The following is a 56,924-nucleotide window of genomic DNA, read 5'->3' on the forward strand; positions in this document are numbered from 1 at the left end:
TGCTGGGCAGCAGAATGCCGCTGGCGCGATGAAACAGCTGCTGAATCTGCAGGAAAGCCTCCTGGCTTATGGCCTGGGTAAGCACGGCATTCATCGGCATGGGTTCCGCATCATCCCGCTGCCACGCTTTCCAGCGGCGCCGTGTCGCCCTCCACCAGTTTCTCCAGCTCGTGCACCGACAGCACGTGGCCGATATCCAGCATCACGATGAAGTCGTTGTGGTGGCGGATCATGCCGCTGACGAAATCCGGGCGCAGCCCCAGGCCGAAGTCCGGCTTGTCCTCGATCTGCTCCGCGCCCACTTCCAGCACTTCGTTCACCCCGTCCACCAGGATGCCCAGCGGCAGCGGGCCGTTGTCGCCGGCAATCTCGGTAATGACGATGCAGGTCCTGCGGCCAACCTTGGTCAGGCCGCGGCCAAAGCGCACCGCTAGGTCGATCACCGGCACCACCGCGCCGCGCAGGTTGATCACCCCGCGCAGGAACTCCGGCGTCATCGGAATCTCGGTCAGGCCGGGGTATTCGATGATTTCGCGGATAGGCGCGATCTGCAGCGCGTAGATGTCGCGGCCCAGGGTGAAGGTCAGGTATTGCTCGGGAGCGATGGTCACCGACATGGCCTTGTCCTCAGAAATTCACGAACGCCGAGTCATCGATTTCACCGCCGGGCGCCGCACGGTGCCCGGCGAAACCCCTGCCCTTGCTCTTGTTGCGCCCGGCATGCAGCGACACCACGCTGCCACGCCCGCTGTCATGGGTGCGGAAGAACTGCATCAGCTCCTGCAGCTGGATCGCCTGCGCGCTCATTTCTTCCGCCGTGGCCGACAGTTCTTCCGAGGCCGAGGCATTGGCCTGGGTAGTCTGCGACAGCTGGGTGATGGCGCCGTTGATCTGCTCCAGCCCGCCGCGCTGTTCGGCCGAAGCGGCAGCGATTTCCTTCACCAGGTCGGCGGTCTTGCCGATGGACGGCACCATTTCTTCCAGCAGCTTGCCGGCACTTTCCGCCTGGTCCACGCTGTTGTCGGCGAGGCCGCTGATTTCCTGCGCCGCCACCTGCGAGCGCTCGGCCAGCTTGCGTACCTCCGCCGCCACCACGGCAAAGCCCTTGCCGTGGTCGCCCGCCCGCGCCGCCTCGATGGCCGCGTTCAGCGCCAGCAGGTTGGTCTGGTAGGCGATGTCGTCGATGATGCTGATCTTCTCGGCGATCTTGCGCATGGCGCTTACCGTCTGGATAACGGCTTCGCCGCCGGAGCGGGCATCACGCGCCGACTTGGACGCCATGCCGTCGGTCACCGAGGCGTTCTCGGCGTTCTGCGCCACGGTGGAGGAAATTTCCTCCATCGACGAACTGGTCTGCTCCACGCTGGAGGCCTGCTCGGTGGCGTTCTGGCTGAGGGTATTGGCCGAGGCGGACACCTCTTCCGAGGCCGAAGCCAGGCTTTCCGCCGCGGTACGCACCTCGGCAATGATGGCCGACAGCTTGTCCACCATCTGCTTCACCGAGGCCAGCAGGCTGGTGGTGTCGCCCGGCTTGATGTCCACCTGCACCGTCAGGTCGCCACCGGCAATCTTGCGCACGATATCGCTGACTTCCGCCGGCTCGCCACCCAGCTGCTGCAGCACGCTGCGCAGGATCACCAGGCCGATCAGCAGCAGCAGCGTCAGCGCAATGCCGGAGGCGATGTACATCGCCAGCAACGCGTGGTCGGCACCGCTATTGGCCTGGGTTACCGCATCCGCCCCCAGCTTCATGTTCAGCTCGATCAGCTTGCCAAGACCTGCCTCGGCGGTACCGAAGCGCGCCCGGTTTTCCTGCAGCTGGCGGTTGATGCTGGCAAACAGCTCGGTGCGCTTCTCCGGGGTGGTGGCCTGCTTCAGCTCCACCGCGGTGGCAGTGATCTTGTCGTCGTAGCCCTTCCAGCTGTTCCAGTCCTGTACGAACTGCTTCCAGATGACGGCCTCCTCGTCGGTTTGCGGCAGCGGCTCGTAGATCTTCCAGCCCTTGTCCACCCGCTCCCAGGCCTGCTTTTTCCGTTCCAGCTGCTGGTCGAGGTCCCCCAGCTGATCCGGATAGGCCGCCAGCGCGTTGATGGCACGCGAGGCGGAGCGGATGGCGGTCTGCGCCTCGTTCATCATCTGCAGGCCCTGCACCGAGGGCATGCGGTTGCCGCCGATCTCGTAGATCATCTCGCGGTTGTTCTGCATGCCGCGGAAGGAAATCAGCACCACGATCAGTAGTGCCAGTATGGCGACGAACAGCAGTGCGCCGATCTTGGCCTTGATGGAAAGCTTGGCAAGCATGGCATTACTCCAGACTAATGGTCAGGTGTTGCTCTTCCGGACGTGACCCGCGGTCATGCCCTTACCCCACTGTCACTGCTGCGGCTGCAGCGCCGGTCTCTACCTCGACCAACTGCTCCAGCTCGGCCACCGACAGCACGTGGCCAATGTCCAGCATCACGATGAATCTGTTCTGCTGGCGGATCATGCCGCGCACGAACTCCGGGCGTAGCCCGAGGCCGAAGTCCGGCTTGTCCTCGACCTGCTCCGCGCTCACTTCCAGCACTTCGTTCACCCCGTCCACCAGGATGCCCAGCGGTAGCGGGCCTTTGTCGCCGCCGATCTCGGTAATGACGATGCAGGTCCTGCGGCCAACCCCGGTCTGCCCGCGGCCAAAGCGCACCGCCAGGTCGATCACCGGCACCACCGCGCCGCGCAGGTTGATCACCCCGCGCAGGAAGGCCGGCGTCATCGGAATCTCGGTCAGCCCCGGGTATTCGATGATTTCGCGGATAGGCGCGATCTGCACCGCGTACAGGCTCTGGCCAAGGGTGAAGGTCAGGTACTGCTCGGGGGCGCGGCTTGGCAACATGCTGCGGCTCCTCAGAAATTCACGAACGCCGCATCGTCGATGTCGCCGGACAAGGGCGGGCGCTTGCCGCCCATGACGCCAGCCTTGCGCCCCTGGCCGGTGCTGGCAGCCATGCCCTGACGGCGGCCGTTGTCATGGGTGCGGAAGAACTGCATCAATTCCTGCAGCTGGATCGCCTGCGCGCTCATTTCTTCCGCCGTGGCCGACAGCTCTTCCGAGGCCGAGGCGTTGGCCTGGGTGGTCTGCGACAGCTGGGAGATGGCGCCGTTGATCTGCTCCAGCCCGCCGCGCTGTTCGGCAGACGCGGCGGCGATTTCCTTCACCAGGTCGGCGGTCTTGCCAATGGCCGGCACCATTTCTTCCAGCAGCTTGCCGGCGTTTTCCGCCTGACCCACGCTGTTGTTGGCAAGGCCGCTGATTTCCTGCGCCGCCACCTGCGAGCGTTCGGCCAGCTTGCGCACTTCCGCCGCCACCACGGCAAAGCCCTTGCCGTGGTCGCCGGCGCGCGCCGCCTCGATGGCCGCGTTCAGCGCCAGCAGGTTGGTCTGGTAGGCAATATCGTCGATGATGCCGATCTTTTCGGCGATCTTGCGCATCGCTCCCACGGTTTCCGCCACCGCCTTGCCGCCGTCACGCGCATCACGCGCCGACCTGGACGCCATGCCGTCGGTCACCGAAGCGTTCTCGGCGTTCTGCGCCACGGTGGAGGAGATTTCCTCCATCGACGAGCTGGTCTGCTCCACGCTGGAGGCCTGTTCGGTGGCGTTCTGGCTCAGGGTGCTGGACGAGGCGGACACCTCCTCCGAGGCCGAGGCCAGGCTTTCCGCCGCGGTGCGCACTTCGGCGATGATGGCCGCCAGCTTGTCCACCATCAGCCTCACCGACGCCAGCAGGCTGGTGGTGTCGCCCGGCTTGATGTCCACCTGCACCGTCAGGTCGCCGCCGGCGATCTTGCGCACGACTTCGCTGACTGCCGCCGGCTCGCCGCCGATCTGCCGCATGATGCTGCGCACCACGAAGAAGGCGATCAGCGCCAGCGCCAGGATGGTCGCCCCGGCAATACTCATCGACAGCAAGGCCGCGTGCTGCTTCAGCTCCAGGCCGTCCTGCGCACCCTTGTTGCCGATGTCGATGTTCAGCTGGTAATGGCCGTTGAACGCTTCGTCCACCTTGAGCACAACACTCTGGTTGGCCAGCAGCAGCGCACGCGCCTCCGCATTCCTGTTCTGATGCAGCAGATCCAGCGCCTTGCCGCGCAGCTCGCGGTAAGCGGCCAGCGCCGCACGCTCCTCGTTCAGGCCGGCGCGATCCTTGTCGTCGGTGATGTCGTCTTTTTCGTACTTGTTAAGTGCGTCGTCGATGGCCTTGTCCAGCGTCTGGATCTTGGCCTCCATGCCCGCCACGCGCGCAGGCTCGGTCTCGGACATGGCCTGCCACAGGATCACCCGGCTACTGGCCAGCGGGGTATAGGCATGCTGCAGGTCCACCAGGCTGGGCACCACGTTGACGTTGGCAAAGTTGGCCGCATCGTATACCTGGCCCATCTGCCGCTGGGCGAGGCCGGCCAGCAGCACGATACCGGCCAGACCGGCCAGCACCAGAATCATCATTCTTTTCAGCAAACTCATTTTTCTCTCCAGCGCCGTTCTGCGACGGCATGGTCTGTTAACCCTGCGTTCCGACAATGCCCCGACTCAGCGCTCCGGCACCGTCCTGCCCTGCAAGCGGCCCAGGCTTTCCTGCTGCACCAGGTGCGGCACGTCCAGGATCAGCGCCACCTGGCCATCCCCCAGGATCGTCGAGCCCCCCAGCCCGCGCACCCCGCGCAGCAGCTGCCCCAGCGGCTTGATCACCGCCTGCATTTCCCCCATGAAACGGTCCACCAGGATGCCGGCGCGGCGCTGGCCGTAGCGCACCACCACCAGCGACTGCCGGCCGCCGTGCTGCCGCGCCAGGCCGAACACTTCCGCCAGGTCGATGATGGGCAGCGGCTCGCCGCGCAGCGCCACCACGTGGCTGTCCTCGCGCCGGTCGCTCACATCCACGCACTCTTCCACCAGGTCCAGCGGCAGGATGAAGCTGCTGCCGCCCACCATCACCTGGAAGCCATCAATGATGGCCAGCGTCAGCGGCAGCTGGATGCGGAAGGTGGTGCCCACGCCCTCCTGCGAGCTGATCTGGATGTTGCCGCGCAGCTGGCTGATGTTCTGCCGTACCACGTCCATGCCCACGCCACGGCCGGAAATGTCGGTGACTTTCTCGGCGGTGGAGAAGCCGGCGGCAAAGATCAGGCCGAAGGTGTCCTCGTCGCTCAGCTGCGTTTCCGGGGTGATCAGCCCCTTCTCCACCGCCTTGGCGTGGATGCGTGCCTTGTTCAGGCCGCGGCCGTCATCGCTGATTTCCACCACGATGCTGCCGGACTCATGGTAGGCATTGAGCCGCAGGTTGCCGTGCTCCGGCTTGCCGGCGGCCAGGCGCTCGCCGGTAGGCTCGATGCCGTGGTCCAGCGCGTTGCGCACGATGTGCAGCAGCGGGTCGGACAGTTTTTCCACCATGGATTTGTCCAGCTCGGTCTCGGCACCGCTGATCGACAGCTCGATCTTTTTGCCCAGCTCCTTGGACACATCGCGCACCACGCGCGGAAAGCGCTGGAACACGTCGCCTATCGGCGTCATGCGCAGCTCCAGCGAACGGTCGCGGATGCGTTCCACCACCATTTCCAGCTCGGCCAGCGCCTCGCGCAAGGCGGTGTCGCTGCCGCGTGCGGCCAACACCCGGGTACCGGCGGTGGCAATCACCATCTCGCCCACCGCGTCGATCAGCTGGTCGAGCTTGCGCGCCTCGATCTTGATCAGCGTCTGCTCGCCGCGGTCGCTGGCGCGCATCTTGGGGCCGGCAGGGTTGGCCGCAGGCTTGCCGGCCACGGCCGGCGCTGCCACGGCGCCGGGTGCTTCAACCGGCTCGTTCATCGACTGATCTGGCAACTGATCTGGCAACTGATCCGGCAACTGATCTGGCGACAGCTCGCTGTCGGCCACGGCTTCCGGCACGGCCAGTGGCGCGATGTCGATGTGGCAGTCGTCGGCGATGAATTCGAATGCCTGCAGCACCACGTCCTGGCTGGCCTCGGTCAGCAGCTCGATATCGAACGACAGGTAGCAGGTTTCCGGGTCCAGGTCGGCCAGCGACGGCAGCTCGGGGTAATGCGTTTCCACCCGCTGCAGGGTGCCGTAGCGTTCCAGGTAGAGGATGAAGGACAGCGGGTCCATGCCCATGCGCAGCAGGTCGGGCGACGGCTGCAGGCGGATGTGCCAGCCCTGCCCGGCAGCGGGCGCGGCCGCCACGGCCTCCGGGCTGCCGGCCGGCGCCGCGTGCGTGTCGTCCAGCCGCAGGCTCAATGCGGCCAACAGTTCGGCGCGGGTTTCCGGCGCCGGGTCGTGGCTGCTGTCGCCTTCTTCCAGTGCATTGATCAGGCTGGCCATGTAGTCGCCGCAAGCCAGCAGCAACGCCGACAGCGCCGCATCGATCACCAGTTCGCCGTTGCGCACCCGCACCAGCACGCTTTCCATCACGTGGGTAAAGTTCACGATCAGATCCAGCGCGAACAGCCCGGCCGAGCCCTTGATGGTGTGCGCGGCGCGGAACACGGCATTGATGCGTTCGTCGTCGCTGCCGTATTCCTCGATTTCCAGCAGCGCGGCCTCCATCTGCGTCAGCAGCTCGCGCGCCTCCTGCACCAGCGATGCCAGCGCCTCGTCAAGCTCCATCCTGCCCTCCTTCCAGCCGCAGCGCGGCCCCCAGGCCGAATCGTTCGATGCGCGCGCGCACGACGGCGCTGAGTGCGCTCAGCCGCACCTGGCCGCCTTCGCGCAGCAGCGCCAGCAGCAACTGCAGGCCGCTGCTGTCCAGCTCGGTAACCCGCGACAGGTCCATCTGCACCGGGCCGTGCGCGGTAACCAGCGCCAGCGCCAGCTGGTCGCGCAGCTCCGTCGCCTCCATGATGGTCAGCGCCCCTTCCAGGGCCAGCTCGCAACTGTCTTCGTGGTGGGTGCAGGTCAGGGCCATGGCAGCCTCAGGCGGCGATCAGTTTGCTGACGGCATCCAGCAGCATCGGCGGCTGGAACGGTTTGACGATCCACGCCTTCACGCCGGCGGCCTTGCCCTCCATCTTTTTCTTCTCGTCGCCCTCGGTGGTGAGCATCAGCACCGGGGTGAAACGATAAGCCGGCAGCAGCTTGGCCTGCTTGACGAAGCTGATGCCGTCCAGATTGGGCATGTTGACGTCGGAGATGATCAGGTTGAATTTGCGGCCATCCAGCTTGGTCAGCGCATCCTTGCCATCCACGGCTTCGGTCACTTCGTAACCGCCGGCGCGCAGGGCGATTGCCAGCGTCTGGCGCATGCTCAGGGAATCATCAACGATGAGAATCGATCGGCTCATGGGTTTGTCCTAACTCAGAAGAAAGTCACGCCGGAAGACTGCTGGCTGGCGGTATGGCCCGGGCCATAGTGCACGGCCTGCTGCTCCAGCGTGGTGTAGGCCGCGGCCAGCTTGTCCAGCCAGGCCCGGCTATCGGGAAGGTGTTCGCTGCGCGCGGCGGTTTCGGCGCGCGACATGTCGTCCAGCACGTGGCCGATGATCTGCTGCACGCGGTCCTGGAACTGCAGGCCCACCAGCACCTCGGCAATGTCGGCCTCCACCCGCGACTGCTCGTCGCGCAGCGCGGCCAGCGAGCCGGACAGGGTGTCGGCGGTGTGCTGGAAGCGGTCGATGATGATGCCGGCGGTGTGATGGCTGGCGGCCACCAGTTCGCTTTCCTGCTGCGAGAAACCATTGGCGGTGCTGATGGCGGCGTCGATGGTGCCGCTGACGGCGTCCACCATTTCCTGGATCTGCTTGCCGGTGGCGCCGGATTCGGTGGACAGCTTGCGCACTTCGTCGGCCACCACGGCAAAGCCGCGGCCGGCCTCGCCGGCGCGCGCCGCCTCGATGGCCGCGTTCAGCGCCAGCAGGTTGGTCTGCGCGGCAATGGCGCCGACGCGCTCGGCCATATTCTTCAGGTCGCCGGAATAGCGCGAGATGCTGGCGATCTGCTCGACGATGGCCTGGCGGAACTCCTGGGTGCGGTTGAGGGTGGCGGTGATCTGCTGCAGGCCGCTGCGGGTTTCGACGATGGCGTCGATCACCAGATTCTCGTCGCTGCCGTGGCGGCGGCTGTCACGGATCATGTCGGACAGCGAGGCGAAGCGCAGTACCAGGCTTTCGATAGCCTCGCGGGTCTGCTCGCGCACCAGTTCCAGATTGCGGCTCCAGAACGGGATCACTTCGGCAAAGAAATGGCTGAAGCCGCTCCCGGCAATCATGTCTTTGGCATTATCGGCCTGTGGCTCGACAGCCGGCTGCACGATGGTGGCGGCGCCCTGGCGCGCCAGCAGCATCAGCGGCACGGCAAAGAGCAATCCGTACACCAGGCCATACCACCATTGCCCGGCCAGCAAGGCGCAGACCGCCAGATTGATCACGGCCAGCAGCGGCAGCAGCCAACGGCGGTTCGTCGTATTTGGTGTCGTCATCATTCCCTCCTGCCACTAAGGCTAGGCGAAGATAAAGACAGTTACGAACCAGCCGGTAGAGTAGAAATACTCAAGTCATGTGCGGAGTTCTACGTAGTCGCGACCCAGGGAGAAAACTATAGAAACAGCTTGATCAGCTCCACCGTGGAAGAGATATGCAGCTTTTCCTTCAGCCGGGCGCGATGGTTCTCCACCGTGCGGGCGCTCAGGTCGAGTTCCTCTGCGATCTGGCTGCTGGATTTGCCGGCCACCAGCAACTCCACGATCTGCACCTCGCGTGGCGTCAGCAGCGACAGCCGCGCCTGGCGGGTGCTGTCGGCAAGGTGCTGGGCATGCATGCTGCGGCTGTGCATCAGCGCGCTTTGCACCTTTTCGATCAACAGGTTGCTGTTGACCGGCTTTTCCAGAAAGTCGAAAGCACCCTGCTTCATCGCTTCCACCGCGGAGCGCACGTCGGAGTGGGCGGATACGAAGATGATGGGCAGATGCCGCCCGGCCTGCAGCAGGCGCTGCTGCACCTGCAGGCCGCCGATTTCCGGCATGCGCAGGTCGCAGATCAGGCATTCGGACGGCAGCGGCGAATAGGCATCGAGGAATTCGATGGCGGAGGAGAACACGCACAGATCGGCATCAAGGTCGCGGAGCAGCTCCTTGAACATCCAGAGAATGATTTCATCGTCGTCGATGATGTAAATGCGTGAGCGGAAACTTGACATATACCTGGCTTTCGCGGCGTTGAGCGCCCCATCCACAAGCTGCCAGCGCCCGGCAGTACAGCCGCCATACCGCCCGGACCAGGGGCATTCATCTGGCACGATATGCCAGAAAAACGCCCGGAAATGTCGATGAAGTCGAGTTTCAGGCAATTGTAGTCAAATGTGAATTTACTGCACAAGCGACCGCCGGCCCTGCGCGCCGCCACCTGCACGGAATGCCAGTACCCGGGTGCAAACTGCTAACCGGAATACATAAACCCGTAATTCCCGCCGCATCCTGGTTGCCAGCAGGCACAAACGTTGGCCGCAACAGCAAAACTGATGCCGCAGGCATTGCCGGAGAAAACCTGGAATCAATGTGCGCGGCATGCCGTGTTTTGCCGCAACACGCCCCTGTTGCAGGGTGCTCATTTCATCTCGGCAAACAGCAGGAACAGCGCCGCCTGGCTGGAAACGCCCAGCTTGGCGTACAGGTTGCGGCGGTGCACCTTGGCGGTTTCCAGCGAGATGTCCAGCTCGCGCGCCACGCCCTTGGTGGAGTGGCCGCCCAGGATCAGCAGCGCCACTTCCACCTCGCGGTTGGTCAGCGCCGGCGTACCGCGCAGGCGCAGCGCCTCCTCCAGCTGCTGCCGGCTCTGCGCCGCATCCGGCGGCACCGGCTGGCTGAGCCGCTCCTCCAGCCGTGCAGCCTGGCGCAGCAGCGGCAGCAGCCATGGTGCGAACAGGCAGCACAACCCGATATCGGTATCGGAAAAGCGCCGTTTGCTGCCCAGCGACAAGGACAGCGTGCCGCTGGCCATCGGCAGCAGGAACTGCACTTCGTCGGTGACCACATTGCGCGAGAAGTAGTGCTTGAAGTACTCGGTATCGCGAAAGCTGTCCGGCGCCACCTCGTCCAGCCGGTACACCCCGGGCTGCGCGCACTTGAGCGCAAACGCATAGAACGGGTCCAGCAGGTACAGGCCACGCATGTAGTCGGCGAACAAGTCGTCGTTGGCGTAGTTCACCGCACTGTCCGCCAGCACCAGCGGCGGTACGCCGGGGCGAAACAGCACCGCCACCCAGGTATCGAATACCAGCTGCTCGCGCAGGAATGCCGCCAGGTGCTGCCAGAAGGACTCGTTATCCAGGCTGTCCACCAGCCTGCCCAGGCGCTGGTGAAACGCCAGGTCCGCCACGTTCAACTGCATTGCCGCCTACCTCGATAGGGTTAGTTCTACCCCTTCCCGCTAACGTCTCTGCGTAATGTCCGTCACCCGGGGGGCTGGCTAGTATGACCCCACTAGGCGCGACACGGCTAGCGGCTCCGCGGCCAACCCCACCACCGTCGCGCCCCTACCGGAGTGATAGCCATGACCCTGCACGACCTGTCGTACTGGCAACAACGCGCCGCCGCCCTGCGCCCGCGCTGCCAGGCGTTTATCAACGGTCAGTTCGTTCCGGCCGCAGACGGCCGCACCTTCCCCGATATCAGCCCGATCAATGGCCAGTCGCTGGGCGACATCGCCCGCTGTGGCGAGGCCGACGTGAACCAGGCCGTGCTGGCCGCCCGCGCCAGCTTCGAAGCCGGCGTGTGGTCGCGCTGCCACCCGCGCGAGCGCAAGGCCGTGCTGCAAAGGTTGGCCGCACTGATCCGTGACAACGCCGATGAACTGGCGCTGCTGGACTGCCTGGACATGGGCAAGCCGATCGCCGATGCCCGCACCATCGACGTGCCGGGCACCGCTGCCGTATTCGACTGGTACGCCGAAGCCGCCGACAAGCTGTACGACGAAGTGGCCCCCACCGCCAGCGACGCACTGGCGCTGATCACCCGCGAGCCGGTGGGCGTGGTGGCCGCGGTGATTCCGTGGAACTTCCCGCTGGACATGGCGGCGTGGAAGCTGGCACCGGCGCTGATCGCCGGCAACAGCGTGATCCTGAAGCCGGCCGAGCAGTCACCGCTGTCCGCGCTGCGCCTGGCCGAACTGGCCCAGGAAGCCGGCCTGCCGGACGGCGTGCTCAACGTGCTGCCGGGCTACGGCGAAGAAGTGGGCCGCCCGCTGGGCCTGCACCAGGACATCGACTGCCTGAGCTTCACCGGCTCCACCGAGGTGGGCAAATACTTCCTGCGCTACGCCTCGGAATCCAACATGAAGATGGTGTGGCTGGAGTGCGGCGGCAAGAGCCCGAACCTGGTGTTCGAAGACAGCGACCTGGACGCCGCCGCGCAGCGCGCCGCCTTCGGCATCTTCTTCAACCAGGGCCAGGTGTGCTCGGCCAACTCGCGCCTGCTGCTGCAGCGCTCGATCAAGGATGCCTTCCTGCAGAAGCTGCTCAAACAAGTGGACGCGCTGCAGCCGGGCAACCCGCTGGACCCGGCCACCCGCACCGGCACCATCGTCGACACCCGCCAGGCCGAACGCATCATGGGCTTCGTGGAGACCGCCCGTAGCGAAGGCGCCAGCCTGCTGTGCGGCGGCGAGCGCGCCAGCATCAATGGCAGCGACTGCTACATCCGCCCCACCATCTTCAGCGATGTCACCCCGGACATGACGCTGGCGCGCGAAGAAGTATTCGGCCCGGTACTGGCGGTAATGACCTTCGATACCGAGGCCGAAGCCGTGGCGCTGGCCAACGACAGCATCTACGGTTTGGCCGCGTCCGTTTGGACCAACGACCTGTCGCGCGCCCACCGCGTGGCGCGCCAGCTGCGCGCCGGCACCGTGTCGGTCAACACCGTCGATGCACTCGACCCAGGCATCCCGTTCGGCGGCTACAAGCAATCCGGCTTCGGCCGCGACCTGTCGCTGCACGCCGTCGACAAGTTCACCCAACTCAAAACCACCTGGCTGCAGTTCCGCAGCTAAGGCACAGCACCCGGAGAATCATCATGAGTCAGCAAGCCAAGCCGGCCACCCAACGCTACCAGGCCATCGACGCCGCCCACCACATCAATGCCTTCCTCGACCAGAAGGCGCTGAACCAGGAAGGCCCGCGCGTGATGGCCAGAGGCCAGGGCGTCTACCTGTGGGACACCGAGGGCAACAAGTACCTGGACGGCATGTCCGGCCTGTGGTGCACCAACGTCGGCTACGGCCGCCAGGATCTGATCGCTGCCGCCACCAAGCAGCTGGAACAGCTCAGCTACTACAACGTGTTCTTCCACACCACCCACCCGGCGGTGAACGAGCTGACCGAGCGGCTGTTTTCCCTGCTGCCGGGCGACTACAGCCACGTGGTGTACACCAACTCCGGCTCGGAATCCAACGAGCTGTTGATCCGCACCGTGCGCCGCTACTGGGATGTGGTGGGCAAGCCGACCAAGAAGATCTTCATCGGCCGCCACAACGGCTACCACGGTTCCACCGTGGGCAGCGCCAGCCTGGGTGGCATGAAGTTCATGCACGAGATGGGCGACCTGCCGATTCCGAACGTGGTGCATATCGGCGAGCCGTACTGGTTTGCCCATGGCGGCAACCTGAGCCCGGCGGAATTCGGCCGCAAGTGCGCACAGGAGCTGGAGGACAAGATTCTGGAACTGGGCGCCGACAACGTGGCCGCCTTCGTGGCCGAGCCGTTCCAGGGTGCCGGCGGCATGATCTTCCCGCCGGAGAGCTACTGGCCGGAAATCCAGCGCATCTGCCGCCAGTACGACGTACTGCTGTGCGCCGACGAAGTGATCGGCGGCTTTGGCCGCACCGGCGAATGGTTCGCCAGCCAGCACTTCGGCTTCCAGCCGGACACCCTCAGCATCGCCAAGGGCCTCACCTCCGGCTACATCCCGATGGGCGGCCTGGTGCTGTCGCGCCGCATGGGCGAGGCACTGGTGGAACACGGCGGCGTGTTCGCCCACGGCCTCACCTACTCCGGCCACCCGGTAGCCGCCGCGGTAGCACTGGCCAACCTGGACGCGCTGCAGCGTGAAGGCATCGTTGATCGCGTCAAGAGCGACACCGGCCCCTACCTGCAAAAGTGCCTGCGCGAAGTGTTCGACAAGCACCCGCTGGTGGGCGAAATCCAGGGCACCGGCCTGGTGGCCGCGCTGCAGTTCTGCCAGGACAAGACCACCCGCCAGCGCTTTGCCAACGAGTCCGACATCACCTGGCGCTGCCGCACCATCGGCTTCGAGGAGGGCGTGATCATCCGCTCCACCCTGGGCCGCATGATCATGGCGCCGGCACTGGTGATCACCCGCAGCGAAATCGACGAGCTGATCGACAAGACCCGTATCGCCGTGGACCGCACCGCGGCAGAGATCGGCGTGAAGTAAACAGGCCGGGCCGGGCAGCCCCCAGCAGCATTCCCGCCCGGCCCGCCCTGCCCCACAAAGCCAATAGCACAGCTACAACAGGAGAGAACGCCATGCGCACACCCACCATCATTGCCGCCAGCCTGCTACTCGCCGCGGCCACCTCCAGCCAGGCCGAGACCCTCAACATCTACAACTGGTCCGACTACATCGGCCCCAACACGGTAAAGAATTTCGAGACGCAAAGCGGCATCAAGATCAAATACGATGTCTACGACAGCGATGACACCCTGCAGGGCAAGCTGCTCACCGGCAAGGCCGGCTACGACATCGTGGTGCCGACCTCCAACTACCTGGGCCGCCAGGCAGCCGCCGGCATCTACCTCAAGCTCGACCGCAGCAAGATTCCCAACTGGAACAACCTCGACAAGACGCTGATGAAGCTGGTCGAAAGCGCCGACCCGGGCAACAAGTACGGCGTGCCGTATGCCTGGTTTACCGATGGCCTGGGTTACAACGTCAACAAGGTGAACGCCGCGCTGGGCGCCAATGCCCCGCTGGACAGCTGGGACATCATGTTCAAGCCGGAATACCTCTCCAAGCTGAAGAGTTGCGGTGTGTCGGTGCTGGATTCCCCCACCGACGTATTCGCCGCCACCCTGCACTACCTGGGCAAAAACCCGAACAGCACCAACCCGGCCGACTACCAGGCCGCGTTCCAGACCCTGAAGACGATTCGCCCCCACATCACCCAGTTCAACTCCTCCGGCTACATCAATGACCTGGCCAACGCCGACGTCTGCTTCGCCTTCGGCTGGTCCGGCGACATCAACATCGCCAAGCGTCGCGCCGCCGAAGCCGGCAAGAGCTACAAGATCCAGTACGTGATTCCGAAGAGCGGCGCGCCGCTGTCGGTGGACCTGATGGCCATTCCCAAGGACGCGCCCAACCCGGAAGCCGCCCACAAGTGGATGAACTACATCCTCAGCCCGCAGGTCGGCGCCGACATCACCAACAAGGTGTTCTACCCCACAGCCACCGTACCGGCCCGCAGCTACATGCTGCCGATGATCGCCAACGACAGCACCATCTTCCCGCCTGAATCGGTCATGAAGACCCTCTTCCTGCTCAAACCGCTGCCACCGGAAATCCTGCGCCTGGAAAACCGGCTGTGGGTACAACTGAAAACCGGCCACTAAGCCACGCCAAGCCAAGCCATTGCGCCACATCCGGGCCCCTGCCAGCGGCAGGCCGGCCCCGGGTGCGGCCAACCTCATTTCAGCCATTCAATATTGAAGAGAAAATCATGAGCAAAGCCATGAGTCGTTTGGAGCAGGATGCCATCCGTGGCGCCAAGACCGGTTTTATCGAAGTCATCGATGTGGTCAAGAAGTTCGGCGACGCGACTGCCGTCAATCATGTGAGCCTGAGCGTGGCCAAGAACGAGCTGTTCGCTCTGCTGGGGAGCTCGGGGTGCGGTAAATCCACCCTGCTGCGCATCCTCGCCGGCTTCGAAACCGCCACCTCCGGCCGCGTGCTGATCGATGGCGACGATCTGGCCAAGATCCCGCCCTACAAGCGCCCGGTCAACATGATGTTCCAGTCCTACGCGCTGTTCCCGCACATGAGCGTGGAAAGCAACGTCGCGTTCGGCCTGAAACAGGAAGGCGTGCCGAAGAACGAAATCCAGGAACGCGTCGACAACGCACTGGAACTGGTGCAGATGCGCAAGTTCGCCAAGCGCAAGCCGCACCAGCTGTCCGGCGGCCAGCAACAGCGCGTGGCGCTGGCGCGCAGCCTGGTGAAACGTCCCAAGCTGCTGCTGCTGGACGAACCGATGTCGGCACTGGACAAAAAAATCCGCCAGGCCACCCAGATGGAACTGGTGAACATCATCGAGCAAGTGGACGTGACCTGTGTGATGGTGACCCACGACCAGGAAGAAGCCATGACCATGGCCAGCCGCCTGGCGGTGATGAACGAGGGCAAGATCATCCAGATCGGCACCCCGCACGAAGTGTACGAATACCCGAACTGCCGCTTCTCCGCCGAATTCATCGGCTCCACCAACCTGTTCAAGGGCCGCGTGGTGGAAGACGAGCGCGACCACGTGTACGTGGAAACCGATGACATGCCCAACCGCCTGTACATCAACCACGGCATCACCGGCCCGCAGGGCATGGAAGTGAGCGTGTCGGTACGCCCGGAACGCATCCAGGTCGCCCGCAGCAAGCCGGACACCCCGTACAACTGGGCACAGGGCGTGGTGAGCAACCTGGCCTACATGGGCAGCTACACCCTGTTCCACGTCACCCTGGAAAATGGCAAGGTGGTGATGGCCAATATGCCTAGCCTGGCGCTGCTGCGCGACGATGCCCCGTCCTACGGCGACGAAGTGTTCGTCAGCTGGGCCGAATCCAGTTCCGTGGTGCTGACAAAATGAACAAGTTGCTCAAACGCTGGCTGCCTTCGGGCCGCACGGGGGTGGTCGCGTTCCCCTTTGTCTTCCTGCTGATCTTCTTCCTGGTGCCGTTCCTGCTGGTGCTGACCATCAGCTTTGCCCAGCTGCGCCTGGGGGTACCGCCGTATACCAGCCTGCTGGACATCCAGGACAACATCGTCAAGATCACGCTGAGCCTGGATCACTACCTGTTCATGCTGCATGACGACCTGTACTTGGCCACCTATCTGTCGTCGGTGAAGATGGCCGTCGTCTCCACCCTGCTGTGCCTGCTGATCGGCTACCCGATGGCGTACTACATCGCCCGCGCCTCGGAATCCAACCGCAACACGCTGATGATGATGGTGATGCTGCCGTTCTGGACTTCCTACCTGATCCGCGTCTACGCCTGGATCGGCATCCTGAAGAACGACGGCTTCCTCAACCAGTTCCTGATGTGGCTGGGGGTGATCCACGAGCCGCTGCGCATCTATCACACCAACTGGGGTGTGTATATCGGCATGGTGTTCTCCTACCTGCCGTTCATGATCATGCCGCTGTACGCCCACCTGGTGAAAATGGACCTGCGCCTCTTGGAAGCGGCCTACGACCTGGGCGCCAAGCCGTGGAAGGCCTTCCTGCAGGTGACCCTGCCGCTGTCCAAGAACGGCATCATCGCCGGCAGCCTGCTGGTGTTCATCCCGTCGGTGGGCGAGTACGTGATTCCGGAACTGCTGGGCGGCTCCGACACGCTGATGATCGGCCGCGTGATGTGGGAAGAGTTCTTCAATAACGTCGACTGGCCGATGGCGTCCGCCGTGACCTGCGCGATGGTGCTGCTGCTGTTGCTGCCGATGGCACTGTTCCAGCACTACCAGGTGAAAGAAATGGAAGGGGATCACCAATGATCAAGCCGAGCAAACCGCTGTCCTACACCGTGCTCGGGCTGGGCTACGCATTCCTGTATCTGCCCATCGTCCTGCTGGTGCTGTACTCGTTCAACGAATCGAAACTGGTCACCGTGTGGTCCGGCTTCTCCACCAAGTGGTACGCCGCGCTGCTCAATGACGACGAACTGCTGAGCGCNGCCTGGCTGAGCCTGAAAGTGGCCATCCTCACCGCCTGCTCCTCGGTGGTGATCGGCACCGTGGCCGGCTACGTGCTGGCGCGCTTCGGCCGCTTCCGCCTGTTCACCCTGTTCGCCGGCATGATCAACGCGCCGCTGGTGATGCCGGAAGTGATCATCGGCATCTCCATCCTGCTGCTGTTCGTCAACATGGAGCAGCTGTTCGGCTGGCCGGAAGGCCGCGGGCTGACCACCATCTGGATCGGTCACACCGTGCTGTGCGTGTCCTACGTGGCCATCGTGGTGCAGTCGCGGGTACGCGAGCTGAACATGTCGCTGGAAGAAGCGGCGATGGACCTGGGTGCCACCCCGCTGAAGATCTTCTTCGTGATCACCCTGCCGCTGATCTCGCAGGCGCTGGTCTCCGGCTGGCTGCTGTCGTTCACCCTGTCGCTGGACGACCTGGTGACCTCGGCCTTCCTGTCCGGCCCGGGCTCCACCACGCTGCCGATGGTGATCTTCTCGCGGGTACGTCTGGGTCTGAACCCGGAAATGAACGCCCTGGCCACCCTGTTCATCACCGTGGTGACCGTGGGCGTGGTGCTGGCCAACCAGTTCATGCGCGCCCAGGAACGCCGCCGCGCCGAAGAAATGCGCCTGGCGTTCGTGCAGGAATAAACACAAGCAGGACCGTCAAAGGTTGGCCGCATGCGGCCAGGCTGAACCTGTTGCACCGCCCTTGCGCCTCGCGGAAGGGCGGTGCAATGCAAACAGCAAGGCGGCCAACCTTTGGTTGATAGGTGTACCAAGTTGGGAGCGGCCATTGCCGCCCCCGCCCAAGAAGTCTTGGACAACCAGGGGAGTAACCATGAAGAAGGCACTAATCGCGGCCATCATCGCCAGCCTGCCCGCCGCNGCGTTTGCGGATAGCACCGCCGACCAGATCAAGCTGCTGCAGGAACAGCTGAAGGCCCTGCAACAGAAGGTCACCGAGCTGGAACAGGCCAAAGCGGCCCCGGCCGCCANCGCTGGCGAAGACGATGACAATGCACCGGCCAGACTGACCCAGGGCGAGCTGCAGGAAATGAAGCAGAGCCAGGCCAACACCAAGATGAAAGTCGACGCCCTGTCGCAGGCGTCCGACGAAGGCCCGCTGGCCGGCCTGAGCATTACCGGCTACCTGGACCCGGTGTACATGTACAACCGCAACGCCGGCAGCTCGTCGTTCAACTTCGTCAACCACAGCTCCACCTATGCCTACGACAACAGCTCGTTCGGCGACGTGTACCTGGACATCAAGAAAACCTTCGGCGTCGGCCCGATGGCCCCGAGCATCGAGTTCAGCCTGCTGCCCAACCGCGGCAACGGCAACACCCTGCTGAGCAACGATGGCGGCAGCATCGGCAACAATCCGATCAACACCGCGCAGATCAACCTGCCGCTGAACGAATCCACCACCTTCGTGGCTGGTCTGATTCCGAGCTTCGGCGGTTACGAATACCAGCAATCCAACCAGATGCTGACGCTGACCCACAACCTGCTGTACGACTTCAGCGACCCGGGCAGCTACGTGGGCGCCGGCGCCAACTACAGCACCGGCAACTGGGCCTGGCGCTTCTTCGTCGGTAACGAACAGTACCGCACCAAGGGTGCCAGCGTGACCGACAGCAACGATGTCCAGCACAGCAACAAGACCCCGACCATCACCGCCCGTGCCGACTACACCTGGTCCAGCGCGCTGGATCTGGGCTGGTCCGTCAACGCCGGTCGCCAGACCCTGCTGACCCCGACCGACTCTTCCACCGGCAAACCTAACTGTGCATCCGGCAACACCGGCTTTGGCGCGCAATGTACGGCCAGCTCGCCGTACAGCAACTACTACTTCACCGAAGTGGATGCCACCTACACCCTGGCCGACACGCAGTACAACGCCGAGCTGGATTATGGCGTGCAGAAGAAGGCCGCGTGGAACGGTGGCGATGCGCGCTGGTACGGCCTGTCGCTGCTGGCGCACCGCAAGTTCTCCACCGAGCTGTTCGGCCGCATGGGCGTGACTGCGCGTTACGACTACCTGAACAACAGCAAGAATGGTGGCGGCGGTGGCGGCATCGTGCTTGATTCCACCAGCGGCATGGATGGTTACAACGGCTTTGGTATCGACCCGACCTGCCTGGCCAACAGTGCCAACAGCGGCTTTGACTGCAAGGGCGCCAACCGTCAGGACATCGCGCTGGATCTGCTGTTCTACCCGACCGATCAGGTAACCGTGAAGATGGAATACCGTCACGACTGGGCCAACCAGGGTGTGTTCCAGAAGGCCGATGGCAGTGCCAGCAAGAACAACGACATCTTTGGCATGCAGATGATCTACGCGTTCTAAGTTGGCCGCATGGCATCAGCGCAAAGGCAGCGAGCAACCGCTGCCTTTGTGCGTTTCAAAGCGGACACCAGCAGCCAGCCTGACTCAGTAGCGGCTATAGCGGATGAAGGTTGGCCGCATGGGGCCGGCTCTTGTTTTTGAGCAAGCCGCATTTGGCTGAATTCTCCCTTGTTTTGCTTGGTTGAGCCTCTTGTTCTTTGTGGCTTCAGCTTACCGCGGCGGGCAGCAGGGCTATGCATCAAAGCCGGTTTGGCCTACAAGCAAAGACTATAGTGAACGATGGGGAGATACGTAGTCAGCCATTAAGGCAATGGAGGTTGTAATGTCCTATACCAATCAACTATCAATCGCGGTGCTTGCGGGTATCCTGTTCGCCGTTTCCCCTGTTGCGACTGTCTCTGCCGCTAACGTCCATACGGTGACGGGTATGAAGGGGCAGCCCAGCCAGACAATCGGCAGCCCTCAGACGGGGAGTGTCACACCAGGAAAAGCCAGTGCCGCCCCGGGCTCTGCCTTCAACCCAAACGGGAATGCGGGAACACATTACGCGGGTACCCAACCCCAGAACTCCGTAAATCCCAAGAGCGTTTCCCAGTACGATGTCGCGGGTTTTCAGCAGTCCCATAAGTAAGCACTAGGGAATCTCCCTAGCATCACAGCCGCGCGGACAGTCCACAATGGAGACAGAACGAAGCAGCCGCTCCCACGGCTGCTTACTGGGAGTGTCGAATTTCCGCTCCTGGCCGATAGCAGACATTCCATCCCATAGACATCCCACCGCCCCCGCCCTGCCCGCACCACCACCAGCACCCCAGGCAACCGGCAGATACAGACCAAATCAGCCGGCACTACCCAGCAAAAAAAAGAGGCCCGCCGAAGCGGGCCAACGTCTTGCAGACAGGAAACAGAGAAGCAACGATCCGTACCCGAAAGTACGGTTACAACAACACCTACTGCTTACTCGCCAAGCTGCTGCAACAGCTTGGCAAGCATGGTGTCACAAGCGGCCAGTTGATCCAGCGCCAGCCATTCGTCCGGCTTGTGCGCCTGATCGATGCTGCCGGGGCCGACCACCACCGCGGGAATGCCTACCTGTTGCGAGAACAGGCCGGCCTCGGTGCCGAAGGCGATCTTGGCCGGAGCGCGGTCGTCGCCCAGCAGCGCCTGCACGAAGCGCACCACCTCGGCGTCCGGCGCGGTGAGCAGGCCGGGGTAGCTGCTGCGCTCGATGAACTCGATGTCGGCGGCGGCATCGCCTGCGCGCATCGCCGGCAATAGTTGGCCGCGCGCATAGTTGAAGATGGCAGCCAGCAGCGGCTGCGGGTCGTCCTCCGGCAGGTGGCGGATTTCGAACTCGAACTCGCTGTCGGCCGGAATGATGTTCAGCGCGGTGCCGCCGTGCATCTTGCCCACGTGCAACGTGGTGTACGGCACTTCGTACAGGTGATCGAACGGCCCCAGCGCCTCGCGCTCGCGCGCCAGTTCGCGAATGAAGGTAATCAGCTCGGCCGCGTATTCCACGGTATTCACCCCGCCCTTGGGGTTGCTGGAGTGACCTTCCTTGCCGCGCAGCTTCACCTTGTAAGCCACCTTGCCCTTGTGCGCCGCCACCACGCGCATCAGCGTCGGCTCGCCGACGATGCCCATCTTCGGCAGCACCGGCAGCCCGCCCAGCACGTCCAGCAGGCGGCGCACGCCGATGCAGCCGATTTCCTCGTCGTAGGTCAGCGCGATATGCAGCGGGGTGTGCAGCTTGGCCGCCGCAAACGCCGGCACCGCGGCCAGCACGGAGGCGATGAAGCCTTTCATGTCGGCGCTGCCACGGCCATAGGCACGGCCGTCGCGTACGTCCAGCTGGAACGGGTCGCTGCTCCAGTTCTGGCCGGTCACCGGCACCACGTCGGTATGGCCGGCCAGCATCACCCCGCCACGGTCGGTGGGGCCGATGGTGGCGTAGAGGTTGGCCTTGGTGCCTTCAACATTGCTTACCAGCTGGCTGGCAATGCCATGCGCCAACAGGTAGTCGCGCACGAAGTGGATCAACATCAGGTTGGAGTTGTGGCTGACGGTGTCGAAACCGACCAGCTGCTGCAGCAGTGCCAGCGAAGAGTTTTTTTCCATCATGGGTCTCCTGCCACGCCGTAGCTGGGCGCTTCCTGCGGCGCCAGTGCCCGGGTGACATAGGCGTCCATCTGCGGCTGGTAGCGCTGCCACAATGCGGCCAACTCAGCGATTGGCGCACCTTCGGTCCAGTCGATGCGCAGGTCCACCGACGGCCATTCGGTATGCAGCGTCGCCTTGATGCCGGCGGCGTGGATGGGGCCGGCTTCGCCGCCCACGTCCACCGCGGCCTGCAAGGCGATGAGCAGCCGCTCCGGCAGGCTGCCGCGGCTGTTTTCAAAGGCATCCACCATGGCTTGCGGCAGATCGGGCGTGGCCAGCAGGTTGCCGCCGGCGGCGCAGTCGCGGCCGCTGGCGGCGCTGAATATGCCCAGTGCGTGGCGGCCGGTAATCACCTGCGGCGTGCCCTTGAGCGGCGCCAGCACCAGCTGCCGCCACTCGATAAACGGGTCTGCGGCCAACAGGCTGGCGCGCAGCGTGTCCCCATCCTGCCCGGCAGCCATCAGCTCCAGCGCCAGCGGCCCCAGCATGGGGTTGGTCACGTTCTGACTCAGCGCGGCACCGACCCCGGCCCGCACATTGGCGCAGCGGCTGGCTACGCAAATGCTGGACGAGGCCAGGGCCACGCCGACCATGCCCGTTTCCGGGCAGCGGGCAGCGATGGAGAAAGTCATCAGCGACGCTCCTCGGGAATCACGGCGGTAACGTCGATTTCCACCAGCCACTCCGGGCGCGCCAGGGCCGATACCACCAGGCCGGTGGACACCGGGAATACGCCCTGCAGCCACTTGCCCACTACCTGGTACACCGCTTCACGGTAGCGCGGGTCGATGATGTAGATGACGATCTTGCAGATGTCTTCCAGGCAGCTGCCGGACTCGTCCAGCAGCATCTTGATGTTGGACATCGCCTTTTCCGCCTGTGCGGTGACATCGCCGATGCCTACCGATTCGCGGGTTTCCAGATCCTGGCCGATCTGGCCACGGACGAACACGATGTTGCCGGCCACCACGGCCTGGCACAGGTCGTTGTTCAGGTTCTGTTCCGGGTAGGTCTGCTTGGTATTGAACGGGCGAATGCGCTTGTGAACCATGATTGTCACCTTGTGTGTGTATTTACGGGCCGCACGGCGGCACCGATCAAAACTCAGCGACCGGAGCCACCTGGCTCCGGTCTGTCTTATTGGTACTTATTGATTACGCTGCCCCGCATCGCGGTAGGCGGCGTACTTGCGCTGGGTGGCGATGTGATCGGCAATCAGCTTGGCGTCGTGCCACACGCCCCAGATGAAGGTGGAGCCACGGCGCGACAGCCACGGCAGGCCCACGAAGTAGACGCCCGGCTCGCTGGACACGCCACGCTGGTGCTTGGGCTTGCCCTTGTCGTCGAAGGCACTCACCTGCAGCCAGCTGTAGTCCACGGCAAAGCCGGTGGCCCACACCACGCTGGTGATGCCGGCCTTGGCCAGGTCGAGTTCCAGCACCGGGTTGGTGAGGCAGTCCGGGTCCGGCAGCATGCGGCGCGCTTCCGGCTCCAGCGGCAGGTCCAGCCCGTTGCGCTCGATGTAGGCATCGGCCGCATCCAGCAGCTCCAGGTAGTTGGCGTCGCCGCGGGCAATGTTGGCCGCAAGGTCCGGCTGGAAGCTCACCACACCGTTCTCGAACGCCTTGGTCATGCCCACCAGGGTCATGCCCTCATGCGCCAGGCGGCGGAAATCGATGGTTTCACCGCCACGCGCGCCGCTCACGGCAATGGTGACGTGCTCGGTGCCCGGCTTCATCGCCGCAGCGTCCCACTCGCCCAGCACACCCAGCCACCAGCAGAAGTCGCGGTTGCGGTAGGCACGCGGCGGGCGGTCGTGTGCGCCTACCGACAGGTATACCTTCTTGCCGGCGCGCTGCAGCTCGTCGGCGATCTGCACGCCGGAGGAGCCGGCGCCCACCACCAGTACAGCGCCTTCCGGCAATTGCGCCGGGTTGCGGTACTGCGCGGAGTGGATCTGCACCAGGCCATCGTCCTTGGGCGCTACCGGCGGAATGATCGGCTTCTGGAACGGGCCGGTGGCAGCCACCACGCGGCTGGCCTCGATCACCCCGGCCGAGGTTTCCACGGTAAAGCCCGGGCGGCCAACATTGCGGGTAACTTTCTTCACTTCCACCCCGGTGCGAATCGGGGCGTTGAATTTCCTGGCGTAGGCTTCGAAGTAATCGGCTACCTTTTCCTTCGGGATGAAGGCATCCGGGTCGGCGCCTTCGAACTCCAGGCCGGGGAAGCGGTCGTGCCAGGCCGGGCCGTTGCACACCAGCGAATCCCAGCGCTCACTGCGCCAGCGTTCAGCGATACGATTACGTTCCAGCACGATATGCGGCACGTCGAGCTTGCTCAGGTGTTCGCTCATGGCCACGCCGGCCTGGCCGGCGCCGATCACCAGCGTGTCTGTCTTTTCGATTGCCATCTTGCTCTCTCCTGTTGAGCTGGTTGACAAGGGCCAGTCTACGGAGCGACGCTAGATACCGAAAATATATATATTGTCTACATTGGATAATTTGAAATTATGCAATACACCCTGAGACAACTGGCCTACCTGGTGGCGGTGGCCGACCATGGCAGCGTTACCGCCGCGGCCAATGCGCTGTATACCTCGCAACCCGGCGTGTCCAATGCCATTGCGCAGCTGGAAGAAGTATTCGGCCTGCAGTTCTTCGTGCGCCACCACGCCAAGGGGGTGTCGCTCACCCCGGCCGGGCAGAGCTTCATCGCCGCGGCGCGCAACCTGCTGAGCCATGCCGACGACCTGATGCAGCAGGCGCAGGAGATCAGCCAGTCGCTGCGCGGCACGGTAACGCTGGGCTGCTTCACCACCATCGCCCCCATCCTGCTGCCGCGGCTGCTGTCCACGCTACGCGAGGCCTACCCGGAGCTGGAGGTGAATTTGCTGGAGGGCGATACCCAGCAGCTGCAGAGCGCGCTGCTGGGCGGCCAGATCGAGCTGGCGCTGCTGTACGACCTGGGGCTGCCGGACACGCTGCACAAGCTGCCGCTGTCCGGCGCCCGCCCCTATGTGCTGGTGGCGGCCGACCACCCCCTGGCCGAGCGCGGCAGCGTGTCGCTGGCCGAGCTGGCCGATGAGCCTATGGTGCTGCTGGATCGCCCGCACAGCCGCGAGTACTTCCTGTCGCTGTTCCGCCAGCAGGGGCTGGAGCCCAAGGTGCGGCTGCGCACCATCAACTTCGAGCTGGTGCGCGGGCTGGTGGCGGCACGCTTCGGCTATGCGCTGCTGAACCTGCGCCCCAATGTGGACGTAACCTACGATGGCAGCCGGCTGGCCTGCCTGGAGATTGCCGACGACGTGCCCAAGCTGCCCATCATGCTGGCCTGGCCGCAGGAGCTGAAACTCACCCGCAAGGCGGAGGCGCTGCGCGATGTGTGCCTGCAGCTCCTGGGGGTGAGCGCGGGCTGATTCTTTTGGCAATAGCGTCGGCCTTGGCTTTGCCAGGCCAGGCCGGCCAAGACCGCAGATGGCCGGTTAGCGGGCCTGCTCGCGGCACAAGGCTTCACAGGGGGTGCCGTCGTGATTGGCATCCAGCCGGCTCAGGCCGCACACCTGCAGGTGATAGCGCGCTTCGGCACAGCTGCGCATCTGGCTGCAGCGCTGCTTGCTGCCACACAGCCAGTTACCGTTGGCCGCATCCGGCTGCACCTCGTTCTCAGGCGGCATGCGGCCAACCTTGTCGCCATGGCGCCAGTCCCACGGCGCCACCGGCCGGGCATCCGCCCACAGCCCGGCGCCCTCGGCCCGCGCCGCCCGTTCTGCCGCGTAGTAGCCGGCCTCGTGCGCATACTGGCGGTACACCCAGGCCCAGCCATCGCGCACCTGCTGCAGGTTGATGTCCGCGCCATCCAGCAGCACCCGCGCCACCAGCCGGCCGTACTGGTCCACATCCTGCCGCTGCAGTGTCACCTCGCGGCCGAACACCCGCGCCGCCAGCGCCGCCTTGGCACGCTGGCCGTAGGGCTGCGCCGTTTCGGGGGCATCGACCTGCCCCAGCCGCACGCGCAGCGCGCGCCGCCCGGCCAGGCATTGCAGGGTATCGCCATCCAGCACCGCCACCACCCGGCAGCCGATGTCCCGCGCCGCCGCGCTGGCCGGCAGCGCCAGCGGCCACAGGCAGAGCGCCAGCAGGCAGCGCCACCTCATGCCGCAGCACCTTCCGCCAGCAGCTGGCGGCGATAGCGGTCCGGGGTGATGCCGGTCTGCTTGACGAACATGGCGATGAAGGCGGATGGCGTGGCATAGCCCAGCTCGGCGGCGATATCGCTGACCGTGCGCCCCAGCTTGAGCCAGGACAGCGCCTGCAGCAGGCGCAGGCGGCTGCGCCATTGCACGAAGCTCATGCCCAGATGCTGCTGGAAGCGCCGCGCCAGCGTGCGCTCGGTGCTGTGCACCCGCTGCGCCCAGGCAGCCAGGGTGGTGGCGTCGCCCGGCTGGGTGCGCATGGCCAGCAGAATGGGCCGCAGCAGGCGGTCGTCGCTGTCCGGCAGGTAGTCGTCCACGCTGCCGGCCTGTTGCAGCCGGTGCAGCAGCAGCTGTGCCTGGCGCGCATCCCAGCTATCGGTAATCGCGCCGAGGCCGCGCTGGCAGAAGTCGTCCAGCAAGGCGCGCACCAGCGGCGTCTGCGCGATCAGGCAAGGCTGCGCCGGCAGACTGGCGGCGGCGTCATGCGCCACGTATACCGAGACATAATCCAGCGACTGACGGATGTGCGCCGCATGCTCCACCCCGGCCGGAATCCACACCAGGTATTCCGCCGGCGCCACCAGGCTGCGCTCTGCCAGTTGCAGTTCCAGCAGCCCGAGGCTGATGCGGTTGAGCTGGCCCCACGGGTGGCGGTGCCAGTCGAACTCGGTATCGGCCTGGTATTGTTCGTAGCGGAAACTCAGCGGCGATGGCTCCGGCAGGGCCAAGTCGACAGCGCTGAACGGCAGTTCCGGTTGGCTCATGGTGGCTTGTCGCAAGTGCAGCATGGTTTTGTCAGATTTGCATTATATGCCACCAAACAGACAGCCTTACACTGGCGGACACAGTTGTTTAGGAGCCGATGATGGCGATGCTGTTACCCCTGCTGGCCGTGCTGATCTGGTCGGCCAACACCGTGGCGTCCAAGGCCGCGGCCGCCGTGTTCGACCCGGCGGCAATCTCGCTGTACCGCTGGCTGCTGGCCGCCATCGTGCTGACACCGATGTTCGCCCGCCCGCTGTGGCGCGCCCGCGCACAGCTGCTGCGCCACCTGCCGCAACTTGCCGTGCTGTCGCTGCTGGGCATGGTGGCCTCGCAATGCCTGGCCTACTACGCCGCCCACCTCACCACGGCCACCAATATGGGCGTGATCACCGCACTGATTCCACTCTCCGGGCTCTTGATCGGCGCGGCGTTCTTTCGCCAGAGCATCAGCTCGCAGGCTGTCGCCGGCGTGGTGCTGTCGCTGGGCGGCGTGGCCTACCTGATGGGCGCCGGCAACCCGCTGTTCCTGCTGCAGCACGGCGCCAACGCCGGCGATGCCATGGTGCTGCTGGGTTCAACCGCCTACGCGCTGTACGGCATTCTGTACCGCCGCTGGGCGCCGCCGCTGGGCCAGTGGCTGAACCTGTACGCCCAGGTGCTGCTGGCGGTACTGATGCTGCTGCCGCTGGCCTCCACTGCCAGCAGCCTGGCGATTCCACTGGCCGGCCTGCCGGTACTGCTGGTGGCCGGCATCGGCTCGTCCATCGTGGCGGCCTACCTGTGGATGCTCAGCATCCAGCGCATCGGCAGCGAGCGCACCGCCATCTTCATGAACCTGCTGCCGCTGTTCACCGCCCTGCTGGCCAGTGCCACGCTGGGGGAAACCATTCACGCCTACCACTGGATAGGCGGCGGCCTGATCCTGGCCGGGGTGAGCCTGAGCCAGCGGCGGCCAGCCAGCCTCCGGGCCGCGCAGGCAGCGTAAACCCGCAAGCAAAAACGGCGTTGAACCTAGCAAGGTTCAACGCCGTTTTTCATATCCGGCTCACAACAAGGCCCCGCTCAGTCGGGGTAGTCCACCTCGGCGGCATCTTCGATCAGCAGCACCACCATCACCAGTAGCAGCAGCATGAGAGCCAGCAGCACGTAGCTCATGTCCGCCTCCTTATGTTCTTGTTGATGCCCCTTTATCGAACCCGGCTGGCCGAACTTGAGGCCGACATGGCCGTTCAGACAGGTCGCCATGGCAGATGGTTGGCCGCATGCACTTCTGGGTGCGTGGCAGTAGCTTAGGTTGAATACAATGAACCCTACTCCCCACGTCAGAACTTACCTTTTAAAAAACATAAAATCCATAAATCCAAAAAATGCCACAAGCACAAAAAACAAAAACAAATACTTTACTGCCCGTTTGAGTTTTACTAAATTTTCAACACAATCATCATCAAGACCATCACTATTCCACTGTATAAAAAATGGCCTTCTATAGATATCAACATCATATTTTCTAGCAGAAAAAATCAGCAAAACATGAAAATAAAACACTCTAACAACTGACACCAACATGCCAATCAATGCCATAGCCGTTAAAAATTTCATCGATGTACCTCCCTGAACTCGTGCAGCCTCTAAGGTTGGGCAGCGTACGATGAAGTCCAATGTTTACCACGACAACCTCTGCCTACGCTCCGGCGGGTGGTCTCAGAGTTAAGAGATCAAGGAGACACACCATAGAGCATTGCTGACACCAGACATTATCGAAAAGCATTAGAACATCCAGCCTTATGGATAAATCAGGTATTTTTCCGAAAAACCAAACTCAATTTCCAAAGCATGAATGGAATAACCAGCAGCTCGGCCGCCAGGTAAGTAAAAATCATAATATGATTGTAGCGTGTTCGATATTCGGCCGCATCCGTCAGGGAGGGATAGCTTTCATTCATGCGAGGGAAAATGACTGCATTGATGATATCTGAAACCAGTGTGGAAAAGTGATCGATACCAAATGCCGACAACAATGCCACACAAAAAAACAGCCACGGATAATTAATTTTTCTCGCGACTACAACGGTAACGATGAGTGAGACCATGAATGGAAGGTAAGCAAACTGCGATAAATCCATGACGAGTCCTGACACAAAGTAAACGATTCTGTTAAGCCTGCAGCTTATACGACAAATAACTAAATCGTCCACCATCCCAGCGTTCACCACAACGTCATCTAGCCTGCCGAATCAAACTCGGGAGCCCTCCCATCCGCTTGATTCGCCCCACAGCCTACCGCTGCAAAAACCCCGCGATGCGCTGGTAGTTGGCCGCACACACTTCCGGCAGCAGAGCCTCCAGCAGCATGAAGGCGTGGATCTGCGCCGCTTCGCAGTGGTAGTCCACCGCCACGCCGGCGGCGGCGAGTTTGCGCGCATACACTTCGCCTTCGTCCAGCAGCGGGTCGAAGCCGGCGGTGATCAGCAGCGTGGGCGGGTGGCTGGCAGTGATCTCGCCATGCAGCGGCGAGGCGGCCACGCGGTCGCCGCCCAAGCGGAAGTAATGCCCGAAGTACCAGCCGATGCGCTCCGCCTCCAGCAAATATCCCTGCCCCAGGCGCTGGATGGAGGGCTGGTTCAGCGTGTAGTCCACGCTGGGGTAGATCAGCAGCAGGCGATCGCAGGCCAGTTCAGGATCATGCTGGCCGCGCTGCGCCAGGGTGGCCGCCAGCGCCGCGCCGCCGGAATCGCCACCCAGGGTGCGCTCGCGCCGGTAGCGCACGCCGGCCGCATCCAGCACCGGCCATAGCTGGCGCAACACCAGCGCCACGTCGTCCAGCGCCGCCGGGTACGGATTTTCCGGCGCCAGCCGGTATTCCACTGCCACCACGATGTGGCCGCTGCTTGCGGCCAACCTGCGGCATACCGGGTCGTAGCTGCTGACGCTGCCGGCCATGTGGCCGCCGCCGTGGCAGTACACCAGCACCGGCCGCGCTTCGTCCGGCGCCGGGTGGTAAATGCGCAGCGGCACCGGGCAGTCGCCGCCTTCCACCATGGCCTCGTTCACCCACGGCAGCGCCGGGCCGGGTGGCAGCATGGCCCCGATCAGCGCTGCCAGCGCCTCGCGTGCGCCTATCGGTGTGTTCACCCAGCCGGCGGCCAGACGCTCGGCCTGTGCCGCGTTTACCCTGGCCAGCCAGGCGGCTACGGCGGGATGCAAATCAGCCATATTGTTCTCCCAGCATGCGGTCGCGCTGCGCCAGCGACGGGAACCAGCGCATCCACAGCACCACCACCAGCAGCGTGCCCACGCCGCCGGCCACCACCGCCGGCACTGTGCCCAGCCAGGCGGCGGTAACGCCGGATTCGAATTCACCCAGCTGGTTGGAAGCGCCGATGAACAGCGAATTCACCGCGTTCACCCGGCCGCGCATCTCGTCCGGCGTTTCCATCTGCACGAAGGTACTGCGGATCACCACGCTGATGATGTCGGAGGCGCCCAGCACCAGCAGCGCCAGCAGCGACAGGCCGAAGTGGCTGGACAGGCCGAAGCCGATGGTGGCGAGGCCGAACATGGCCACGGTGGCGAACATGATGCGGCCAACCTTACGCTCCACCGGGTTGCGCAGCAGCCAGGCCGACATCGCCAGCGCGCCCACCGATGGCGCGGCGCGCAGCAGGCCCAGCCCCCACGGGCCGGTGTGCAGGATGTCGGCAGCAAACACCGGCAGCAGCGCGGTGGCGCCGCCCAGCAGCACGGCAAACAGATCCAGCGAAATGGCGCCGAAGATATCCGGCCGGCTGCGAATGAAACGCACCCCGGCCAGCAGCGAATCCAGCGTTACCCGGCGGCCATCCGCCACATGGCGCGGCACCGGCAGGCCCAGTACCAGCAGCACGCCGGCGCCGAACATCAGCGCATCCAGCCCGTAGGTAAACGGCGCGCCAATGGCGAACAGCAGGCCGCCCAGCGCCGGCGCCACCACGGTGGCCACCTCGTTGGCCGAGGCTGCCGCCGCCACCGCGGACGGCAGCAGCGCCGGCGGCACGATGGTGGGCAGCAACGACTGCATGGTGGGCATGTCGAAGGCGCGGCAGGTGCCGATCAGCACCGAGACCGCAAAGATCAGCCCGCGCGTAACCGGCAGGCCGATGCCGGCGCTGCCCAGCAACAGCAGCAGCGCCGCCGCGGCCTGCAGCGCCATGCTGGCTGCCGCGATGTAGTGCCGCGGGTAGCGATCGGCCACGGTGCCGGTAACCAGCACCAGCAGGATGCGCGGCAGGAACTGCAGCAGGCCCACCAGGCCCAGGTCCAGCGTGCTGCCGGTGAGGCTGTAGACCTGCCAGCCCACCGCCACCCCCATGATCTGGAAGCCGCCGGTCAGCAGCAAGCGCGCCAGCCAGAAGCGCCAGAACGGCTTGCTGTGGCGCAGGGAGGTTGGTGAATCTTGGTACAGGTTCATGGTGTGGCGGGAGGTGGCAGGCGGGGGCAACAGCCTACTCCCGATTGCTGCGCCGCGCCATAGTTGGCCGCAGCACAGACTGTTCCACCGGCGGCCCCTGCTCCCCTGCTGCCGGACAGCTTGCCCGCCGCCGTGTGAGCGCTATCATGCACAGTCTGTACCGCCGCCAACGCTGGCGGCCCCACCTCCCGCCTGCAAGGACGCAATCGATGGAATTCCGACCACTTGGCCGCACCGGCATCAACGTCAGCCTGATCTCGCTGGGCACCATGACCTGGGGCGAACAGAACAGCGAAGCCGACGCCCACAGCCAGCTGGATCTCGCGCTGGAGCGCGGCATCAATCTGATCGACACCGCAGAAATGTACCCGGTGCCGCCCAAGGCCGAAACCCAGGGCCGCACCGAAAGCTATATCGGCAGCTGGCTGGCCAAGGGCGGCCGCCGCGAACGCATCGTGCTGGCCACCAAGGCGGCCGGGCCGAGCAGCGACCCCAAGCGCCCCAGCCACATCCGCGGCGGCCAGGTGCACTTTGACCGCGCCAACCTCACCCAGGCGCTGCACGACAGCCTGCGCCGCCTGCAGACCGACCATGTAGACCTGTACCAGCTGCACTGGCCGGATCGCAGCACCAACTACTTCGGCCAGCTGGGCTACCCGTGGCAGGAGGATGCGCCGGGCAGCGTGGCCATCGAGGAAACCCTGCGCGTGCTGCAGGACTTCGTGGCCGCCGGCAAGGTGCGCGCCATTGGTCTTTCCAATGAAACGCCGTGGGGCGTGGCGCAGTTCCTGGCGCTGGCCGAACGCTACAACCTGCCGCGCGTGGCCAGCATCCAGAACCCGTACAGCCTGCTCAACCGCAGTTTCGAAGTGGGCCTGGCCGAATTCAGCCACCGCGAGCAGCTGGGCCTGCTGGCCTACTCGCCGCTGGCGTTTGGCGTGCTGTCCGGCAAATACCTGGGCGGCGCCCGCCCGGACGGCGCGCGGCTGACGCTGTTCGACCGCTTCACCCGCTACACCAACCCGCAGGCGGAGGCCGCCACCGCGCGCTACGTGGCACTGGCGCGCGAACGCGGCCTGTCGCCGGCGCAGCTGGCACTGGCCTATGTGAACAGCCGGCCCTTCGTCACCAGCAACATCATCGGCGCCACCACGCTGGCACAGCTGGAGGAAAACATCGGCAGCGCCGGTGTAACGCTGGATGCCGCCACCCTGGCGGCCATCGAAGCCATCCACCAGGCCCAGCCCAACCCGGCGCCGTAAGCCGGCACGGCACCGCCGGATAGCGCAAGGTTGGCCGCACGCAGAACGTGCGGCCAACCTTTGGTATATGGCACGTTACCTCGCCGCCATGCGGGGCATTCTGCTGCGGCAAGCCCCGTTCAAGCCGGGGGCTGGTCGGCAATCAGGGCCTGGGCGTGGCCATATGGACTGCCCCTGCTCCTGTAGGCCGCCCTGACCTAGGAAAAATGACAATGGCGGTCTGTAAACAGATCCGGCCATATTTCTTTGAAGAGCTCACCGACCGCTTAGGCCGACGACCTGCCGGAGTCCTCACCTGATCGGCTGCAGGTCGGCCAAAGCAGACGACCGAGCGACCGATGAAAAATGGCCGCCTTCCTATTGAAAGCGGCCACAATAAACTAGAGGCGGTTCATATTCAGATAGAACGTGTCGCGCCGCCATCGACATCGATGAGGGATCCTTGAACGAATGCTGCTTGCTCCGAAACCAGGAAGGTGACAAATGCCCCGATCTCACATGGCCGACCAAAGCGGCGAGTGCCATATTCGGCAAGAAGCTCCGCTGCAGCTGTTTCGCGCGAAATACTCCGCTCCTCAGCTATGTGGGCTAAATTGCTCGCCAAGCGGTCGGTTTCGATCCTACCAGGATTAACTGCGTTAACGCGGACGCCATCGACCATACCAATATCAGCCAGCGCCTTGGTGAAATTGAGCAACGCGGAATTAACAGAGCCCCCAATGGTGAATTCAGCACTGCCGACGCGACCGCCAATACCGACAATGTTGACTATGCAGCCTTGTGCGGCCTTCAAATGCGGCCAGGCCGCTCGCGCCATCCTTACGTAACCGTGAAACTTCAACGCGAAACCTTCCGTCCAATCGGTTTCGGAGAGCGTGAAGAAGTCGCCGCGCTTGGTCGCACCTGCGTTGTTGACCAAGATATCCAGGTGACCGAAGCGGGCCAGCGTTTCCTTTACAACAGCATCCGCGACCGCTGGCTGGCTCAGGTCTCCGCTAATCGCAGCAGTCGCCACGCCGGTCTGCATGGAGATGTTAGTAGCTACATGATTGAGTCGCGCTGGATCTCGCGCAACGAGGCTCACACTGACGCCTTCCTTCGCCAATTCGAGCGCAATCGCAGCGCCTATGCCGCGACTTGCGCCGGTCACCAGCGCTACCTTGCCCGCGAGACCGAGTTTCATGGGGTGTCCTTTTCGAAAAGGCCGTGCGATTGCAGTACAAGGGATTCTAACACTCGTGTAAATCGAGCGTGTCCGGAATGCTGTGTAAACCCGCTGTTCCCCATTCACCTGCCGAAGCAGTTTCTCGGCAGGCTTAAACGTAACGACAAGTTCTCGCTGGATTTCGGGCACGACCAACTGAACGGATACGTTAAGTGTTCTCACCCAATAGTCCAGGCAGGGTGGCTGCCAACTTGTCGATTGCTGCGCGCAAACGGCGGGAATATTGCCTCGATGCTGGCCAGAGCAGATTCAATGGATAACCGATGAAGCCGACAATCAGCGTGAGCACAGCGCAAGGCGGCGAAGCTCACCGCCGGATGCGGATGGTCAGTCAAAATCCAGCACCACCGCCGCATGCTTGTTGCTTACCGCGATGTAATGCCGGGTCTGCAGCGAGAGTTCCTGATTCGACGTCAGCATCCCGAATGCGCTGTGCAACGCCAGCCGGCGATATTGCTCCACCACCCGGCCGCCGGATGCCAGCCGCTCCCGTGCCTGCAGCAGGTCGGCATACTCGTGTTCGGGTAACTGCAGCAGCGCGCCCGAATCGCCCAGCATCTTCTGCACATAGGCCTCGGCGTTCGGGCCATGCGCACAGCAGACGTCGCCCTGCGGCATGCGGCCAACTGGCGAGTAAGCCAGCACGCTCACAATCCGGCTGCGGGCACTGGCTAATGTTTCCCGCAGCAAGACGGCAGAAGACAAAGGCTTGTCTTCCACCAGCAGCCGCGTTATCCCGCGGTCGTTGATCGCTTCCAGTATCTGCTCCGCATCGTCATCGACGATGACTTCCTTATGCGGCGGCCACACATCCAGTTGCGCGTGGCTCCCCTGGCAGTTGCCGACATGGAAAATGAAATAGTCCGGGTAGATTCTGAGCTTGTCCGGCTCATTCCCCAGCTGCAGCCGATGCGCATCGTAAAACCTGGTGGTAGCCGCCATCAGCAGGGAACTCACCCCCATGGCACCACATGGCCGGTTCACCACCACGCCAATACGATCGGACGTTTGAAACCCCGGAAGCACATCGTCCAGGCTGGCCTGCCGGCCTTGCAGCTGAAAATCAAAATCGCGGGCAGAAATTACATTGGTGGCATGCAAGGCAAGCTCCTTCATTTACCGCCGTACCGATGCACAGCATGGCCGGGCGCCAGATTCCGAAAACGACAAGGCAAGGCCGCCAGCGCCATACACCCTTGAGTCAGCGGGGATTTTGCGTCCATTTCATCAACAAATCTGGTCGGAACCAGACAATTTTTGGCATGGAAGAGAACCGATAATGGCCGGACTTTCATCTGATTGTTTGGAGCTGACATGTCCGATTTCATTACCGTGCTGCGTGAAACCTGCCCGACTCCGGTTGTTGATGCCACCAAGTGGAAGCGCATCGGCGGCGACCCGCACACCGTCAACCTCAACGCCTACCTTTCCAAGGACGGCAGCAAGATCATGGGCACCTGGATCTGCACCCCGGGCAAGTTCGAGGTGAATTACGAGAAATGGGAGTACTGCCACTTCCTCGATGGCTACTGCATCATCACCCCGGAAGGCGAGCAGCCGGTGCACCTGAAAGCCGGTGACGTATTCGTGATCGAGCCGGGCATGAAGGGCACCTGGGAAGTGGTCGAGACGGTGCGCAAATACTTCGTCTTCGCCTGAGTTTTCAGCGCGCCATGCTGGGCGCCATCCTGGGCACCCAGCAGGCTCCGCACCAGCCGGAGCCTCACGGGCTTGCCCACTGTCTGTGCCCCCTCTCGCCTGCCTCGCGCTGCATCTCCAGCAGCCAGTAGCTCTCCCGCCGCCACACCCTGCCCTATAAACCCCATATCCGCCTGCAGCCAGCTGAATTGCCTGGCACACCCCCAATTAAATAGCCCGCATCAGCCTCGCCAAAATCCGCATTACCTCGCATTACATAAAGTAATGCCAAAGTGAAAATAAAGCGCATTGACGCTTTTTTCCTCCTCGCCAAATATTTCATTACCAAAAGCGCATTGCCGTTTGCTGCCCGAAACGCTGATTTTCCAGTGAATCAGCTAGTTGGCCGCATCGCATCCGGCATATATCAACAGCGAAATAACAGGCCGCCACGGTATTCATTCAATCAAGGCAATAGAGGAGTCCGCAGCAATGAGCAATGCAGCAAAAACACTCGCTTATCTCCAGCAGCGCAAACCGCGTCACGTGCTGTCACGCGAGCTTTATATCGACCCGGACGTATATCGCGATGACCTGGCGCAGATCTGGCATAAAGAGTGGATATTTGCCGGGCATGGCTTCGAACTGGAAAAGCCGGGCCAGTACATGACGCTGCAGGTGGGCGATTACCCGCTGGTAGTGATGCGCGGTGCCGACGGTGAAGTACGCGCATTTCACAATGTCTGCCCGCATCGCGGCTCCAGGCTGTGCCAGGGCGCCAGCGGCAAATCCGCCAGGCTGGTCTGCCCCTACCACAAGTGGACCTTTGGCCTGGATGGCAAGCTGCTGTTTGCCGGCAATATGAGCCACGACTTCGACCCGCAGCAGCACGGCCTGAAACAAGCCCACTGCGCGGTGGTGGAAAGCTGTATCTACGTCTGCGTGGCCGAAATCGCCCCCGATTTCGACGCCTTCCGCCAGGCGGTCACCCCCTTTGTGGCGCCGCACAATCTCGCCAACTGCAAGGTGGCCTTTGAATCCACCATCGTGGAGAAAGGCAACTGGAAGCTGGTATTCGAGAACAACCGCGAGTGCTACCACTGCGAAGGCTCCCACCCGGAGCTGCTGAACTCCTTCGTGGAAAACCTCTCCGTGGCCGGTGTAGCCGACGGCAGCGACCCGGAGCTGGAAGCGTTCTGGGACCGCTGCGAAAGCGCCGGGCTGCCCAGCCGCATGGTGCTGGCCGACAACGGCCAGTACCGCATCACCCGCATTCCGCTGTCCGCCAAGGCGGTCAGCTACACCATGGACGGCAAACCCGCCGTGGCCGGGCGGCTGGATGGCAGCGATGTGGAGAACATCGGCGCGCTGCTGTACTTCAACTACCCATCCACCTGGAACCACTTCCTGGGCGACCACGCGCTGAGTTTCCGCGTACTGCCGCTTGGCCCCGGCGAAACGCTGGTCACCACCAAGTGGCTGGTACCCAAGGATGCGCAGGAAGGCGTCGACTACCAGCTCGACAACCTCACCCGCGTCTGGATCGCCACCAATGACCAGGACCGCGAGCTGGTGGAAGGCGCCCATGCCGGCGTGAGTTCACCGGCCTACCAGCCCGGGCGTTATTCGGATGTAGCGGAAAACGGCCCCTGCCAGTTTGACGACTGGTATTGCGACACGCTGCAGTCGCGACTCGCTGACTGACGCGCACTCCCCGCTTGAAGGAACCACCCCATGCTTAGCCTCACCAGCTCCGAATACCTGAACCCCGTCAACACCCAGACCTGGGCCAACGGCCGCCACCTGGTGCGCTGCCGCAAGATCATCCAGGAAACGCACGATGTGCGAACCTTCTGCTTCAGCATGCAGGAGCCGGTGCTGTTCTTCTTCAAACCCGGCCAGTTCGTCACCCTGGAGCTGGAGATCGACGGCCAGCAACTCATGCGCTCGTACACCATTTCCAGCGCGCCATCGATTCCCTACAGCTTTTCCATCACGGTCAAGCGGGTGCCGGGCGGCGTGGTGTCCAACTGGCTGCACGACACCATGCAGGAAGGCGACCTGCTGCCCGTGCACGGCCCGGTGGGCCAGTTCAACTGCATCGACTACCCGGCGCAAAAGGTGCTGCTGCTCTCTGGCGGCGTCGGCATCACCCCGGTGATGTCCATCGCCCGCTGGTTCTTCGACACCAATTCGGAAGTGGACATGGTGTTCGCCCATAGCGCGCGCACCCCCAGGGACATCATCTACCGCGCCGAGCTGGACTACATGTCCACCCGCATCGACAACTTCAAACTGCACCTGATCTGCGAAAAAACCGAGATCGGCCAGGCCTGGAGCGGCTATCGCGGCTACCTCACCCAGGCCATGCTGCAACTGATCGCCCCGGATTTCCTTGAACGCGAGGTGTTCTGCTGCGGCCCCACGCCGTATATGCGCGCGGTGCGCCAGCTGCTGCAGACGGCCGGCTTCGATATGTCTCGCTACCACGAGGAATCCTTCGGCGCCACGCCGGAAGCCGACATCGCCCTGGCCGAGGAGCATGCCGCCGCGGCGCAGGAGCAGCCGCCAAAGGCGCAGGGCAGCCATTGCATCAGCTTTGCCAACAGCGGCAAGTCGGTACAGGCCACGGACAGCCTCACCCTGCATGCGGCCGCCAGCAGCGCCGGCATCACCATCCCCAAGGCCTGCGGCATGGGCATCTGCGGCACCTGCCGGGTACGCGTGCTGCACGGGGAAACCGAGATGAATCACAACGGCGGCCTGACCGACGAGGAAATTGCCGAGGGCTATGTACTCAGCTGCTGCACCCGGGCCAGGTCGGACATAAGCGTGGCGTACTGATTTCCGCAGCGCGGCGCCACGGCCAGCCATGCGGCCAACCCTGGCGGCATGCCTGACAGTGGCAGGCCGGCCGCCAATAGCCGGGCCGATGGCGGCCATTCATGCCAGCTTGCACATCACCATGATGTGTCATTTTTTTGGCAGCCATGCATCACCGTGGCCGGGAAACCCGTGGCATTACTTGCGCAAAAAACCCAAGCTCAACAGCATAAGTTGTGCAAAATCAAGATTTTCCGGGTTAAAATTTAAAGCAAAAGCGAAGTGATGTATCTTTCAATTCACCACCCCACCTGATAGCAACACCATGGAATCACACGTAATCGTCGGCCTGCTGGGCACCATTTGCTACATCACCGCATACGCGCTGGTGCAGCTCAGAAAACTGAGCTTCGAGACCAAAAGCTACGCCTACCTGAATATCATTGGCGGCATTTTCAGCCTGTATTCGCTGTCGCATGATTTCAACCTGGCAGCATTCATCACCCAGGCATTCTGGCTGACATTCACCATGATAGGCATGAAGGCAAAACGCCAGGCCGCATAAGGGCCGATGCGGCTTTCATCGCGCGCTGCCGGGGCTTTCCCGGAATCAGTTCAGGCGCAATAACAAAAAACAGAGGGTGGCATCGCCACCCTCTGTTTTTTCAATCACCAGCCATGCTGCCAGCCAGCGGGCTCAGGCAGGCACCCGCTTGCCGGCTGCCGACACCAACTTGGGGTCGAGCAGGCCCAGCAGCGCATTCTTCGATGGCGGAGGCAGCTGTGCCACGGCAAAGTTGTACGGCGCCGCCACCTTGCGCAGCAGCAGCCACAGGTAGTCCGCAAAGCTGCGGCGGATCAGCAGGAACACACCATCGTCCTCCAGCCGCAGCACGGTACCACCCGCCTTGCCCAGCACGGTGCTCACCGCCTGGCCCACCGCCAGCGATTCGAAGTCGTACACCCCCATGTGGCGCAGCACGGTCACGTGTTCGGCACCGGACAGCGACACGCAGGTCAGCCCGCCGCTGTTGTCCACCGCGTGGGCGAACAGGCCGGCGAAGGCTGCGTCGAATGCGGCCAACCTGGCGCCCAGTTCGGCGCGACGGGTCACCAGCAGCAACTCGTCCGGCGACACCCAGACCAGCACGCCGCCTTCGCCGCTGCTGAACCGTTCCGCCGCCGGCACTGCCGCACCGGTGACGCTGCTGACCGCGGCGGCGATGGCGGCATCCGCCAGCTCGCCACGGATGGCGATGTAGCCCAACAGCGGCAGTTCGTTGGCGCGCGCCAGCTGGCTGTTGTCGGCCAGTACGGTTTCCGCCGCCAGGTTGAAGTTCACCAGCGGGGACTGCAGGGAGGGTTGGAAGTTAGGCATGTTGGCGCACCCCTTCTTGATCGACGAATACGGAGGAAACCACTTTGGCCGGGTACATCTTGCCCTGCGCCCACACGTAGACGGTGTCGCCGCTGCGCTGGCTGCCACCCTTGAGCACGGCCATGGCGATGGAGCGGCCAAGGAAGGCGCTGTGGTAGCTGGAGGTGACGTGGCCCTGCATGGCCGCCGGCGGTGTGGCGTCCGGCGTGGACAGGATCTGCGCGCCTTCGGTCAGCACTACTTTCGGGTCTGCGGTGTACAGGCCCACCAGTTGTTTGCGGTCGCTGCGCACGGTGTCGGAGCGGCTCAGCGAGCGTTTGCCAAGGAAGCTGAACGGCTTTTTCATGCCCACGGCCCAGCCCATGGCCAAGTCGATCGGGGTCATCGAGCCGTCGGTATCCTGGCCGACGATGATGAAGCCCTTCTCGGCACGCAGTACGTGCATGGTCTCGGTGCCGTACGGGGTGATGTCGAACTCGGCGCCGGCAGCCATCACCTGTTCCCAGATGTAGTGGCCGTAGCAGGCGTCGACGTTGATCTCGTAGGCCAGTTCGCCGGAGAAGGAGATGCGGAACACTTTGGCCGGTACGCCGGCAACGGTGCCTTCGCGCCAGTCCATGAACTTGAAGTTCTCGGCGGACAGGTCGATGTCGCTGCACAGTTTCTGCAGCACGGCGCGGCTCTTCGGCCCCACGACCGCGGTGGTGCTCCAGTGGTCAGTGGTGGAGGTGAAGCGTACTTTCAGCTCCGGCCATTCGGTCTGGTGCCAGCGTTCCAGCCAGTTCAGCACGCGGGCGGCGCCGCCGGTGGTGGTGGTCATGTGGAAGTGGTCGTCCGCCAGGCAGGCGGTCACGCCGTCGTCCATCACCATGCCGTTCTCGTCCAGCATCAGGCCGTAGCGGCACTTGCCCGGGTCCAGCTTGCTCCAGGCGTTGGAGTAGATGCGGTTGAGGAATTCGCGCGCGTCCGGGCCTTTCACGTCGATCTTGCCGAGGGTGGAGGCATCCATCACGCCCACGCTGTTACGGGTGGCCAGGCATTCGCGGTCCACGGCCTGGTGCAAGGTTTCCTTGCCCTTGGGGAAGTACCACGGGCGCATCCACTGGCCGACGGTCTCGAACAGGGCGCCACGCTTGAGGTGCGAGGCCTGCATGGCGGTGTAGCGGCGCGGTTCGAAGGTGTCGGCCTTGTGGCTGCCGGCCAGTGCACCGAAGGTCACCGGGGTGTAGGCCGGGCGGTAGGTGGTGGTGCCCACCGCGGAGATCGGTTTGCCCAGTGCTTCGGCGGCGATGGCGAAGCCGTTGACGTTGGACAGTTTGCCCTGGTCGGTACCGAAGCCCAGCGCGGTGTAGCGCTTGACGTGTTCGATGGAGCGGTAGTTCTCGCGCACCGCCAGGTGGATGTCGGCGGCGGAGACGTCGTTCTGGAAGTCGATGAAGGCTTTGGCGCCATGGCCTTCCGCCAGGCCGTCCGGCACGCGGAACAGGCGGCGGGTGGCGGCCACTTCGTGCTCGCCGCCCTGCGGGCAGTCGCCGTGGGTGCTGCGGCCGAAGCCGGCCAGCATGGCGCTGGTGGCGGCGTGGGTCTGTGCCAGTGCGCCGGCCAGTTCCCAGCGGCCGGTGATGGCGCCGGCACAGCTGATGCCCTGGCGGCCTTCGTCCGGTACCACGAAGGACAGGCTTTCTTCCTTCCAGTACGGGCGGCCGGTGTTGTGGCAGAACAGGTGTACGGTGGAGGTGAGGCCGCCGGAGGACAGGATGCTGTCGGCCGACAGGCGCGGGCCTTTGCCGCGCACGGTGTTGGTGAACGGGTCCAGCTGTACCAGCTGTGCGCCGCTGACGGCGGTCCTGCCGTGCACTTCGGCAATGCCGTAGCCCAGCAGCAGTTCGACGCCGGCCTGCTTGGCCTGCTGCAGGCGCCAGTCGGCGGCACCGCGCAGGCGGGTGTCCACCAGGGTGACGCGGCTGCCGGCGCTGGCCAGGTCGCGGGCGGTGTCGTAGGCGGCATCGTTGTGCGTCATCAGCAGCACGTTGCGGCCAACGGCAACGCCGTAGCGGTTGAGGTAGGTCTGGCCGGCGGCGGCGGTCATCACCCCCGGGCGGTCGTTGTTGCCGAAGACCAGCGGGCGTTCGATGGCGCCGGCGGCCAGCACCACGTGGTGGGCGCGGATCTTGTGCAGGCGCTGACGCGGCTGGCTGCGGTCGCGGCTGCCCGGTGCCAGGTGGTCCTGGCGCAGTTCCAGCGCCTGTACCAGGTTCTGTTCGTGCAGCGCGAAGGCGGTGGTGCGGGTCAGTACGCTGACGTTGCCCAGGCTGTCCAGCTCGGCCAGGCGCTCGCCCACCCACTGCATCGCCGGCTTGCCGTCGATCTGGGCGCTGGCGTCGGACAGCATCCAGCCGCCGGCTTCGTTCTGTTCGTCCACCAGCAGGGTCTTGAGGCCGGCGCGGCCGGCCAGGGTGGCGGCCCACAGGCCGCAGGCGCCACCGCCCACTACCAGCACGTCTACGTGGTGGTGCAGGTGGTCGTAGAATTCCGGGTCGGCTTCCACCGGCGCGCGGCCATAGCCGGCGGCCTTGCGGATCATCTTCTCGTACAGCGGCCAGGCGGCTTTCACCGGGCCCATGAAGGTCTTGTAGTAGAAGCCCGGCGGCATGAAGCGGCTGAAGGTGCCGGCCAGACCCTTGAGGTCGAAGTTCAGCGACGGGAAGCCGGTGGTGGTGGTGGCGGACAGGCCGTCATACAGCTCCACCTGGGTGGCTTTCAGGTCCGGCACGGTCAGCGCGCCGGTTTCCAGCTGGATCAGCGCGTTCGGCTCTTCCGAGCCGTGGCCGATGATGCCGCGCGGGCGGCCGTACTTGAAGCTGCGGCCGATCAGCTTGACGCCATTGGCGATCAGCGCCGAGGCCAGGGTATCGCCGGCAAAGCCCTGCATGCGCTTGCCGTCGAAAGTGAACTGCAGCGGCGCCTGGCTGTTGATGCGCTGGCTGCTGCGGTGGACACGGTAGGCGCTCATGCTTCGCTCTCCTTCAGGTAATGCGCTTTGCCTTCTGCCAGCGTCCAGCTGCCGGCAATCTGGTAACTGGCGGTGTGACGCTTGACGACGAACACCTTGCGGCAGCCGGCGGTGTGCTGCCATTGCTCCCAGAACCAGCCGCGGGTGTTCTTGCGCATGAACAGGTAATCGCCCCATTCGGCGTCGCTGGCATCTTCCGGGCTGGCCGGGCGGGCAATATAGGCCTCGCCGGCATAGCTGAATTCTTCTTCCTCGCGGGTGGCCCCGCAGTGCGGACAGTGAAGCTGGAACATCGAACTCTCCTCCTCAAGCTTGTTCACAAACCCCAGCGTAGCGGTCCCTGCTAGGCGCGCCGCCGCAGACAGTACTAATCGTACGGCAAGGCGGCGCAACAACGCAGGGAGGGGTTTGTGGGCAAGCTTCTCCTTAGTGGGCTACGCCGGCGGCGCCGTGCTCGTCGATCAGATGGCCGCTGCTGAAGCGGTCCAGCGCAAAGGCGGCGTTCAGCGGATGCGGCGCATCGTTGGCGATGGTGTGGGCGAACACGTGACCCGAGCCCGGCGTGGCCTTGAAGCCACCGGTACCCCAGCCGCAGTTGAAATACAGCCCCTTCACCGGCGACTTGCCGATGATCGGACAGGCGTCCGGCGCCACGTCCACGATGCCGCCCCACTGGCGGTTCAGCCGCACGCGCGAGAAGCTGGGGAACAGCTCGATGATGGCGGCGGCAGTGTGCTCGATCACGTGCGGACTGCCGCGCTGGCCGTAGCCCAGGTAGCTGTCGATACCGGCGCCGATCACCAGCTCGCCCTTGTCGGACTGGCTGACATAGCCGTGCACCGCGTTGGACATCACCACGGTATCCAGGCACGGCTTCATCGATTCGGACACGAAGGCCTGCAGCGGGTGGCTCTCCAGCGGCAGCCGCACCTTGGCCATCTTGGCCAGGGTGGAGGTGCTGCCGGCGGCGACACAGCCGACACGGTCGGCGAACACATCGCCCTGGCTGGTATGCACGCCCTTGATACGGCCATCCTCGATGATCATGCCGGTGACTTCGCACTGCTCGATCAGGTCCACGCCCAGCTCGCTGGCGGCGCGGGCAAAGCCCCAGGCCACCGCATCGTGACGTGCCACCCCGCCGCGCGGCTGGTAGCTGGCGCCCATCACCGGGAAGCGGGTGCTGGCACCCACATCCATCAGCGGCACGATGTCCTGGATTTCCTTGGGCGACAGGATCACGCCGTCGATGCCGTTCAGCACGTTGGCGTTCACCCGGCGCTCGATGTCGCGCATGTCCTGCAGGGTGTGGCCGAGGTTCATCACCCCGCGCTGGCTGAACATCACGTTGAAGTTCAGCTCCTGCGACAGCCCTTCCCACAGCTTGAGCGCGTGCTCGTACAGGTGGGCCGATTCGTCCCACAGGTAGTTGGAGCGCACGATGGTGGTGTTGCGGGCGGTGTTGCCGCCGCCGAGATAGCCTTTCTCGAGCACTGCCACGTTCTTGACGCCGTGGTTCTTGGCCAGGTAGTAGGCGGTGGCCAAACCATGGCCGCCACCGCCGATGATGATCACGTCGTAACGCGACTTGAGCTGCGGCGTGCGCCAGGCAGGCTGCCAGGTTTCATGATGTTTGAGCCCGTGTTTGAGCAGGCTCCAGAAAGAGTAACGGTTTGCCATGGGGACTCCCCATATTGTTGCCAGAATGTGACTTCATTGTTGGTCAACTCACCCATAAAGAATGGCCCACACTAGACAAGCTCCGTGCTTATTGCGTCCTTGGGTGGCCGCAATGGCGCGGCCCAGTCGGGCCGCAGGCAAGGCGCATGCTCCCCTGCCCGCCCGCGCATAAAAAAACCCCGCCAGGGGAAGGCGGGGTAAGGGAACAAGCCCCACAGAGAAGCAACTACGCAAACACGGCCAACAAATCCTTATTGGCAATCCGCTTGCCCGATGTCACCAGCACCTGCTGGATCACGCCATCGCGCTCCGCCTTGATCGCCACTTCCATCTTCATCGCCTCGATGGTCAGCAGCGTATCACCCTGCTGCACGCGCTGCCCTGCGGCCACCAGCACGGTGCTGACCATGCCCGGCATCGGCGCGCCCACGTGGTGCGGGTTGTCCTCTTCCGCCTTGGGCTGTGCGCTGGCGGCGGCGGCGCCGGCCTTGGCCACCTTGATCACCCGCGCCTGGCCGTTCAGTTCGAAGAACAGTTTGACGTGGCCATCGTCAGTGTCGGCGCGGCCCAGCAGCTGCACGATCAGCGTCTTGCCGCGCTCCAGTTCGATGCAGACTTCCTCGCCTTCCTTCAGGCCGTAGAAGAAGGCGCTGGTCGGCAGGATCGATACGTCGCCGAAACGGGCGCTGTGGGCGGCGAAGTCCTTGAACACCTTGGGGTACATCAGGTGCGAGGCCAGTTCCTGCTCGCTGCAGTCGCGGCCCAGGCTTGCGGCCAACCTTTGCTGCTCGGCCGCCAGGTCCACCGCCGGCAACAGCGCGCCGGCACGCTGGGTGAGCGCGGGTGCGCCTTTCAGCACCTTGCGCTGCAAGGCCTCGGGGAAGCCGTGTGCCGGGTAGCCCAGCTCGCCCTTGAACAGCGATACCACCGAATCCGGGAAGTCGATCGCCCGTTGCGGGTCGGCCACCTGCGCCGGGGTGAGGTCGTTGGAGACCATGAACAGCGCCATGTCGCCCACCACCTTGGAGGTGGGGGTGACCTTGACGATGTCGCCGAACAGCAGGTTGACCTGGGCATAGGCTTCGGCCACTTCCGGCCAGCGCGCTTCCAGCCCCATCGAGCGTGCCTGTTCGCGCAGGTTGGTGACCTGCCCGCCCGGCATTTCGTGGTGGTACACCGCGGCGGTGCCGGCGCGCATGTCGGCTTCGAACGGCGCGTAGCTGCGGCGCACCTGTTCCCAGTAGTCCGACAGCTGCTGCAGCCCTTGCGGGTCCAGCCCGCTGTCGCGCGGCCCGCCGGCCAGTGCGGCGACGATGGCGCCCATGTTCGGCTGTGAGGTCAGGCCGCTCATGGCGTCCAGCGCCGCGTCCACTGCGTCGACGCCGGCATCGATGGCGGCCAGCACGCTGGCGGCAGCAATGCCGGAGGTGTCGTGGGTGTGAAAGTGGATTGGCAGGCCGACTTCCTGCTTCAGCGCGCTGACCAGGGCCGAGACCGCGCGCGGCTTGCAGATGCCGGCCATGTCCTTGATGGCGATGATGTGGGCACCGGCCTGTTCCAGTTGCTTGGCCATGTCCACGTAGTAGCGCAGGTTGTAGCGCGGGCGGCTGCTGTCGAACAGGTCGCCGGTATAGCAGATGGCGGCTTCGCACAGCGCCCCGCTCTCGCGCACCGCGTCCATCGCCACGCGCATGTTCTCCACCCAGTTCAGCGAGTCGAACACGCGGAACAGGTCGACGCCGCCGGCGGCGGCCTGCTGGATGAACTGGCGTACCACGTTATCCGGGTAGTTGGTGTAGCCCACCGCGTTGGAGGCGCGCAGCAGCATCTGCAACAGCGTGCCGGGCACCGCTTCGCGCAATGCGGCCAACCTTTGCCACGGGTCTTCCTGCAGGAAGCGCATGGCCACGTCGAACGTCGCCCCGCCCCAGCATTCCAGCGACAGCAGCTGCGGCGCCAGCTTGGCGTAGTACGGCGCAATCGCCAGCATGTCGGTGCTGCGCATGCGGGTGGCAAACAGCGACTGGTGCGCGTCGCGCATGGTGGTGTCGGTGATCAGCACCTGCGGCTGCTCGCGCATCCACTGCGCGAAGCGCTCGGCGCCGAGTTCCTTCAAGCGGTCGCGGCTGCCTTTGACGGTGGGGGTCGGTGTCGTCACCACCGGCAGTCGTGGCTGCGCCGGCAGCGGGCTGGGGCGCGTACGGCCGGCCATTTCCGGGTTGCCGTTGACGATCACCTCGCCCAGGAAGCTCAGCAGCTTGGTGGCGCGGTCGCGGCGGGCGGAGAAGCGGAACAGCTCCGGGCTGCTATCGATAAAGCGCGTGGTGCACTGCCCGGACACGAACAGCGGGTGGGTGATGACGTTCTGCAGGAACGGCAGGTTGCTGGACACGCCGCGGATGCGGAATTCGCGCAGCGCGCGGTGCATGCGGGCATTGGCCTCGCTGGCGGTATGGCCCCATACCGTGACCTTGACCAGCAGCGAGTCGTAGAACGGGGTGATCACCGCGCCACCGTAGGCGGTGCCGCCATCCAGCCGCACGCCGAAACCGGCGGCGCTGCGGTAGGCGGTGAGGCGGCCATAGTCGGGGGTAAAGCCGTTCTCCGGGTCTTCGGTGGTGACGCGGCATTGCAGCGCGTGGCCGCTGAGGCGAATGTCAGACTGCGCCGGCACGAAGCTTTCCTCGCTGCCGATGCGCGCGCCTTCGGAAATGCGGATCTGCGCCTTGACGATGTCCACGCCGGTGACCGCCTCGGTGACGGTGTGCTCCACCTGGATGCGCGGGTTGACCTCGATGAAGTAGAACTGGCCGCTATCGGCATCCTGCAGGAATTCCACCGTGCCGGCGTGGGTGTAGTCCACCTGCCGCGCCAGCTTCAGCGCAGCCGCGCACAGCTCGCTGCGCTGCTGCTCACTCAGGTACGGCGCCGGTGCGCGCTCCACCACTTTCTGGTTGCGGCGCTGCACCGAGCAATCGCGCTCGAACAAATGCACCAGGTTGCCGTGCTGGTCGCCCAGCACCTGTACCTCGACGTGGTGCGCGCGGCGCACCAGCTTCTCCAGGTACACCTCGTCGTTGCCGAAGGCGGCCAGCGCCTCGCGCCGCGCCACGTCCATGGCGTCGGCCAGCTCGCCCTCGTGTTCCACCACGCGCATGCCGCGCCCGCCGCCGCCCCAGCTGGCCTTCAGCATCAGCGGGTAGCCAACGTTGGCCGCAAGCTGCTTAGCTTCGGCGATGTCGTACGGCAGTGCGCCGGTCGCCGGGACCACCGGCACGCCGGCAGCCTGCGCCAGCTCGCGCGCCGCCACCTTGTTGCCCAGCTGGCGCATCACTTCCGGCCGGGGGCCGATGAAGGTGATGCCGGCGGCGGCACAGGCCTCGGCGAACTCCGGGTTCTCCGACAGGAAGCCGTAGCCGGGGTGAATGGCATCCACCCTGGCTTCCTTGGCGATGCGGATGATGTCGGGGATGTCGAGATAGGCGGCGATGGGTTTCTTGCCGGCACCCACCTGGTAGGCCTCGTCGGCCTTGGTGCGATGCAGGGCGAGCTTGTCCTCTTCGGCGTAGATGGCCACGGTGCGAATGTTCATTTCGCTGGCGGCGCGCATCACGCGGATGGCGATTTCGCTGCGGTTGGCGATCAGGATGCTGCGGATAGGTTTCATATGGTCCCAATGCAAATGACTATTCTTGAATACAGAATTGCAATCGCCATCAGACATGAATGCCCAAACAGCCCAAGGAGTGCCTTCAGCAGGCTCCAAAGCCAATCAGCACATTACACAAGAAAAGGCAGCGTTCACCCCTGGCTTACAAGCGATGCCACTTCACAAGCAAATCGATTAAGCCATGGGCAAAAGTGGAAGACTTGACCACAAGCGACTTAAATCAGGCTGCTTTGCGCCACCCGCAACATACGCGGCGCCATGAAGCAGGCCCGGCCTCCAGCCAGCATTCAGGGCACCCTTTACTCGCTGCAATGCACCGCCGAGGTCTTGCGCATTTGGGTGGGAGAAACGCCAAACTCCACCCGGAAGCGCCGGGAAAAATGCGAGGTATCCAGGAAGCCGCATTCCAGCGCAATCAGCGAGATGGCGCCACCGGTATTAAGCACCAGGTTCCTGGCATGATTGATTCTGAGTTTTATTGAAAACTCTGCCGGCGACAGGCCGATTTCCTTGACGAAAAGCCGCTCCAGATGCCGGGGGCTCAAATTGATTTTCTTGGCCAGATCTTCAATGGCAAGTGGCGTGCCTATGTTTCTTTCAATCAGCAACATGGCTTTTCTGACATGCGGATTCAGCACCTTGGCATTGAGAAACGGCTGCGGCTGCGGCATTTTCTCTGAGAAAGACAGCTCCTCCAGCATGATTCTAAGCGCCCGCGAAGCCTCGTATTTACCGCAGTGCTTGCCGATCAGGTTTGCTGCCAGGTGCATGGCGCCTGCGGAGCCGGCACAGGTTATTCTGTCGCGGTCAATAATGAACAGGCTGTCCGAACTTGCCTGCAGCTCGGGAAACTCCACTTCAAACTGCTGGTGATGGAACCAGCTCACACAGGCGCGATGCGATTTCATCAGCCCGGCCCGCGCCAGAATGAAACTGCCGGTGCACACCCCGACCAGTGCCACGCCCTGCTCGGCCGCCTCTTTCAGATAATTCACCAGCAGCGGCGATATTTTCTTGCCGGCATGCAAAAGCCCACCCACCACCACGATGTAATCGAACTGCGAGGGGTCAACCAGCCCCGAGGTTGGCCGCACTTCAATGCCACTACTCGACACGATGGACTGGCTATTAAAGCCAAGCACTTTCCACTTGCAGCGAATCTGACGACTGAAATCGCCATCATCGGCAGCCAGCCGCAGCACATCGATGAAATTGGAAAATGCGCTAAGAGTAAAATCAGGAGACAATATAAAACCCACAGTCAATGGCTCAACTGCCGATTTTTCACTCGAATTAAAAATGGACCCCATGACACACCCTATAACGCAAGAACAGGAAAAACATCACGCACCACATCGTGGCAGCCATATGATGCATATCAATGCAAGAAGCACAACACCATTACAACATTAAAACAGCGCCACAACACAGTTAATACGGAGAATGGCAAATCGTGGGCCGGGTTATCAAACCCGATGATAACAATGCTTTCCGCGCCACCGGCCGCTACTGCCGGCCAGCGCAATGCGCGGCAACATCCGCCCGGCAACGATAGCCAGACGGCTCCCAGGCGCAGGCACGGCTGGCACCGCCAGCGCGGCCACTATACCGTGCTCCGGGTGTGGGCTACAGCAGTGCTAAAGCCGAGCCCGACATCCCTACCATGCCTGACTGCAGCGTAGCAAGACTGCGCCTTGGCCCCAGCAACATTTACTGCAGCCTTTCACCTACTTTTGGTAATACCTCGTAATGCATTCACCCGGGCCCTGCAGGCCGCCAAAAAATACGGGCCTGGCAACCATTGCGGCTACCAGACCCTTCTTCTGTTTTTACGCCAACACCCTATTGCAGCATTACCTTACAGCTGGAATGCACAAATCTGCTGCTCCAGGGCCGCTGCCTGCTGCTGCAGTGATTGTGCCAGCTGGTTATTGACTTCGGCATGGCGGGTATTTTCTTCCGCCATGCGGGAAATCATCGCCACATTGGCCACCACCTGCTGGCTGGCCGTTTGCTGCTGATTCATGGCCTCGGAGATTTCTTCGGAAGCAATCTGGCTGGCAACGCTTTGCGAGCGGATGCTGGACAGGGTAACGCTCGCGCTTTGTACGCTGCTGGAACTCTGCTCCATGCCATTACGCGCCACCGCCATGCCCTGGGAGGTACGCTCGGTATCGTCACAGATGGCATTCACCAGGCTACGGATCTCCGCCGTGGCGGTCGATGTGCGCTCCGCCAGCTTTCTGACTTCGGAAGCCACCACCGCAAAGCCGCGGCCGGCCTCCCCTGCACGCGCCGCTTCGATAGCCGCGTTCAAGGCCAGCAGATTGGTCTGGTCGGCAATTTCGCTGATCACCTGGACTATCCTGCCAATCTGGTTCGAACTGGTTTTCATGCTGTCGAATTCAATGCTCAGCTGGCCGATCTGCTCATACAGTTGCCGGATGGTGAATAGCGTATTCTGCATTTCCGCTTCACCGTCGCTGGACATTCTGGCGGTGGCAATCACGTGGTCGGTGCTGAGTTTTGCCTGCCGGTTGGCATGCACGATGCTGGCGGTGACCTGCTGTACGGCGCAGGCCATGGCCGCGGTGGACTCGGCCTGGCGGCGTGAGGCACTGGAGACCTCCCCCGCATTGCCAGACAGCTTCTGCGTGGTAGCGGCCACATCCGCCACCATCTGCCTGATCTGGCGCACCAGCGTGGAAAGCGACTCCGCCATGTGGTTGAAGCTGTTGGCGATTTCCGCCAGTTCGTCGTTGCTGTCCATTTCCACACGGGTGGACAGCAGGCCGCTGGCCAACTGGTGGGCCTCGTTGTTCAGCTTGATGACTGCCCGCCGAATGGAAAACATGGTACCCATGAACAGATAGCCGCCGGCCAGCACCAGGAACACGGCACTGCCGACTGTGCCAAGGCGCAGCAGGCGCACATGGTGGATGCGGCTTGCCACCCGCTGCCTGAATTCCGCCAGTACCGTGTGGCTGAAGCCGCGCAATGCCGCAATGCTCTGATCAAGCCGCTGCAAATGCTCTGCCGGCTCGGACAACACCAGCACGGCCTCGACGTAATTCTTGCCCAGATAGCTGGCGGTATCCTTCAGCACCGCCGCCGCAGCCTGGCTTTGCTGCGCCAGTTGCTGGTAGCCAGGGTCCTGCGCATCGATACCGTACTTGATCTTGCTGATACTCTGCGCGCCGGCCTGCACCAGCAGGGCCGAGTAAGCGCCAAGGCGGGAACGCTCATACTGTTCAATGGCATGCCGCCCGGCAATCAGCGCGCCTTCCCCACGCGCACTGCCTGCGCTTTCACTGGCCGGCAGCAAGGCATTGAAAAATATGTCCTGCAGGTTGCGGGTATCGTTATCCGGGTCCAGCGCCATGCCGGAGCGAACGGCAAGGGTATGCAGCCAGTCCAGCTCCTGCATGACCAGATTGGCGTCTTGCGAAAAACTGTCATTGCTCGCCAGCTGCTGTTTGCGCGCCAGGCGGCTATCGATTGCCGCCTTCAACTTTACCCAGCCAGGCTGCATGCCCAGCGGGTCTGCGGCCAACTCGTCATCGACCTGTTTTACGGCAGCACGCAAGCCGGCTGCCGCCTGTTGCTGGCGCGCTGCCAACTCCTTGTTTCCAGCCAGTACCAAGGCGCTGATATCCCGGTATTTCTGCGTGGCATCCAGCAGCTCGAACCCCGTGGCCGCCAGTGTGCTGCCGGCAAGTTCCGCCTCGCTGTAATCGATCTGATTATGGTAGGTGCGATCAAGCATGAACAGCATGTAGATGGTAGGCAGTATCAGCACCACCGCAATCAGCAGAAACTTGGCGGAAAGTTTCAGGCGGCTCATCAAGGATATTACCGGCAGGAAAAACACATACATGGCGCGAATACTCTACTTGTGGGCAGAAGAAAAACGACCCGATGGATCGTTCACGTATTGAACATCGTATGGTGTCAGCGGTGCAGCAAAAGCCTGACTGCCTGCTTCATCACTGCGGTAAATGGGCCCGCAGGCAGTAATGCCATTCAATCAGGATCAAATCCCTGGAGGCCGGGAAAATCCGTGCGCAACAGATTGATCAGGTCTTCCATTACCGGCGTGATGGTTCTGCCGGCAGGCACCACGATGTAATATGCGTCGCTCGCCTTGAACGCTGCCGTGCCCAGCCGCACAAGTTCGCCAGAGGCCAGCAGATCGCTGACCAGCCGCCCCCAGCCCAGCGCCACGCCTTGCCCGGATCTGGCCACCTGGATGGCATCGGTGTACAGGCTGCAGCGAAAGGAGAAGTTCAGGTGCGGCTGACGCAAGCCAAGCCGGTGAAACCACTCGCTCCAGCCCATCCAGCCTTCCGATGTCGAATCAGACTCGATAAGCGGCATTGCGGCCAATGCGTCGAGTGTTGGCGGCCCGCCTGTTGCAGCCAGCCAGGCCGGGGAGCAGACGGGGAACACTTCTTCGTCAAACAATGGAAATGCCGTACCGTCCTGCCATTTGCCATTGCCGAACCTGACCGCCACATCGATTTCCTTGTGCAGCAGATCGGCAGTGAACATCTGCGTTATCAGCCGCAGCGTTACGCTTGGCAGCAGCAGCTTCAATGCCGGAACCCTGGGCAATACCCGAAACTGCGAAAACGCCGCAGTCGCCGCCAGCACCAGTTCCTGCTGCTGGTTGCCGCTGGCAATGCGGTCAAATGCTGCGGCTATTTTCTGCATGGATTCGGAAACAGTGGCGTATAGCGCCTCGCCTTCCGGGGTGAGTTTTATCGCGCGGTGCAGCCGCTGAAACAGCTTCACGCCCAGCGTTTCCTCCAGCAGTTTTATCTGCCTGCTGGCAGCGGCCTGGGTAACACCCAGCTCATGCGCCGCGAGCGTAAAGCTGCTTAGCCGCGCCACCGCCTCGAATTCAACCAGGGCCGTCATCGAAGGTATCAGCCTGCGGTAGCCTTTTATCTCTGCCCCGCCTGTTTTCATATGCGGCCAACCATTCCTGTTCATTCACCCAAATCGATAGCAGCCATTCTATTTTGCGGGCTGTTTTTCAGGCTCATTCCACTCGAACATCATTGCTTCCACTTCTTCGTCCAGCCATTCACGGAACTGCGCATAGCCGGACCTGAGCTTGGCATTCTTGTGCGCAATCAGATAATGGTGACGATCGTGGAAAATCAGCGCCTCCTGCACCGGGCGCATGAGCAAGCCTTGTTTTACTTGCCGATGAACCAGGTGATGCCAGCCAAGCAGGGTGCCTTCGCCCGCCTCGGCCTGCGATACCAGCAGCCGGTAATCATTGCTTTCCAGGTAATCGTCTTCGGTAACGCGATCCGTTTCGTCACCTTTCTGGAACCAGTTGCGCCAGACGCGCCAATCAACATGCTCGCAAACCTGGTCCCTGCCTACCTGGGACAGGTGTAATGTCGGGCGCGCCAATAGATCGAGCGGTTTTAGTTTTTTGTGCTGGAAATTGGCATCAAAGAAAGACTGGCTGCACACCGGGTAGACAACATCATGGAATAACGGCGTCACTTCATACTCGGCTTCACGCGGCGGATTTTTTGAAATGATGATATCCGGCTCCATGAGATCATCAAGATCCATGAAATATTCCGTCACGATTACATGCAGTTTTACATTCGGGAACCTTTTCCTGAATGCCGGCAGCCTGCTGGATAACCATAACGCAGAAAAAGTATGTGTCACACATATGGTCAAGGCATGCTTGTCGGAGCGCCGTACCGTTTCAGCGGCTTCGGCGATATTCATTATCGACAGATACGATGCGTTATAAAGGATGCGCCCGGCATCGGTAAGCGCAATATGTCGCCCGGCGCGCTCGAACAGCGCCACATCAAGCGAATCTTCCAGTTCCTTGATTTGCCGGCTGATGGCAGCCTGGGTTACGCACAACACTTCAGCAGCCTGGGTAAAACTCTCATAACGGGCAGCGGTAACAAAACATCGCAACGCTCGCAACGATGGCATCTGGGCCAGCAGCCTGTCGGTAAATAATTGTTTTTTCTGCATGGTTACCACCCTTCCAACTGACTATTCCGAGTTGTCTAAAGCAACAGTATTTATCAATTTTACAATACCGCTTGTAACAATGCCTGAAAATTGCCGTGCGCTATCCCGTACGCCTATCGCTACCCTTCAGCATTCCATACCATTTTTCAAAAACACCCCAACAACAAATACAACAGCAAGATCATTAATGCCCGGCCATGATAGGCCGGGCATTACGCTAATCAGCAGCAGTTTCAGTCAAGCTTGATCCAGGTGGTTTTCAGCTCGCAATACTGGTCATGGGCATAGACAGATTTGTCGCGGCCGCCAAAACCGGATTGTTTGAAGCCGCCAAACGGGGTGGTCAGATCGCCTTCGCCAAAACAGTTGACGGTTACCGTACCGGCCCGAATGCGCGCCGCTACCTTGTGCGCATTATTGACATTGTCGGTCCACAGCGATGCGGCCAACCCGTAGCAGGAGTCGTTGGCAATCCGGATGGCCTCTTCGACATCGCTGTATTCGATGATCGCCAGCACCGGCCCGAAGATTTCTTCGCGGGCAATGTCCATTTGCGGCGTCACGTTATCGAAGATGGTGGGCTCGACAAACCAGCCGCCGGTCTCCACCAGTACCGCCTTGCCACCGCACACCAGGTTTGCGCCCTCGCTCCTGGCTTTCTCGATATGGCCGAGCACTTTTTCGTAATGCCGCTGCTCGATCAGAGCACCGATCTTCACTGCCGGGTCCAGCGGGTCGCCCGTCTTCCAGCCCGCCAGCACGGCCAGCATCTTGTCCAGCAGCGCTGCCTTCATGCTGGACGGCACCAGCATGCGCGAGCCGGCGCTGCAGTTTTCGCCCATGTTCCAGAAGGCGGCGGCCACGGCCTGCTCGGCAACGGTATCCAGATTGGCCACGTCCGGCAGCACCAGCTGCGGGTTTTTGCCGCCACACTCCAGCACCACGCGCTTGAGATTGGTATCTGCAGAGTAGTGCAGGAAGCGTTTGCCGGTGTCGGTGGAGCCGGTGAATGCCACCAGGTCCACATCCGGGTGGCAGCCGATAGCCTGGCCGGCACCCTGGCCAAAGCCGGTAACCACGCTGAACACACCCGCCGGCACCCCGGCCTGCAGTGCCAGATCGGCAATGCGCAGCGTGGACAGCGAGGTCTGTGCCGCCGGTTTCACCACCACGCTATTGCCCACGGACAGCGCCGGGCCAAGCTTCCATGCCAGCATCAGCGCCGGGAAGTTCCACGGCAGCACCGCGCCCACCACGCCGATAGGCTCGCGGGTGATCATGCTCACCACGTTGGCGCCCGACGGCGACAAGGCGTCGTAGCGCTTGTCGGTCACTTCGGCGTGCCAGCGGATGCATGCGGCCGACTCGGGGATATCCAGCCCCAGGCATTCGCTGATCGGCTTGCCGGCCTCCAGCGCCTCGATCAGCGACAGCTCGTCGGCGTGTTCCTCGATCAGCTGGGCCAGGCGGGTCAGCACTGCCTTGCGGTGTGCCGGCGCGGCTTTGGACCAGACGCCGGATTCGAATGCCTCGCGCGCGGCGGCGACGGCGCGATCAACATCCCTGGCATCGCAGCGTGCCACCTCGGCCAGCGGCGCCCCGGTGGCGGGGTTCAGTGTCTGGAAGGTCTCGCTGGATGCCGCAGCACAGCGCTGGCCGGCAATGAAGGCGCGGCCGTCCAGCTGCAGGGATTTTGCTTTTTGTTGCCATTCCTGATGCGTTGTCATGCTCTATTCCTCACAAATTAAAGTTCGGCGCCGGCCGAAAACTCCTTGGCCCATATCGCTGCGGAGACGGCGATATCGACAAGTGGTCGTACTGGAAGCACCCGCGGGCGCGGCTGATTGAGTACCTGCTGTACCAGCTCGCTGGCCTGGCCGAGCGCATATTCGGCAATGAGCTTGCCGGAGGCCGAGCCGCGGCTGAGGCCAAGGCCGTTACAGCCGATGGCTTCATAGATGCCGTCCTCCTTTTCGCCGAACAGCACGCCGTTATTGGCGGAAAGGCACAGCGCGCCACCCCAGGTGTATTCCAGCGCTACGTCCTTCAGCATGGGGAAGCGCCGGTCGAAGGAGCGCTGGTGCAGGCTTTTCGCCTTGGCCAGATCAGCCGCAGACACTTCGACGTTTGGCCGGAACACAAAATGGTTGCGCACACAGATGCGGTTCGAACTCAGCCGTCGCACCGTCGTCCCCATCGGGTCGGCAGGAATCAGCGCCCACGACTGCTGCCCGCCCAGGCGGGTTATCTCCGCCGGGCTCATCTCGCGGCTCATGGAGGCAAAGGTGTACACCGGCAGCAAGCCATTCGGGTGCATGCCGAACCGGGCGGCATACGAGTTGGTGCACAGGATCACCCGCCGGGCTGTCAGGCTGCCGCCATCGAAGCGCAGCACTTTCGCACTGCCCTGCTGCTCGATGCCCTTCACCGCGCTGAGTTCGAACACCGTCACGTTGGCAGGCATGGTCGCCGCCAGCCCGCGCATCAGCGCGGCAGGCTGCACCGTGCTGCAGCCGGGTGTGAACACTGCGCTGCGGTAAAAACCGCTGCCGGTTACCCTGCTGATAGCGGCTTCGTCCAGCCATTCAAACGGCTCGCCGATCCGCGCCAGGCCATCGGCAAAATGGCTGAGCGCAGCCTTGCCCTTGTTGTTTACCGCGGCATGGAATTTGCCGTCGTCGCGCCAGTCGCAATCGATGGCGTGCTGGCGCACCGCCTCGCGCACGTAGTCGATGCCATGCCGCTGCAAGCGCACATCGGCCTTGTCGGCTTCCACGCTGCGCGAATAGCTTTCGCTGCTGATGTCATGCGGCAGGTCGACAAAGAAACCGGAATTGCGTCCGGCCGTCGTGCGCCCGATACGGTCAGCTTCGACCAGGGCAATGGACGCCCCGGGAGCAAGCTCCGCCAGGCGTCTTGCCGCGCACAGCCCGGTGATGCCGCCACCTACCACCACCCAGTCGAACCGGCTGTCCGATGTGACTTTGCGGGCGCTTGCAGGTGATGGCAGGCACTCCCACCACCCGTTCACACCATCCGGGGCGGGAAGCCGAACGAATTCCAGTTTCGATCCCATAGCCGTTACTCGTGACGAAGCAGCGGCTTGACCAGCTGCGCAAAGACGCTACGCTCTTCCTCGGTGAGCGTGCCCAGCGGCTCGCGGGCCACGCCGACCGGCATGCCGGCCAGCTCGCAGCCATAGCGCACGTGCTGGATGAACTTGCCGCTGCGCTCCAGCAGCTCCAGGATGGGCAGCAACTGCGCCATCAGGCGGCGGCCGGTTTCGAAGTCGCCACGCTTGACGCAGGCATCGAACAGCTCGGTGTGTGCCTCCGGCAGGAAGTTGGAGGCACCGGCTACCCAGC

At 63.3% G+C, this 56,924-nt stretch carries 49 protein-coding genes (2 of these 49 cut by a window edge); 14 read left to right on the plus strand and 35 right to left on the minus strand.

The window, feature by feature from the left end; genetic code table 11:
• The 11 genes from PSELUDRAFT_RS17795 to PSELUDRAFT_RS17845 all read right to left on the minus strand — a co-directional run.
• Nucleotides 1–94, minus strand: the start of a protein-coding gene (locus tag PSELUDRAFT_RS17795) for a protein-glutamate O-methyltransferase CheR (protein ID WP_197693907.1). The gene continues 731 nt to the left of window position 1, outside the view; the window shows 94 of its 825 coding nt (coding positions 1–94); the start codon lies at nt 92–94; its stop codon lies beyond the left edge, outside the window.
• A gap of 16 nt (nt 95–110) precedes the next feature.
• Nucleotides 111–617: a chemotaxis protein CheW gene (locus tag PSELUDRAFT_RS17800; protein ID WP_088968097.1), complete on the minus strand. Its 507-nt coding sequence runs from the start codon at nt 615–617 to the stop codon at nt 111–113.
• Between the two features lie 10 nt (nt 618–627).
• Nucleotides 628–2,301: a methyl-accepting chemotaxis protein gene (locus tag PSELUDRAFT_RS17805; RefSeq protein ID WP_088968098.1), complete on the minus strand. Its 1,674-nt coding sequence runs from the start codon at nt 2,299–2,301 to the stop codon at nt 628–630.
• Between the two features lie 61 nt (nt 2,302–2,362).
• Entirely contained in the window at nt 2,363–2,872 is a 510-nt protein-coding gene (locus PSELUDRAFT_RS17810) for a chemotaxis protein CheW (protein ID WP_088968099.1), read from the minus strand.
• A gap of 11 nt (nt 2,873–2,883) precedes the next feature.
• Nucleotides 2,884–4,500: a methyl-accepting chemotaxis protein gene (locus PSELUDRAFT_RS17815; protein WP_088968100.1), complete on the minus strand. Its 1,617-nt coding sequence runs from the start codon at nt 4,498–4,500 to the stop codon at nt 2,884–2,886.
• Between the two features lie 66 nt (nt 4,501–4,566).
• Nucleotides 4,567–6,639 (minus strand): chemotaxis protein CheA, encoded by a 2,073-nt coding sequence (locus PSELUDRAFT_RS17820; protein ID WP_088968101.1) that lies wholly within the window; start codon nt 6,637–6,639, stop codon nt 4,567–4,569.
• The gene (locus PSELUDRAFT_RS17825; protein WP_088968102.1) at nt 6,629–6,937 is read right to left on the minus strand and encodes an STAS domain-containing protein; all 309 of its coding nucleotides are present in this window, start codon (nt 6,935–6,937) and stop codon (nt 6,629–6,631) included. Before PSELUDRAFT_RS17825 ends, PSELUDRAFT_RS17820 begins: the two co-directional genes overlap by 11 nt.
• A 7-nt stretch (nt 6,938–6,944) precedes the next feature.
• Nucleotides 6,945–7,313 carry a response regulator gene (locus PSELUDRAFT_RS17830; protein ID WP_088968103.1) on the minus strand — a complete coding sequence of 123 codons (369 nt, stop codon included), beginning with the start codon at nt 7,311–7,313 and terminating at the stop codon, nt 6,945–6,947.
• Nucleotides 7,314–7,327: 14 nt separating this feature from the next.
• A complete protein-coding gene (locus tag PSELUDRAFT_RS17835) occupies nt 7,328–8,446 on the minus strand; it encodes a methyl-accepting chemotaxis protein (RefSeq protein WP_157725172.1) in 1,119 nt (372 codons plus the stop codon).
• A 116-nt stretch (nt 8,447–8,562) separates the two neighbouring features.
• Nucleotides 8,563–9,162, minus strand: a complete 600-nt coding sequence (locus PSELUDRAFT_RS17840; RefSeq protein ID WP_088968105.1) for a response regulator transcription factor — start codon at nt 9,160–9,162, stop codon at nt 8,563–8,565.
• Between the two features lie 407 nt (nt 9,163–9,569).
• On the minus strand, nt 9,570–10,352 hold the full coding sequence (locus PSELUDRAFT_RS17845; protein WP_088968106.1) for a response regulator transcription factor: 783 nt from the start codon (nt 10,350–10,352) through the stop codon (nt 9,570–9,572).
• A 162-nt stretch (nt 10,353–10,514) separates the two neighbouring features.
• Between PSELUDRAFT_RS17845 and PSELUDRAFT_RS17850 the strand changes: the two genes are divergently transcribed.
• The 7 genes from PSELUDRAFT_RS17850 to PSELUDRAFT_RS17880 all read left to right on the plus strand — a co-directional run bounded on the left by PSELUDRAFT_RS17850 (nt 10,515) and on the right by PSELUDRAFT_RS17880 (nt 19,279).
• Nucleotides 10,515–12,011 carry an aldehyde dehydrogenase gene (locus tag PSELUDRAFT_RS17850; RefSeq protein WP_197693908.1) on the plus strand — a complete coding sequence of 499 codons (1,497 nt, stop codon included), beginning with the start codon at nt 10,515–10,517 and terminating at the stop codon, nt 12,009–12,011.
• 23 nt (nt 12,012–12,034) lie between these two features.
• A complete protein-coding gene (locus PSELUDRAFT_RS17855) occupies nt 12,035–13,414 on the plus strand; it encodes an aspartate aminotransferase family protein (protein WP_088968107.1) in 1,380 nt (459 codons plus the stop codon).
• Between the two features lie 92 nt (nt 13,415–13,506).
• On the plus strand, nt 13,507–14,592 hold the full coding sequence (locus tag PSELUDRAFT_RS17860; protein WP_088968108.1) for a polyamine ABC transporter substrate-binding protein: 1,086 nt from the start codon (nt 13,507–13,509) through the stop codon (nt 14,590–14,592).
• Nucleotides 14,593–14,699: 107 nt separating this feature from the next.
• Nucleotides 14,700–15,836 (plus strand): ABC transporter ATP-binding protein, encoded by a 1,137-nt coding sequence (locus PSELUDRAFT_RS17865; RefSeq protein ID WP_088968109.1) that lies wholly within the window; start codon nt 14,700–14,702, stop codon nt 15,834–15,836.
• Entirely contained in the window at nt 15,833–16,741 is a 909-nt protein-coding gene (locus PSELUDRAFT_RS17870) for an ABC transporter permease subunit (RefSeq protein ID WP_088968110.1), read from the plus strand. The genes PSELUDRAFT_RS17865 and PSELUDRAFT_RS17870 overlap by 4 nt, the downstream gene beginning before the upstream one ends.
• Nucleotides 16,738–17,577, plus strand: a complete 840-nt coding sequence (locus tag PSELUDRAFT_RS17875; RefSeq protein ID WP_088967922.1) for an ABC transporter permease subunit — start codon at nt 16,738–16,740, stop codon at nt 17,575–17,577. Before PSELUDRAFT_RS17870 ends, PSELUDRAFT_RS17875 begins: the two co-directional genes overlap by 4 nt.
• A 190-nt stretch (nt 17,578–17,767) precedes the next feature.
• Entirely contained in the window at nt 17,768–19,279 is a 1,512-nt protein-coding gene (locus PSELUDRAFT_RS17880) for a DUF3138 family protein (RefSeq protein WP_088968111.1), read from the plus strand.
• Between the two features lie 957 nt (nt 19,280–20,236).
• Here PSELUDRAFT_RS17880 and argE read toward each other — a convergent pair.
• The 4 genes from argE to PSELUDRAFT_RS17905 form a co-directional block, all read right to left on the minus strand.
• Nucleotides 20,237–21,403 (minus strand): acetylornithine deacetylase, encoded by a 1,167-nt coding sequence (gene argE / locus PSELUDRAFT_RS17890; RefSeq protein ID WP_231895257.1) that lies wholly within the window; start codon nt 21,401–21,403, stop codon nt 20,237–20,239.
• On the minus strand, nt 21,400–22,074 hold the full coding sequence (locus PSELUDRAFT_RS17895; protein WP_088968114.1) for a DUF1028 domain-containing protein: 675 nt from the start codon (nt 22,072–22,074) through the stop codon (nt 21,400–21,402). The genes argE and PSELUDRAFT_RS17895 overlap by 4 nt, the downstream gene beginning before the upstream one ends.
• Entirely contained in the window at nt 22,074–22,493 is a 420-nt protein-coding gene (locus PSELUDRAFT_RS17900; protein WP_088968115.1) for a RidA family protein, read from the minus strand. The genes PSELUDRAFT_RS17895 and PSELUDRAFT_RS17900 overlap by 1 nt, the downstream gene beginning before the upstream one ends.
• 96 nt (nt 22,494–22,589) lie before the next feature.
• On the minus strand, nt 22,590–23,855 hold the full coding sequence (locus PSELUDRAFT_RS17905) for an NAD(P)/FAD-dependent oxidoreductase (protein WP_088968116.1): 1,266 nt from the start codon (nt 23,853–23,855) through the stop codon (nt 22,590–22,592).
• Between the two features lie 99 nt (nt 23,856–23,954).
• On the opposite strand from PSELUDRAFT_RS17905, the gene PSELUDRAFT_RS17910 reads away from it, so the two are divergent.
• Nucleotides 23,955–24,860: a LysR family transcriptional regulator gene (locus PSELUDRAFT_RS17910; RefSeq protein ID WP_088968117.1), complete on the plus strand. Its 906-nt coding sequence runs from the start codon at nt 23,955–23,957 to the stop codon at nt 24,858–24,860.
• 66 nt (nt 24,861–24,926) lie between these two features.
• Here the strand turns inward: PSELUDRAFT_RS17910 and PSELUDRAFT_RS17915 are convergent, their stop codons facing one another.
• Nucleotides 24,927–25,598, minus strand: coding sequence for a thermonuclease family protein (locus tag PSELUDRAFT_RS17915; RefSeq protein WP_088968118.1), 672 nt, complete (start codon nt 25,596–25,598; stop codon nt 24,927–24,929).
• Nucleotides 25,595–26,401 (minus strand): helix-turn-helix domain-containing protein, encoded by an 807-nt coding sequence (locus PSELUDRAFT_RS17920; protein WP_088968569.1) that lies wholly within the window; start codon nt 26,399–26,401, stop codon nt 25,595–25,597. The genes PSELUDRAFT_RS17915 and PSELUDRAFT_RS17920 overlap by 4 nt, the downstream gene beginning before the upstream one ends.
• Nucleotides 26,402–26,508: 107 nt before the next feature.
• Between PSELUDRAFT_RS17920 and PSELUDRAFT_RS17925 the strand changes: the two genes are divergently transcribed.
• Nucleotides 26,509–27,387, plus strand: a complete 879-nt coding sequence (locus tag PSELUDRAFT_RS17925; protein WP_231895258.1) for a DMT family transporter — start codon at nt 26,509–26,511, stop codon at nt 27,385–27,387.
• Nucleotides 27,388–27,731: 344 nt separating this feature from the next.
• Here PSELUDRAFT_RS17925 and PSELUDRAFT_RS19540 read toward each other — a convergent pair whose 3' ends face one another.
• The 4 genes from PSELUDRAFT_RS19540 to PSELUDRAFT_RS17940 all read right to left on the minus strand — a co-directional run bounded on the left by PSELUDRAFT_RS19540 (nt 27,732) and on the right by PSELUDRAFT_RS17940 (nt 30,849).
• On the minus strand, nt 27,732–28,061 hold the full coding sequence (locus PSELUDRAFT_RS19540) for a hypothetical protein (protein WP_157725173.1): 330 nt from the start codon (nt 28,059–28,061) through the stop codon (nt 27,732–27,734).
• A 134-nt stretch (nt 28,062–28,195) separates the two neighbouring features.
• Complete coding sequence (locus tag PSELUDRAFT_RS17930; RefSeq protein WP_157725174.1) at nt 28,196–28,525, minus strand: hypothetical protein; 330 nt, start codon at nt 28,523–28,525, stop codon at nt 28,196–28,198.
• Nucleotides 28,526–28,679: 154 nt separating this feature from the next.
• On the minus strand, nt 28,680–29,615 hold the full coding sequence (locus PSELUDRAFT_RS17935; protein WP_231895259.1) for an alpha/beta hydrolase: 936 nt from the start codon (nt 29,613–29,615) through the stop codon (nt 28,680–28,682).
• Nucleotides 29,608–30,849 (minus strand): MFS transporter, encoded by a 1,242-nt coding sequence (locus PSELUDRAFT_RS17940; protein WP_088968120.1) that lies wholly within the window; start codon nt 30,847–30,849, stop codon nt 29,608–29,610. The genes PSELUDRAFT_RS17935 and PSELUDRAFT_RS17940 overlap by 8 nt, the downstream gene beginning before the upstream one ends.
• A gap of 209 nt (nt 30,850–31,058) precedes the next feature.
• Between PSELUDRAFT_RS17940 and PSELUDRAFT_RS17945 the strand changes: the two genes are divergently transcribed.
• Nucleotides 31,059–32,111 carry an NADP(H)-dependent aldo-keto reductase gene (locus PSELUDRAFT_RS17945; protein WP_088968121.1) on the plus strand — a complete coding sequence of 351 codons (1,053 nt, stop codon included), beginning with the start codon at nt 31,059–31,061 and terminating at the stop codon, nt 32,109–32,111.
• A 397-nt stretch (nt 32,112–32,508) separates the two neighbouring features.
• Here the strand turns inward: PSELUDRAFT_RS17945 and PSELUDRAFT_RS17950 are convergent, their stop codons facing one another.
• Together PSELUDRAFT_RS17950 and PSELUDRAFT_RS17955 are read right to left on the minus strand one after the other, a co-directional pair.
• Nucleotides 32,509–33,294, minus strand: a complete 786-nt coding sequence (locus PSELUDRAFT_RS17950; RefSeq protein WP_088968122.1) for an SDR family oxidoreductase — start codon at nt 33,292–33,294, stop codon at nt 32,509–32,511.
• Nucleotides 33,295–33,663: 369 nt separating this feature from the next.
• On the minus strand, nt 33,664–34,452 hold the full coding sequence (locus PSELUDRAFT_RS17955) for a hypothetical protein (protein WP_197693909.1): 789 nt from the start codon (nt 34,450–34,452) through the stop codon (nt 33,664–33,666).
• A gap of 198 nt (nt 34,453–34,650) precedes the next feature.
• Here PSELUDRAFT_RS17955 and PSELUDRAFT_RS17960 point away from each other — a divergent pair, with 198 nt between their 5' ends.
• From PSELUDRAFT_RS17960 to PSELUDRAFT_RS17975, 4 genes are all read left to right on the plus strand, one after another.
• Nucleotides 34,651–34,995, plus strand: a complete 345-nt coding sequence (locus tag PSELUDRAFT_RS17960; RefSeq protein WP_008954152.1) for a cupin domain-containing protein — start codon at nt 34,651–34,653, stop codon at nt 34,993–34,995.
• Nucleotides 34,996–35,466: 471 nt separating this feature from the next.
• The gene (locus PSELUDRAFT_RS17965) at nt 35,467–36,678 is read left to right on the plus strand and encodes an aromatic ring-hydroxylating dioxygenase subunit alpha (protein ID WP_088968123.1); all 1,212 of its coding nucleotides are present in this window, start codon (nt 35,467–35,469) and stop codon (nt 36,676–36,678) included.
• Between the two features lie 30 nt (nt 36,679–36,708).
• The gene (locus PSELUDRAFT_RS17970) at nt 36,709–37,818 is read left to right on the plus strand and encodes a hybrid-cluster NAD(P)-dependent oxidoreductase (protein WP_088968124.1); all 1,110 of its coding nucleotides are present in this window, start codon (nt 36,709–36,711) and stop codon (nt 37,816–37,818) included.
• 304 nt (nt 37,819–38,122) lie between these two features.
• Nucleotides 38,123–38,362, plus strand: coding sequence for a cyclic nucleotide-binding protein (locus tag PSELUDRAFT_RS17975; RefSeq protein WP_088968125.1), 240 nt, complete (start codon nt 38,123–38,125; stop codon nt 38,360–38,362).
• 132 nt (nt 38,363–38,494) lie between these two features.
• Here PSELUDRAFT_RS17975 and PSELUDRAFT_RS17980 read toward each other — a convergent pair whose 3' ends face one another.
• The 12 genes from PSELUDRAFT_RS17980 to PSELUDRAFT_RS18035 form a co-directional block, all read right to left on the minus strand.
• Nucleotides 38,495–39,175 carry a sarcosine oxidase subunit gamma gene (locus PSELUDRAFT_RS17980; RefSeq protein ID WP_088968126.1) on the minus strand — a complete coding sequence of 227 codons (681 nt, stop codon included), beginning with the start codon at nt 39,173–39,175 and terminating at the stop codon, nt 38,495–38,497.
• Nucleotides 39,168–42,188 (minus strand): sarcosine oxidase subunit alpha family protein, encoded by a 3,021-nt coding sequence (locus PSELUDRAFT_RS17985; RefSeq protein WP_088967369.1) that lies wholly within the window; start codon nt 42,186–42,188, stop codon nt 39,168–39,170. The genes PSELUDRAFT_RS17980 and PSELUDRAFT_RS17985 overlap by 8 nt, the downstream gene beginning before the upstream one ends.
• Nucleotides 42,185–42,481 carry a sarcosine oxidase subunit delta gene (locus PSELUDRAFT_RS17990; protein WP_088967368.1) on the minus strand — a complete coding sequence of 99 codons (297 nt, stop codon included), beginning with the start codon at nt 42,479–42,481 and terminating at the stop codon, nt 42,185–42,187. The genes PSELUDRAFT_RS17985 and PSELUDRAFT_RS17990 overlap by 4 nt, the downstream gene beginning before the upstream one ends.
• Before the next feature lie 133 nt (nt 42,482–42,614).
• A complete protein-coding gene (locus PSELUDRAFT_RS17995; protein ID WP_088967367.1) occupies nt 42,615–43,868 on the minus strand; it encodes a sarcosine oxidase subunit beta family protein in 1,254 nt (417 codons plus the stop codon).
• A gap of 226 nt (nt 43,869–44,094) precedes the next feature.
• Entirely contained in the window at nt 44,095–47,535 is a 3,441-nt protein-coding gene (locus PSELUDRAFT_RS18000; RefSeq protein ID WP_088968127.1) for a pyruvate carboxylase, read from the minus strand.
• A 302-nt stretch (nt 47,536–47,837) separates the two neighbouring features.
• Nucleotides 47,838–48,848 (minus strand): GlxA family transcriptional regulator, encoded by a 1,011-nt coding sequence (locus PSELUDRAFT_RS18005; protein WP_088968128.1) that lies wholly within the window; start codon nt 48,846–48,848, stop codon nt 47,838–47,840.
• 548 nt (nt 48,849–49,396) lie between these two features.
• Nucleotides 49,397–51,382, minus strand: coding sequence for a methyl-accepting chemotaxis protein (locus tag PSELUDRAFT_RS18010; protein ID WP_162291273.1), 1,986 nt, complete (start codon nt 51,380–51,382; stop codon nt 49,397–49,399).
• 179 nt (nt 51,383–51,561) lie between these two features.
• Nucleotides 51,562–52,458: a LysR substrate-binding domain-containing protein gene (locus tag PSELUDRAFT_RS18015; RefSeq protein ID WP_231895260.1), complete on the minus strand. Its 897-nt coding sequence runs from the start codon at nt 52,456–52,458 to the stop codon at nt 51,562–51,564.
• A 99-nt stretch (nt 52,459–52,557) separates the two neighbouring features.
• On the minus strand, nt 52,558–53,559 hold the full coding sequence (locus PSELUDRAFT_RS18020) for a LysR substrate-binding domain-containing protein (RefSeq protein ID WP_088968131.1): 1,002 nt from the start codon (nt 53,557–53,559) through the stop codon (nt 52,558–52,560).
• A gap of 233 nt (nt 53,560–53,792) precedes the next feature.
• Nucleotides 53,793–55,286, minus strand: a complete 1,494-nt coding sequence (locus PSELUDRAFT_RS18025; protein WP_088968132.1) for an aldehyde dehydrogenase — start codon at nt 55,284–55,286, stop codon at nt 53,793–53,795.
• Between the two features lie 17 nt (nt 55,287–55,303).
• The gene (locus tag PSELUDRAFT_RS18030; protein WP_088968133.1) at nt 55,304–56,635 is read right to left on the minus strand and encodes an FAD-binding oxidoreductase; all 1,332 of its coding nucleotides are present in this window, start codon (nt 56,633–56,635) and stop codon (nt 55,304–55,306) included.
• A gap of 5 nt (nt 56,636–56,640) precedes the next feature.
• Nucleotides 56,641–56,924 carry the 3' portion of a dihydrodipicolinate synthase family protein gene (locus PSELUDRAFT_RS18035; protein ID WP_088968134.1) on the minus strand. The gene runs 601 nt beyond the window's last position, so only the last 284 of its 885 coding nucleotides appear in the window; its start codon lies off the right edge, out of view — the gene reads right to left on this strand; the stop codon is at nt 56,641–56,643.

The organism is Vogesella sp. LIG4 (assembly GCF_900090205.1).
In the GTDB taxonomy this organism is placed as follows: Bacteria; Pseudomonadota; Gammaproteobacteria; order Burkholderiales; family Chromobacteriaceae; genus Vogesella.

Excerpts from the sequence above, each read along its gene's own strand:
- PSELUDRAFT_RS17800 (WP_088968097.1), bottom strand. The coding sequence starts at position 617 with ATGTCGGTGACCATCGCTCCCGAGCAATACCTGACCTTCACCCTGGGC.
- PSELUDRAFT_RS17805 (WP_088968098.1), bottom strand. The coding sequence starts at position 2,301 with ATGCTTGCCAAGCTTTCCATCAAGGCCAAGATCGGCGCACTGCTGTTC.
- PSELUDRAFT_RS17810 (WP_088968099.1), bottom strand. The coding sequence starts at position 2,872 with ATGTTGCCAAGCCGCGCCCCCGAGCAGTACCTGACCTTCACCCTTGGC.
- PSELUDRAFT_RS17815 (WP_088968100.1), bottom strand. The coding sequence starts at position 4,500 with ATGAGTTTGCTGAAAAGAATGATGATTCTGGTGCTGGCCGGTCTGGCC.
- PSELUDRAFT_RS17820 (WP_088968101.1), bottom strand. The coding sequence starts at position 6,639 with ATGGAGCTTGACGAGGCGCTGGCATCGCTGGTGCAGGAGGCGCGCGAG.
- PSELUDRAFT_RS17825 (WP_088968102.1), bottom strand. The coding sequence starts at position 6,937 with ATGGCCCTGACCTGCACCCACCACGAAGACAGTTGCGAGCTGGCCCTG.
- PSELUDRAFT_RS17830 (WP_088968103.1), bottom strand. The coding sequence starts at position 7,313 with ATGAGCCGATCGATTCTCATCGTTGATGATTCCCTGAGCATGCGCCAG.
- PSELUDRAFT_RS17835 (WP_157725172.1), bottom strand. The coding sequence starts at position 8,446 with ATGACGACACCAAATACGACGAACCGCCGTTGGCTGCTGCCGCTGCTG.
- PSELUDRAFT_RS17840 (WP_088968105.1), bottom strand. The coding sequence starts at position 9,162 with ATGTCAAGTTTCCGCTCACGCATTTACATCATCGACGACGATGAAATC.
- PSELUDRAFT_RS17845 (WP_088968106.1), bottom strand. The coding sequence starts at position 10,352 with ATGCAGTTGAACGTGGCGGACCTGGCGTTTCACCAGCGCCTGGGCAGG.
- PSELUDRAFT_RS17850 (WP_197693908.1), top strand. The coding sequence starts at position 10,515 with ATGACCCTGCACGACCTGTCGTACTGGCAACAACGCGCCGCCGCCCTG.
- PSELUDRAFT_RS17855 (WP_088968107.1), top strand. The coding sequence starts at position 12,035 with ATGAGTCAGCAAGCCAAGCCGGCCACCCAACGCTACCAGGCCATCGAC.
- PSELUDRAFT_RS17860 (WP_088968108.1), top strand. The coding sequence starts at position 13,507 with ATGCGCACACCCACCATCATTGCCGCCAGCCTGCTACTCGCCGCGGCC.
- PSELUDRAFT_RS17865 (WP_088968109.1), top strand. The coding sequence starts at position 14,700 with ATGAGCAAAGCCATGAGTCGTTTGGAGCAGGATGCCATCCGTGGCGCC.
- PSELUDRAFT_RS17870 (WP_088968110.1), top strand. The coding sequence starts at position 15,833 with ATGAACAAGTTGCTCAAACGCTGGCTGCCTTCGGGCCGCACGGGGGTG.
- argE (WP_231895257.1), bottom strand. The coding sequence starts at position 21,403 with ATGATGGAAAAAAACTCTTCGCTGGCACTGCTGCAGCAGCTGGTCGGT.
- PSELUDRAFT_RS17895 (WP_088968114.1), bottom strand. The coding sequence starts at position 22,074 with ATGACTTTCTCCATCGCTGCCCGCTGCCCGGAAACGGGCATGGTCGGC.
- PSELUDRAFT_RS17900 (WP_088968115.1), bottom strand. The coding sequence starts at position 22,493 with ATGGTTCACAAGCGCATTCGCCCGTTCAATACCAAGCAGACCTACCCG.
- PSELUDRAFT_RS17905 (WP_088968116.1), bottom strand. The coding sequence starts at position 23,855 with ATGGCAATCGAAAAGACAGACACGCTGGTGATCGGCGCCGGCCAGGCC.
- PSELUDRAFT_RS17910 (WP_088968117.1), top strand. The coding sequence starts at position 23,955 with ATGCAATACACCCTGAGACAACTGGCCTACCTGGTGGCGGTGGCCGAC.
- PSELUDRAFT_RS17915 (WP_088968118.1), bottom strand. The coding sequence starts at position 25,598 with ATGAGGTGGCGCTGCCTGCTGGCGCTCTGCCTGTGGCCGCTGGCGCTG.
- PSELUDRAFT_RS17920 (WP_088968569.1), bottom strand. The coding sequence starts at position 26,401 with ATGAGCCAACCGGAACTGCCGTTCAGCGCTGTCGACTTGGCCCTGCCG.
- PSELUDRAFT_RS17925 (WP_231895258.1), top strand. The coding sequence starts at position 26,509 with ATGCTGTTACCCCTGCTGGCCGTGCTGATCTGGTCGGCCAACACCGTG.
- PSELUDRAFT_RS17930 (WP_157725174.1), bottom strand. The coding sequence starts at position 28,525 with ATGGATTTATCGCAGTTTGCTTACCTTCCATTCATGGTCTCACTCATC.
- PSELUDRAFT_RS17935 (WP_231895259.1), bottom strand. The coding sequence starts at position 29,615 with ATGGCTGATTTGCATCCCGCCGTAGCCGCCTGGCTGGCCAGGGTAAAC.
- PSELUDRAFT_RS17940 (WP_088968120.1), bottom strand. The coding sequence starts at position 30,849 with ATGAACCTGTACCAAGATTCACCAACCTCCCTGCGCCACAGCAAGCCG.
- PSELUDRAFT_RS17945 (WP_088968121.1), top strand. The coding sequence starts at position 31,059 with ATGGAATTCCGACCACTTGGCCGCACCGGCATCAACGTCAGCCTGATC.
- PSELUDRAFT_RS17950 (WP_088968122.1), bottom strand. The coding sequence starts at position 33,294 with ATGAAACTCGGTCTCGCGGGCAAGGTAGCGCTGGTGACCGGCGCAAGT.
- PSELUDRAFT_RS17955 (WP_197693909.1), bottom strand. The coding sequence starts at position 34,452 with ATGAAGGAGCTTGCCTTGCATGCCACCAATGTAATTTCTGCCCGCGAT.
- PSELUDRAFT_RS17960 (WP_008954152.1), top strand. The coding sequence starts at position 34,651 with ATGTCCGATTTCATTACCGTGCTGCGTGAAACCTGCCCGACTCCGGTT.
- PSELUDRAFT_RS17965 (WP_088968123.1), top strand. The coding sequence starts at position 35,467 with ATGAGCAATGCAGCAAAAACACTCGCTTATCTCCAGCAGCGCAAACCG.
- PSELUDRAFT_RS17970 (WP_088968124.1), top strand. The coding sequence starts at position 36,709 with ATGCTTAGCCTCACCAGCTCCGAATACCTGAACCCCGTCAACACCCAG.
- PSELUDRAFT_RS17975 (WP_088968125.1), top strand. The coding sequence starts at position 38,123 with ATGGAATCACACGTAATCGTCGGCCTGCTGGGCACCATTTGCTACATC.
- PSELUDRAFT_RS17980 (WP_088968126.1), bottom strand. The coding sequence starts at position 39,175 with ATGCCTAACTTCCAACCCTCCCTGCAGTCCCCGCTGGTGAACTTCAAC.
- PSELUDRAFT_RS17985 (WP_088967369.1), bottom strand. The coding sequence starts at position 42,188 with ATGAGCGCCTACCGTGTCCACCGCAGCAGCCAGCGCATCAACAGCCAG.
- PSELUDRAFT_RS17990 (WP_088967368.1), bottom strand. The coding sequence starts at position 42,481 with ATGTTCCAGCTTCACTGTCCGCACTGCGGGGCCACCCGCGAGGAAGAA.
- PSELUDRAFT_RS17995 (WP_088967367.1), bottom strand. The coding sequence starts at position 43,868 with ATGGCAAACCGTTACTCTTTCTGGAGCCTGCTCAAACACGGGCTCAAA.
- PSELUDRAFT_RS18000 (WP_088968127.1), bottom strand. The coding sequence starts at position 47,535 with ATGAAACCTATCCGCAGCATCCTGATCGCCAACCGCAGCGAAATCGCC.
- PSELUDRAFT_RS18005 (WP_088968128.1), bottom strand. The coding sequence starts at position 48,848 with ATGGGGTCCATTTTTAATTCGAGTGAAAAATCGGCAGTTGAGCCATTG.
- PSELUDRAFT_RS18010 (WP_162291273.1), bottom strand. The coding sequence starts at position 51,382 with ATGAGCCGCCTGAAACTTTCCGCCAAGTTTCTGCTGATTGCGGTGGTG.
- PSELUDRAFT_RS18015 (WP_231895260.1), bottom strand. The coding sequence starts at position 52,458 with ATGACGGCCCTGGTTGAATTCGAGGCGGTGGCGCGGCTAAGCAGCTTT.
- PSELUDRAFT_RS18020 (WP_088968131.1), bottom strand. The coding sequence starts at position 53,559 with ATGCAGAAAAAACAATTATTTACCGACAGGCTGCTGGCCCAGATGCCA.
- PSELUDRAFT_RS18025 (WP_088968132.1), bottom strand. The coding sequence starts at position 55,286 with ATGACAACGCATCAGGAATGGCAACAAAAAGCAAAATCCCTGCAGCTG.
- PSELUDRAFT_RS18030 (WP_088968133.1), bottom strand. The coding sequence starts at position 56,635 with ATGGGATCGAAACTGGAATTCGTTCGGCTTCCCGCCCCGGATGGTGTG.